At 40.6% G+C, this 57671-nt stretch carries 47 protein-coding genes, 1 other RNA gene and 2 pseudogenes (1 of these 50 running past the window's edge); 34 read left to right on the top strand and 16 right to left on the bottom strand.

The window, feature by feature from the left end; genetic code table 11:
• Positions 1–46 precede the first annotated feature (46 nt).
• Positions 47–481, bottom strand: coding sequence for a hypothetical protein (locus F3G88_RS02085; protein ID WP_149715247.1), 435 nt, complete (start codon positions 479–481; stop codon positions 47–49).
• Between the two features lie 113 nt (positions 482–594).
• On the opposite strand from F3G88_RS02085, the gene ffs reads away from it, so the two are divergent.
• An RNA gene (gene ffs / locus F3G88_RS02090) (signal recognition particle sRNA small type) lies at positions 595–692 on the top strand.
• Here the strand turns inward: ffs and F3G88_RS02095 are convergent.
• From F3G88_RS02095 to dnaA, 5 genes are all read right to left on the bottom strand, one after another.
• Entirely contained in the window at positions 679–1914 is a 1236-nt protein-coding gene (locus F3G88_RS02095) for an HD domain-containing protein (protein WP_103603060.1), read from the bottom strand. The genes ffs and F3G88_RS02095 overlap by 14 nt on opposite strands.
• A complete protein-coding gene (gene queF, locus F3G88_RS02100; RefSeq protein ID WP_223228707.1) occupies positions 1914–2573 on the bottom strand; it encodes a preQ(1) synthase in 660 nt (219 codons plus the stop codon). Before queF ends, F3G88_RS02095 begins: the two co-directional genes overlap by 1 nt.
• A 53-nt stretch (positions 2574–2626) precedes the next feature.
• The gene (gene gyrB / locus F3G88_RS02105; protein WP_103574195.1) at positions 2627–4936 is read right to left on the bottom strand and encodes a DNA topoisomerase (ATP-hydrolyzing) subunit B; all 2310 of its coding nucleotides are present in this window, start codon (positions 4934–4936) and stop codon (positions 2627–2629) included.
• A 17-nt stretch (positions 4937–4953) separates the two neighbouring features.
• Entirely contained in the window at positions 4954–6021 is a 1068-nt protein-coding gene (dnaN, locus tag F3G88_RS02110; protein WP_021087099.1) for a DNA polymerase III subunit beta, read from the bottom strand.
• Positions 6022–6174: 153 nt separating this feature from the next.
• Complete coding sequence (gene dnaA / locus F3G88_RS02115) at positions 6175–7485, bottom strand: chromosomal replication initiator protein DnaA (protein WP_103567040.1); 1311 nt, start codon at positions 7483–7485, stop codon at positions 6175–6177.
• A 122-nt stretch (positions 7486–7607) separates the two neighbouring features.
• Between dnaA and ruvC the strand changes: the two genes are divergently transcribed.
• The 6 genes and pseudogenes from ruvC (at position 7608) to F3G88_RS02140 (ending at position 12545) form a co-directional block, all read left to right on the top strand.
• Positions 7608–8087 carry a crossover junction endodeoxyribonuclease RuvC gene (gene ruvC, locus F3G88_RS02120; protein WP_103567041.1) on the top strand — a complete coding sequence of 160 codons (480 nt, stop codon included), beginning with the start codon at positions 7608–7610 and terminating at the stop codon, positions 8085–8087.
• Between the two features lie 16 nt (positions 8088–8103).
• Positions 8104–8793, top strand: coding sequence for an MOSC domain-containing protein (locus F3G88_RS02125; RefSeq protein WP_149715248.1), 690 nt, complete (start codon positions 8104–8106; stop codon positions 8791–8793).
• 105 nt (positions 8794–8898) lie between these two features.
• Positions 8899–9648: pseudogene (locus tag F3G88_RS10690) on the top strand (cache domain-containing protein); the annotation flags it as partial.
• A 735-nt stretch (positions 9649–10383) separates the two neighbouring features.
• Entirely contained in the window at positions 10384–10824 is a 441-nt protein-coding gene (locus F3G88_RS10695) for a methyl-accepting chemotaxis protein (protein ID WP_411160869.1), read from the top strand.
• A 97-nt stretch (positions 10825–10921) separates the two neighbouring features.
• Positions 10922–11437 (top strand): S-ribosylhomocysteine lyase, encoded by a 516-nt coding sequence (luxS, locus tag F3G88_RS02135; RefSeq protein ID WP_012140684.1) that lies wholly within the window; start codon positions 10922–10924, stop codon positions 11435–11437.
• A gap of 1 nt (position 11438) precedes the next feature.
• Positions 11439–12545, top strand: a complete 1107-nt coding sequence (locus F3G88_RS02140) for a DNA adenine methylase (protein WP_149715250.1) — start codon at positions 11439–11441, stop codon at positions 12543–12545.
• A gap of 45 nt (positions 12546–12590) precedes the next feature.
• Here the strand turns inward: F3G88_RS02140 and thyX are convergent, their stop codons facing one another.
• From thyX to F3G88_RS02155, 3 genes are all read right to left on the bottom strand, one after another.
• The gene (gene thyX, locus F3G88_RS02145) at positions 12591–13220 is read right to left on the bottom strand and encodes an FAD-dependent thymidylate synthase (protein ID WP_149715251.1); all 630 of its coding nucleotides are present in this window, start codon (positions 13218–13220) and stop codon (positions 12591–12593) included.
• A 92-nt stretch (positions 13221–13312) separates the two neighbouring features.
• Positions 13313–15757 carry a flagellar hook protein FlgE gene (flgE, locus tag F3G88_RS02150; RefSeq protein ID WP_149715252.1) on the bottom strand — a complete coding sequence of 815 codons (2445 nt, stop codon included), beginning with the start codon at positions 15755–15757 and terminating at the stop codon, positions 13313–13315.
• Positions 15758–15881: 124 nt separating this feature from the next.
• Positions 15882–17249, bottom strand: coding sequence for a Na+/H+ antiporter NhaC family protein (locus F3G88_RS02155; protein WP_149715253.1), 1368 nt, complete (start codon positions 17247–17249; stop codon positions 15882–15884).
• Between the two features lie 118 nt (positions 17250–17367).
• On the opposite strand from F3G88_RS02155, the gene pyrE reads away from it, so the two are divergent.
• The 17 genes from pyrE to F3G88_RS02240 all read left to right on the top strand — a co-directional run bounded on the left by pyrE (position 17368) and on the right by F3G88_RS02240 (position 34599).
• The gene (gene pyrE, locus F3G88_RS02160; RefSeq protein ID WP_149715254.1) at positions 17368–17976 is read left to right on the top strand and encodes an orotate phosphoribosyltransferase; all 609 of its coding nucleotides are present in this window, start codon (positions 17368–17370) and stop codon (positions 17974–17976) included.
• A 194-nt stretch (positions 17977–18170) separates the two neighbouring features.
• Positions 18171–19874 (top strand): methyl-accepting chemotaxis protein, encoded by a 1704-nt coding sequence (locus F3G88_RS02165; RefSeq protein WP_103573375.1) that lies wholly within the window; start codon positions 18171–18173, stop codon positions 19872–19874.
• Positions 19875–20042: 168 nt separating this feature from the next.
• Positions 20043–20732 (top strand): response regulator transcription factor, encoded by a 690-nt coding sequence (locus F3G88_RS02170; RefSeq protein WP_149715255.1) that lies wholly within the window; start codon positions 20043–20045, stop codon positions 20730–20732.
• Positions 20722–22149, top strand: coding sequence for an ATP-binding protein (locus F3G88_RS02175; RefSeq protein WP_149715256.1), 1428 nt, complete (start codon positions 20722–20724; stop codon positions 22147–22149). Before F3G88_RS02170 ends, F3G88_RS02175 begins: the two co-directional genes overlap by 11 nt.
• Positions 22150–22244: 95 nt before the next feature.
• On the top strand, positions 22245–24311 hold the full coding sequence (locus F3G88_RS02180) for a cytochrome c (protein ID WP_009295151.1): 2067 nt from the start codon (positions 22245–22247) through the stop codon (positions 24309–24311).
• Between the two features lie 44 nt (positions 24312–24355).
• A complete protein-coding gene (locus tag F3G88_RS02185) occupies positions 24356–25114 on the top strand; it encodes an FKBP-type peptidyl-prolyl cis-trans isomerase (RefSeq protein WP_149715257.1) in 759 nt (252 codons plus the stop codon).
• Between the two features lie 19 nt (positions 25115–25133).
• The gene (locus tag F3G88_RS02190) at positions 25134–25805 is read left to right on the top strand and encodes a 4Fe-4S dicluster domain-containing protein (protein WP_181000459.1); all 672 of its coding nucleotides are present in this window, start codon (positions 25134–25136) and stop codon (positions 25803–25805) included.
• 1 nt (position 25806) lies between these two features.
• On the top strand, positions 25807–26736 hold the full coding sequence (nrfD, locus tag F3G88_RS02195) for an NrfD/PsrC family molybdoenzyme membrane anchor subunit (protein WP_149715258.1): 930 nt from the start codon (positions 25807–25809) through the stop codon (positions 26734–26736).
• 16 nt (positions 26737–26752) lie between these two features.
• Complete coding sequence (locus tag F3G88_RS02200) at positions 26753–29371, top strand: cytochrome c biogenesis protein (RefSeq protein ID WP_149715259.1); 2619 nt, start codon at positions 26753–26755, stop codon at positions 29369–29371.
• A gap of 8 nt (positions 29372–29379) precedes the next feature.
• On the top strand, positions 29380–30201 hold the full coding sequence (locus F3G88_RS02205) for an SEL1-like repeat protein (protein WP_149715260.1): 822 nt from the start codon (positions 29380–29382) through the stop codon (positions 30199–30201).
• Positions 30201–30737: a sensor histidine kinase gene (locus F3G88_RS02210; RefSeq protein WP_149715261.1), complete on the top strand. Its 537-nt coding sequence runs from the start codon at positions 30201–30203 to the stop codon at positions 30735–30737. The genes F3G88_RS02205 and F3G88_RS02210 overlap by 1 nt, the downstream gene beginning before the upstream one ends.
• On the top strand, positions 30734–31192 hold the full coding sequence (locus F3G88_RS02215; RefSeq protein WP_149715262.1) for a nitrous oxide reductase accessory protein NosL: 459 nt from the start codon (positions 30734–30736) through the stop codon (positions 31190–31192). The genes F3G88_RS02210 and F3G88_RS02215 overlap by 4 nt, the downstream gene beginning before the upstream one ends.
• A gap of 1 nt (position 31193) precedes the next feature.
• Positions 31194–31379, top strand: a complete 186-nt coding sequence (locus tag F3G88_RS02220; protein WP_149715263.1) for a hypothetical protein — start codon at positions 31194–31196, stop codon at positions 31377–31379.
• Positions 31369–32478 carry an ABC transporter permease gene (locus F3G88_RS02225; RefSeq protein ID WP_149715264.1) on the top strand — a complete coding sequence of 370 codons (1110 nt, stop codon included), beginning with the start codon at positions 31369–31371 and terminating at the stop codon, positions 32476–32478. The genes F3G88_RS02220 and F3G88_RS02225 overlap by 11 nt, the downstream gene beginning before the upstream one ends.
• Positions 32475–33143 carry an ABC transporter ATP-binding protein gene (locus tag F3G88_RS02230; RefSeq protein WP_149715265.1) on the top strand — a complete coding sequence of 223 codons (669 nt, stop codon included), beginning with the start codon at positions 32475–32477 and terminating at the stop codon, positions 33141–33143. Before F3G88_RS02225 ends, F3G88_RS02230 begins: the two co-directional genes overlap by 4 nt.
• Positions 33140–34093: a hypothetical protein gene (locus F3G88_RS02235; RefSeq protein ID WP_149715266.1), complete on the top strand. Its 954-nt coding sequence runs from the start codon at positions 33140–33142 to the stop codon at positions 34091–34093. Before F3G88_RS02230 ends, F3G88_RS02235 begins: the two co-directional genes overlap by 4 nt.
• Before the next feature lie 26 nt (positions 34094–34119).
• Positions 34120–34599, top strand: a complete 480-nt coding sequence (locus tag F3G88_RS02240; RefSeq protein ID WP_223228708.1) for a hypothetical protein — start codon at positions 34120–34122, stop codon at positions 34597–34599.
• A gap of 49 nt (positions 34600–34648) precedes the next feature.
• Here F3G88_RS02240 and F3G88_RS02245 read toward each other — a convergent pair whose 3' ends face one another.
• The 5 genes from F3G88_RS02245 to rsmA form a co-directional block, all read right to left on the bottom strand.
• A complete protein-coding gene (locus F3G88_RS02245) occupies positions 34649–35920 on the bottom strand; it encodes a tetratricopeptide repeat protein (protein ID WP_087578076.1) in 1272 nt (423 codons plus the stop codon).
• A gap of 73 nt (positions 35921–35993) precedes the next feature.
• Positions 35994–36767, bottom strand: coding sequence for a pseudouridine synthase (locus F3G88_RS02250; protein WP_009295179.1), 774 nt, complete (start codon positions 36765–36767; stop codon positions 35994–35996).
• 1 nt (position 36768) lies between these two features.
• The gene (locus F3G88_RS02255) at positions 36769–37722 is read right to left on the bottom strand and encodes a KpsF/GutQ family sugar-phosphate isomerase (RefSeq protein WP_148787025.1); all 954 of its coding nucleotides are present in this window, start codon (positions 37720–37722) and stop codon (positions 36769–36771) included.
• A gap of 9 nt (positions 37723–37731) precedes the next feature.
• Positions 37732–39885, bottom strand: a complete 2154-nt coding sequence (locus F3G88_RS02260) for a ribonuclease J (protein ID WP_180997058.1) — start codon at positions 39883–39885, stop codon at positions 37732–37734.
• The gene (gene rsmA / locus F3G88_RS02265; protein ID WP_149715929.1) at positions 39851–40693 is read right to left on the bottom strand and encodes a 16S rRNA (adenine(1518)-N(6)/adenine(1519)-N(6))-dimethyltransferase RsmA; all 843 of its coding nucleotides are present in this window, start codon (positions 40691–40693) and stop codon (positions 39851–39853) included. Before rsmA ends, F3G88_RS02260 begins: the two co-directional genes overlap by 35 nt.
• Before the next feature lie 106 nt (positions 40694–40799).
• Here rsmA and F3G88_RS02270 point away from each other — a divergent pair, with 106 nt between their 5' ends.
• From F3G88_RS02270 to rlmN, 4 genes are read left to right on the top strand one after another with little or no spacing between them, the layout of a single operon-like run.
• Positions 40800–44078 (top strand): DEAD/DEAH box helicase, encoded by a 3279-nt coding sequence (locus F3G88_RS02270; protein WP_149715268.1) that lies wholly within the window; start codon positions 40800–40802, stop codon positions 44076–44078.
• 2 nt (positions 44079–44080) lie between these two features.
• Complete coding sequence (gene hisF, locus F3G88_RS02275) at positions 44081–44836, top strand: imidazole glycerol phosphate synthase subunit HisF (protein ID WP_103573391.1); 756 nt, start codon at positions 44081–44083, stop codon at positions 44834–44836.
• Positions 44836–45516 carry a purine-nucleoside phosphorylase gene (locus F3G88_RS02280; protein ID WP_103574593.1) on the top strand — a complete coding sequence of 227 codons (681 nt, stop codon included), beginning with the start codon at positions 44836–44838 and terminating at the stop codon, positions 45514–45516. The genes hisF and F3G88_RS02280 overlap by 1 nt, the downstream gene beginning before the upstream one ends.
• Complete coding sequence (rlmN, locus tag F3G88_RS02285) at positions 45513–46658, top strand: dual-specificity RNA methyltransferase RlmN (RefSeq protein ID WP_103573916.1); 1146 nt, start codon at positions 45513–45515, stop codon at positions 46656–46658. Before F3G88_RS02280 ends, rlmN begins: the two co-directional genes overlap by 4 nt.
• Before the next feature lie 313 nt (positions 46659–46971).
• Here the strand turns inward: rlmN and F3G88_RS02290 are convergent, their stop codons facing one another.
• Positions 46972–47886, bottom strand: coding sequence for a pseudouridine synthase family protein (locus F3G88_RS02290; RefSeq protein WP_103557811.1), 915 nt, complete (start codon positions 47884–47886; stop codon positions 46972–46974).
• A gap of 187 nt (positions 47887–48073) precedes the next feature.
• Here F3G88_RS02290 and purB point away from each other — a divergent pair, with 187 nt between their 5' ends.
• Positions 48074–49405 (top strand): adenylosuccinate lyase, encoded by a 1332-nt coding sequence (gene purB, locus F3G88_RS02295; protein WP_103557810.1) that lies wholly within the window; start codon positions 48074–48076, stop codon positions 49403–49405.
• Between the two features lie 363 nt (positions 49406–49768).
• Positions 49769–52144, top strand: coding sequence for a ribonucleoside-diphosphate reductase subunit alpha (locus F3G88_RS02300; RefSeq protein ID WP_009295196.1), 2376 nt, complete (start codon positions 49769–49771; stop codon positions 52142–52144).
• Between the two features lie 61 nt (positions 52145–52205).
• Here the strand turns inward: F3G88_RS02300 and F3G88_RS02305 are convergent, their stop codons facing one another.
• Positions 52206–52649 (bottom strand): hypothetical protein, encoded by a 444-nt coding sequence (locus F3G88_RS02305; protein ID WP_103616658.1) that lies wholly within the window; start codon positions 52647–52649, stop codon positions 52206–52208.
• A gap of 302 nt (positions 52650–52951) precedes the next feature.
• On the opposite strand from F3G88_RS02305, the pseudogene F3G88_RS02310 reads away from it, so the two are divergent.
• The 4 genes and pseudogenes from F3G88_RS02310 to F3G88_RS02330 form a co-directional block, all read left to right on the top strand.
• Positions 52952–55234, top strand: a pseudogene (locus F3G88_RS02310) (ribonucleoside triphosphate reductase).
• Between the two features lie 100 nt (positions 55235–55334).
• Positions 55335–56009 (top strand): anaerobic ribonucleoside-triphosphate reductase activating protein, encoded by a 675-nt coding sequence (locus tag F3G88_RS02320; protein WP_149715270.1) that lies wholly within the window; start codon positions 55335–55337, stop codon positions 56007–56009.
• A gap of 84 nt (positions 56010–56093) precedes the next feature.
• Positions 56094–57239, top strand: a complete 1146-nt coding sequence (locus tag F3G88_RS02325) for an iron-containing alcohol dehydrogenase (RefSeq protein WP_149715271.1) — start codon at positions 56094–56096, stop codon at positions 57237–57239.
• A 29-nt stretch (positions 57240–57268) separates the two neighbouring features.
• Positions 57269–57671 carry the 5' portion of an NAD(P)H-binding protein gene (locus F3G88_RS02330; RefSeq protein WP_148802263.1) on the top strand. It continues 239 nt past the right edge of the window, so the window shows 403 of its 642 coding nt (coding positions 1–403); its start codon is at positions 57269–57271; its stop codon lies off the right edge, out of view.

The raw sequence follows: 57671 nt of genomic DNA on the forward strand, positions 1-57671 counted from the left end.
TTTAGCTACAAGCCACGGAAAATTTTTGATTAAATTTGAGTGAAATTTAAGCGCTTTGCGAGTAGAGTTTGACCTCATTTATCAAAAACTCATAGACCCTTTGCTGCACTAAAATTTCCTCCTCGCAGCCACTCATTAAGCGGCGAAGGTGCGAAAAGTCTATCTTTTTAGCGTATCTTTTGTGGTCTTTCATATCTTTATCTATGCATAAAAGAAGCGTGTCAAGCGTGATTCTATCGTTTCTTTTGACCCTTGCCACGTACTCTCTAACGGTTTGGATTAAGAAGTCTTTTCTAGTCTGATCGTTTTCATAAATTTCATTTACGATGTCATTTAAGATGGAAAAATCATCTTCGTCTGGGTCAAATTTAGCCGAGATAATCGCAGCAAAAATTTTGGCACGAAACTCTAAAGACTTGTGATGATAGATGAAAAAATCCCTAAAAGCCGATAAAAAACGAAGTTTGATCTTTCCTGACATTGCCCTACTTTTGGTGAAATTTATGTGAGATTATATACTCTTAAAGCTAAATTTTTAAAAATGTAACTATAAAACTAAATTTAAGTATAGTTTTTGTATGATTGCGAAGCTCCTTCTTAGACCTGTGCAATGCTTTTTATGAGCACCGCTTCAGGGTGGGAACACAGCAGAGCACTTGTATTAAGTGTGTGCCGCAGTCATCTGAGAGGGGGTCTTTCTAAACCAAAATGCTCATTAAAATCATCGCAAATTTCTAAAAAATCCACTCCGTCGATCTTAGGTTTTTCGCTAAAAAATTTATACATATTATTAAAGCCATCAGTTAGCTCTTTTGACTTGACGCCGTAGCTTATAGAAATTCCAGCTTCGATGTAGGCTGAGAGCTTGTCGCAGTATTTTAGTGCTTTGCCGTCGATCGGGTTAAATTTATCCTCATTTACGTTCTCCATAGTCCCTTCGTGGCAGATGATCTTGCGCTCGTAAGTCCTATTTTCAAACTCATCTTTGATAAATTTCTCGCCATCTTTTCTGATACCAAGGATGTAGCTAAACTCATCTTTGATCTTTTCTGGCACAAATGGCAAAATCCTCTCATCAATAAGCCTCATCTCATACTCGCTGATGATCTCATTTAGCCCTTTTACGCCGTATTTTACAGGGCTTATGATATCCCTTGTAAGGCTCTCTGGAAGGTCGTGAAATAGTGCGCAAAAGAAGTTATTTTCTAAGCGTTTTTTGCAAGCTTTTGCTTTTAGTGAGTAAAAGTAGCTAAGTATCGCAACAACTAGCATATGTCCTAAGACCGCAGTTTCAGGAATGCGAGGCGTTTGTGCCCAGCGCTTTTGAAACCTTAGCCTGCCGCTTAGATCAACAAGGCGGGCTAGTTTTTGATTCATAGCGATCTTTCTAACGCCAATTAACTCGTAATAATCCTCCATCTCCTCCTCAACCTTCGCCTTAAGCTCGTCGATATCGCTTAAAAACTGGCTCGTTTGATAGACGATAGAAAATTCCCACCTCGTGGCAAGATAGCTGGCTGCTTTTAGTATAAGGCGCTCTTTTTCGTGACTTTTGTCGTTTTTATAGTGGTTTTTAAATCTCTCCAAAAACTCGCCACCTTCGATATCTGAGATGAGCGTCTCAAGGTTGCTTAAAACCCAGCTATTTATCTGCTCTTTTTTTGTCTTTTGGATGTGGTGAAAGACGTCAGGACGTATGTCTGTGACTACGACCCTGCTTAAAAACTCAAAAATTCCAGCCTCTATGATGTAGTTCATATCGGCATTTTGCTCTTGTTTTGCTATGAAATAAGCAATGATAAATTTATGAGCCTGCTTGTCAAGCTCGACTAAATTTGTCATCTTTGGATAGTCGTTCCAACGTGATATAGATGCTGCTTTAAAGATATGTTCTATAAGCTTAGCACTTATCATTATTTATCCTTTTTGACTACTTTTGGCTTCTTATCATCGGCGTAGCTTATCTTTCTAAAGCCCTCTTTGTTTGAACTTCTTCTTGGCTTGTCATCTTTTTGAAATTTATCATCTCTGCCACCTCTGCTGCCACCAACTCTACTGCTGCCCCTGCTACTACCGCGATCGCTTGTGCTACGTCTCTCACGTGGCTTATCGCCAAAGCTACTTCTTTCTCTAGTTCTTGGAGTAAATTCTTTCTCCTCAACTGGCTTTTTTACGACTAGATCAGAGCTGATCTCGATAACCGTATGGACATTTCCACGTGGGTTAAAGTCGCCAACTATCTTCATAAATTTAGGCTCAAGCTTTTTCTCTAAAACAGAGTAAATTTCATTTATACTATCTTCGTGGCTGATGTTGCGGTTCATAAAGCTATTTATATAAAGCTTTATCGCTTTTAGCTCTACAACAAGCTTGTTTGGTATGTACTCAATGTATATCGTCGCAAAGTCAGGATAACCAGAGCGAGGGCAAAGGCAGCAAAACTCAGGCAGAGTGATCTTTATGACATAGTCCCTTGTTTGTTTATTTTCCCAGACCTCAAGGTCACTCTCTACGTCAAATTCTTTCAAAATTTTCTCGCCGTATTTCATCTCTATCTCTATCTCTTCGCTCATTTTTTATCCTTTATATTTTTACTAACCAGGTCAAATTTAAATTTGATCACCTTTTAAATATCCAAGTGTTTAACATCTTTTGCGTGGTCTTGGATGTAGTTTCTTCTTGGCTCGACCTCATCGCCCATGAAGAGATTAAACGTGTCAGAAGCGCTTATAGCGTCGTTTATATCGATCTTTAAAAGTCTTCTGTTCTCAGGGTTCATAGTAGTCTCCCAAAGCTGCTCTGGGTTCATCTCACCAAGACCTTTGTAGCGCTGGATATATGCACCTTTTTTCGCATTCTTCTCTACTTCATCAAGCACGTCTATAACGTCACTATGCAAGTCTAATCCACGCTCTTTTATCTTTTGGCTGATATAAAGCGCCTCTTCATAGAGTGGATTTGTAAATAAATTTTCATTTACCACAAGCTCTTCTAGTCCGCTCTCTGTTTGGACATAAATTCTAACCTCATCTTCGCTAACGTAGTGGTTTAATATGTTATGACCCTCAGCTTTTAAGAAATCCCTCAAAATTTCAAAAATTTCATTGTAGCTTTTTGAGACGATGTCTGGATTTTCTATCATATAGCGGATCGCTGAAAGGACGTTAAAGCGTTTTTCAAGCTCTTTTAAGACGCTTCTATAAGCTGCAACGATCTTTAAGAAGTCGATGAGATCAGCACTGCCGATACCCTCTATATCAACGCCCTCGATACCAGTTTCGATAAGAAATTCGTTTAGTGCCTTTTCATCTTTTAGATAAATTTCTTTTTTACCTTTTTTATAGCGGTAAAGTGGCGGCTGAGCTAGGTAGATGTGGCCGTTTTTTACAACTTTATTTAAAAATCTAAAGAAGAAAGTTAAAAGCAGCGTCTGGATGTGGCTACCATCGACGTCGGCGTCGGTCATGATGATGATCTTATGATATCTAAGCTTTTCAGCGTCAAATTCATCTCCGATACCGCAGCCTAGCGCTGTTATCATATTTTTTATCTCGTCAGACTTTAAAATTTTATCCAGTCTTGCCTTTTCAACGTTTAGAATTTTACCCTTAAGCGGCAATATCGCTTGAAAAACTCTATCACGTCCCTGCTTTGCAGAACCGCCAGCAGAGTCGCCCTCCACTAGATATAGCTCGCTGATAACTGGGTCTTTACTCTGGCAGTCAGCTAGTTTGCCAGGGAGTGTGCCTACGCTCATGCTCTCTTTTTTACGAGTTAGATCCCTAGCTTTTTTAGCAGCCTCGCGACCACGAGCTGCCATTAGAGCTTTATCCATTATCGCTCTTGCTTCGATAGGATTTTCTTCAAAATACTTTGTAAGCACGTCAAAAACCATCTTTTGAACGATAGGTTTTACGTAGCTTGAACCTAGTTTGCCCTTTGTTTGTCCCTCAAACTGCGGTTCTGGCACCTTTACGCTCACAACTGCGATAAGTCCCTCGCGGATATCTTCACCAGTTATCTTTGTATCTTTTTCACGTGCAGCAGCGTTTGCTTGAACGTAGTTTGTGATAACTCTTGTAAGGCCCGCTCTAAAGCCAGCTTCGTGAGTACCGCCATCTGGAGTTTTGATGTTATTTACAAAGCTTAGTAAATTTTCACTATAAGTGTCATTGTAAAGCAGGGCAAAATCAACAAGTACGTCATCTTCGCCGCCGCTAAATGAGACCGCTTTGCTGACAGCATTTGCCTTGTTCATATCAGTCACAAAGCTCTCTAAACCGCCCTCAAAATGAAAGCTCTCGCTTCTGCCATTTCTTTGATCTTTGAAATTTATAGTTATCTTTGGATTTAGATAGGCTAGCTCGCGAAATCTTTTTACTAAAATTTCATCGTCAAATTCAGTCACTTCAAATATACTATCATCTGGCCAAAACTCAACCTGCGTGCCTGTGCGGTTTGTAGTTTTTATAACTTCAAGATCGCTTTGTGGGATACCACATGAAAATTCTTGTCTATGAAGTTTGCCATCACGTTTGATATTTACGACTAGCTTTTTAGAAAGGGCATTTACAACAGATACACCAACGCCGTGAAGACCGCCAGAGACCTTATAAGTATCTTTGTCAAATTTACCACCAGCGTGAAGCACAGTTAAAACAACAGTCGCAGCTGAAATTTTCTCAGTCGGGTGCATATCTACTGGGATACCACGACCATTATCACTAATGATCGCTGAGCCATCACGAGTAAGCTCAACATCTATCGTATCGCAGTATCCTGCCATAGCCTCGTCGATAGAGTTATCAACGACTTCGTAGATCATATGGTGAAGACCGCTAACGTTAGTATCGCCTATATACATGCCTGGGCGCTTCCTGACCGCCTCAAGACCTTTTAGTACTTTAATATTTTCTGCGCCATAATTATTTTCCATCATAAACCTTTTTTAACTTATATATTTAATGGACTTATAACTGTTAGAAGCTCTTTTGAGCTAACAACGAAAGGTAAATTTTTATCTTTAAATCCAAACTCAAATTTCTCATCTTCTATGCTTTGTAAGAAGTCTATTAAATTTCTATTTTTTACATTTATGCTGATATCTTCTTCAAGTCCAGTTTGAAACTCTATCATCGTTTTGGCTTCTGAGTTGTCCTCGATGATGCTCTCAAACGTGATGCTCTCTTTTGAAAAAGTTATCTTCATCTGATCGCTTAGCATCGATATAGTCTTTATACCCTCAACCATCTTATCTCTGCTTAGCTCAAATCTTATAGCAATATCTTTTGGTATAACGCGCTCATAGTCAGGGAATTTGCCATTTATCAGTTTTGTGAAAAACTCAAAATTTTGGCTTTGAGCGATGAGGACGTTTTCATCATAATAAATTTCTATCTTGTCGAAAAATAGCTTTTGAATTTCATTTATCGCCTTTTTAGGGATGATGAGTGAAAACTCATTGCTCGCTTCATTTGCAAATTTAAATACAGCTAGCCTTTTTGTATCAGTGCCTACTATATTTATATAGTTTTGTTTTATGTCTAGCAAAGCGCCATTTAGCTCAAATTTAGGGTTATTGCTATCAATGCATGGCAAAATTTTCTTTAAGCTTCTGCCTAGCATTATGGCGTCTATGTTAAATTTAGCCTTGCCTTCTATCGTTGGAAACTCTGGGAAATCTTCAAATTTATACATAGGAAGTTTGTATTTTGAGTTTTTTTGCTTGATGTAAAGATAATTATTAACAGTTTCAAGCGTTACCTCTTCATCTTTTAGGCTTTTGATGATGTCAAGTAGCTTTTTGCCATTTGCTGTTGCATAGCCCTCATCAACGATCTTTGCGTTGCTTAGTTTATATGCTAGTCCTATCTCGTGATCAGTCGCTTTTATGTTTAAAACTCCATCTTTTGCTGAAATGTAGATGTGAGAAGTGATAGCACTAAGATCTCTTTTTTCGAGATATGGATTAGTGTTTGTTACTATGCTCTCAAGCATGTTTTTGTTTATTAAAACCTTCATTAAATACTCCCTCTTATTTTTAATTTTCTTTTTGTTGTATTAGTTGGTAGCGTGAAAGTGTGAAAACCATCTTTTCTCACGCCAGCATCGTTGTTTAAAATGTGAAAAGAATTTTTCATTTCTTCACATTTATTCACGAATTTCATTCTATTTTTATCCTTTTGTTAAAATTTTATTCTTTATCTCAGTCACTCTGAGGTTGAAAATTTCGTTGCTCTCCATGAGCTCGTTTATCTTTTTTATATTGTGACTAACGGCGCTATGGTCTTTCATACCAAAATAGTTTGCGATCTGCGGCATCGAATTTGTAGTGAGCATCTTCGCAAGGTAGATGATGATGCGTCTAGCCTCTACGATGTTTTGCACTCTTGACTTGCTTTTTATGTCGCTTGGCTTGATATTTAGCTCTTTACTAACGATCTCTATAATGGTCTCTAAATTTATATTTTCATGCTTCTCTTTGATGAGATCTTTTAGTGTGTTTTTAGCAAATTCAAGCGTTATCTCAACTCTCATCAAGCTTGCGTAGGCGTTTAAATTTATGATAGCACCTTCGATCTCACGGATATTATCGCCCATGTTTGTAGCGATGTAGTCGATGACCTCTTTGTTTAGGTAAATTTTGTCAAATTCACATTTTTTGATGATGATGGCTATCTTTGTATCAAGCTCAGGCGGCGTGATATCAGCCATTATGCTTTGCTCAAACCTAGACTTTAGCCTCTCATCAAAGCCTTTTAGTATCTTTGCTGGGCGGTCTGAGGTCATGACGATCTGACCTTTTTTGGCAATGAGCTCGTTAAATGTGTTGAAAAACTCCTCTTGAATTTTATCTGTCTTGCCAAGAAACTGCACGTCGTCAATTAGCAAAACGTCGCAGTTTCGGTATTTCTCACGAAATTTAGTCATCGAGTGGCTATTTAGATGCGTGGTAAAATCAATCATAAACTGATCGCTCGTCACACAGATGACGACCTTACCTTGATCTAGGCAGTAGTTGCCAACTGACTGAAGCAGGTGTGTCTTGCCAAGACCAGTTGTGCCATAGATAAAAAGTGGGTTGTAAAGCACGCCAGGCTTGTCTGCAACTGCTTTTGCGTTTAAAAATGCAAACTGATTTGAGTCGCCGCAGACAAAATTTTCAAATGTATATCCAGGGTTTAAGATACTGCTTTGCGCCTTGATCTGCTTTACATTTACTTGGCTTTGTTTTATGTTTTTTAGCTTTGTTTGGCTTGTTATCTCGACCTCTGGCTTTTTGCCGGTTTTTACTTCGTAAAGGTAGGCGATCTTTTCGGCGTATCTAGTTTTTATAAATTTAGCCATCAATTCACTCGTGGCGTTAAAAACTATAAAATCTTCGTTTGAAGCCTTTTCATTAAATTTTAATTGTTTGATGTAGCAGTCAAATTCATTAGCTGATATTTTTGTCTGTAAAAGCTCTAAAATCTCGTCTGCTAGCAAATTTCAACCCTTTTTATTTAATGAATTTTATTAGCGATTTTATCTTAAATTTAATAAAACCTTTGTTAAACTCTGACAAACTTTTTCACGGCGTGAAAAAGTCGTGAAAAAGTATTGAAAAGATTGTGATGAAAATTTTAGGAATCGATCCAGGCACGAAAAATTGCGGTTACGCGATACTTGAAAAGAGCAAATTTAAAACTACTCTTCTTGAAGCTGGGCTTATAAAGATAAAGCCAAACACGCTTCAGTACCAAATAACAGAGCTTTGCGAGGGGCTTGACCTCATCTTTAAAAACCATAAATTTGACGAGGTCGCGATAGAGGACATCTTTTTTGCCTACAACCCAAAAACGGTCTTAAAGCTAGCTCAGTTTCGTGGGGCACTTAGTCTTAAAATTTTGCAGCTTCATGGGGATTTTGCCGAATACACGCCACTTCAAGTGAAAAAAACGGTCACTGGCAAGGCAAAGGCTGACAAAGAGCAGGTGGCATTTATGGTGAAGAAAATTTTAGGTATAAACAAAGAGATAAAACCCCTTGACATCACCGATGCGATCGCGATCGCACTAACTCACGCGAATAATTTAAGAATAAACTAAATTTGATAGGAAAAATATGGCAATACTAAAAGCTTTACTAATCGGAGATGTGAAAAACTACGGCTCGCAAAATGCGACTGATAAGCTAAATTTACCTTGGAGCTCAGCTATTTTTAAAGTAGCTCAAAATGGCGAAATTTTCGCAAATGAGCTTGGCTTTAAGGGCGATAGCGTCGCTGATACGAAGCATCACGGCGGCCCTGAGAAAGCTGTATTTGCAAATTCATTTGCAAACTACGCCGAGTGGGAGAAATTTTTAGGATTAAAAAATATGGCTTATGGGGCGATGGGAGAGAATTTATGCGTTGATGGGCTTGATGAGAGCTGCGTCTATGTGGGCGATATCCACAAGGTGGGCTCGCTTGTGCTTCAAGTCTCGCAGCCTAGAAAGCCATGCTTTAAGCTCTCAAAAAGATGGGGCAATGAAAATATGGCGACACATATCTTTGAAACAGGCCTTACTGGCTGGTACTACCGCGTCCTTACGCCAGGCTCATGCAAAGCAGGCGACATGATAGAGATTATAGAAAATGACCCCGTTCATATGAGCATTTTAGAGATAAATAGGCTCTTTTACGCGCCAAGTGAAAATTTAAATTTACTAGAGAAATTTAACGCCCTCACCACTCTTACAAATGGCTGGCATGATGATATGAAAAGACGCATCGAGGGAATTTATAGCACCGAATTTATGAGAACACTATAAACATTTATACTTTTGCTCCGATTTTGTTTTGCAAATGGATTTCAAACAAAATTTAAAGGAGCAGAGGTGTTTCGTTCTATCACAAATAAGATAGCACTAGCCTTGATGATCTTACTCATCATCTCGTTTTGTGCTATCTCGGCGGTTAGTTATTTTACTTCAAAGGACAAGATCGTTGAGCTTGTCAGTGGCAAAGAGGATCAGGTCCTTAAAGATATAAAGAGTGTTGCAAACACTTTTTTTGATGAAAATTTAGAGCATATCAAGAAAATTTCATCAGTCGTTGAGAGCGCTCAAAGTGGCGATGAGATAATGAACTTTGTCTTATCAGAGAAAAAGGTCGCAAACTCTGCGGTGAGCTATATTTATTACGGCGATGAGGATGGACACTTCTTCCAATCAGATGGTAAAAGAACAACCGTAGCTGATAACTACGATCCAAGAACTAGAGGCTGGTATAAGAGCACAAAAGAGAAAAATAAAGAAATTTATACCGAGCCAAGGGTCACTTCTACAAATGATCTTGTTATGAGTTTTACTGCTCCTGTTACTAAAAATGGCAAATTTGTTGGCGTTGTTGGTATAGATATAGATGTAAAAAAAGTTAGTGACAAGATCATCGAGATAGGCAACACTGGTGATGGTGGATATGCCTATATAATGAAAAAAGATGGCACTATGCTCTTTTCTGACGTAGCTTCAGAAGTTGGCACTATCTTGCCAGCTACAAAGGTCGTCTCAGAAAAATATGCCAATAAAGAATTTGACGAAAATGGTCTGATCTCATATAAAAACTCTAAAAACCAAGATGTAACGGCTAAAATTTTACCTATCAACGATGATGGCTGGCTTGCAACTGTCGCAGTAGGTGCGGATACCTTTTCAAACCATACTATGCCTATCTTAAAAGCTCAGCTAATGCTTGCAGTGCTCTTTATAGTCATACTCTCAGCCATTGTTTTCGTGCTACTAAAACGCTCACTTAAGCCTATCAGCGTTATCCAAGAGAAGCTTTCTGATACCTTTAAATTTATCACTTATGAGAGCAGCACTGCCCCAAGCAAGCTAGACATCCACACGACTGATGAATTTGGCGTGATGAGCGAGGAGATAAATAAAAACATAGACAAAGTCATAGCTGGCATCAAGAAAGATAACACCATGCTTGAAGAGCTAAATGTAGCTGCAAATAACATGATAAGAGGAAATTTAGGCGTTAAACTAAATGAGAACCCAAATAACCCATCGCTTATCAAGCTAAAAGATCTGCTAAATACTTTCTTTAGCTCTATCAGTCAAAATTTAGGCAGCGTCATAAATATCCTAAAAGCCTACTCAAATAACGACTACACCGCTAAGATCGAGCTAAGAGATGACATAGAAGCTGATCTAAAAGCTATGATAGTTGGCATAAATAATGCAGGTGATGCTATAAGCGCTATGCTAAATAGCAACCTAAATCAAGCTCAAAATTTAGAAGAAAAGGCAACTATGCTTGCTGAGTCTATGAGAAATTTAACTGATGGTGCTAGCAAACAAGCTGACTCTATCCAAGAGAGCGCGGCTGCGGTTGAGCAGATGAGTAGCTCGATGAATGCTATCTCACAAAAGACAGGGGACGTCATAAGACAAAGCGAAGAGATCAAAAACATCATCGTTATCATCCGTGACATCGCTGATCAGACAAATTTACTTGCTCTAAATGCAGCCATAGAAGCAGCGCGTGCAGGTGAGCATGGACGTGGCTTTGCAGTCGTGGCTGATGAGGTTAGAAAGCTAGCTGAACGCACACAAAAAAGTCTAGGTGAGATCGAGGCAAATACAAATGTCCTTGCTCAGTCAATTAACGAGATGAGTGAATCTATAAAAGAGCAAGCTGAGGGCATAAATATGATAAATAGAAGTGTCGCTCAGATAGATAACGTCACAAAAGAAAATAGAAGCGTTGTTAGTAACACAAACGACGTAACTAGCGAGATAGACGGCATGGCGAAGGTCATACTAACAGACGTTAGAAAAAATAAATTTTAATACCCAAAAATACTACTAGGCTCATGTAAATTTACGTGAGCCTTTAAATTTTAAATCTTTTTTACGCTAAAATTACCAAAAATTTAAAGGAGAATATATGCCACTACTTGATAGTTTTTGTGTAGATCATGTGAAGATGAAAGCCCCAGGAGTAAGACTTGCAAAGAGTATGAAGACCCCAAAAGGCGATGATATCAGCGTTTTTGACTTGAGATTTTGTAAGCCAAATGAAGAAATTTTGCCAGAAAAGGGCACTCACACTTTAGAGCACCTATTTGCTGGCTTTATGAGAAACCATCTAAATGGCAACGGCGTAGAGATCATAGACATCTCGCCGATGGGTTGCAGGACTGGCTTTTATATGAGCGTGATCGGCACACCTAGCGAAGAAGCTGTAAAAAAGGCATGGCTTGCTTCAATGAAAGATATCTTAGAGGTCAAAGATCAAGATAAGATCCCAGAGCTAAATAAATTTCAATGCGGCACTTACAAGATGCACTCACTTGATGAGGCACACGCCATAGCAAGCAAAATTTTAGCACAAGGCCTAGTCATCATAAATAACGATGAGATCAAGCTTGACGTTGATGCTATGGGACTAAAAAAGCACTGATTTGAAACCAGCTAGACAAGAAAATCAAGCCTATCTAAAAGAGCAAATTTTAACCTATCTTGGTAACAAACGCTCTCTTTTAGGCTTTATCGAGCGAGGCGTAAAATACGCAAAAGACGAGCTTAAAAAAGAGAAGCTTAGCTGCTGTGACCTCTTTAGTGGAAGCGGCGTGGTGGCTAGGTTTTTAAAACAAAATAGCGAATTTCTAGTCGCCAACGACTTGGAGCTTTATAGCTTCATCACAAACTCATGCTATCTGCAAAACGCCACAAATGAGCTAAGAGATGAGATAAATTTCTGGCAAATGAGACTTGAAAAAGAGATAAAAAATAGCCTTCATGAGGGCTTTATAACAAGGCTTTACGCCCCACAAGATGACGAAAATATCGCTTGGGGCGAGCGGGTCTTTTACACAAGAAAAAATGCCATATTCATCGACACTGCAAGAAGGCTCATAGATGAGCTCTTGCCAGAGGAGATGAGAAAATTTTTCATAGCTCCGCTACTTTATAATGCAAGCGTGCATGCAAATACGAGTGGAATTTTTAAAGGTTTTCATAAAAATAAAGAGGGGGTTGGCCAGTTTGGCGGCAGAGGGCAAAATGCCATCTCAAGGATCACTTCTGATATAAATTTGACAAAACCAATTTTCTCAAATTTTAGCGTGCCATTTGAGGTCTATCAAAAGGACGCAAATTTGCTGGCAAAAGAGCTTGATGGGCTTGATCTAGTCTATCTTGATCCGCCTTATAACCAGCATCCATACGGCTCAAACTACTTCATGCTAAATCTCATCGCAAGCTACACTGAGCCAAGTAAAATTTCAAAAGTTTCAGGCATCTCAAAGGACTGGAATAGATCAGTTTTTAATAAAAAATCGTCAGCAAGCGAGGCATTTTTTGAGCTCATAGCAAATTTAAAGGCTAAATTTGTGCTTATCTCGTTTAACTCAGAGGGCTTTATCAACCAAGATGAATTTGATAAAAACCTAAATAAAATGGGCAAAGTTCATCTACTTCGCCAAAAATATAATGCCTACCGCGGCAGCAGAAATTTAAAAGCTAGAAACATCCACGTAGACGAACTTCTTTACGTTTTGAAAAAGTAAATTTAGCGCTCATTTCATCACTTCTAAATTTCACTAACGTAATTGTTAGTTTTGCTCATCCTCTGGCAAACACTTCTCAAAGATAAATTTATGCTCATTTGGCAAGGCGTCGTAGATAGCATTTGCTAAATTTCTTATCTCCCAAAGGGCTGATTTTGAGCTTCTTAAAGAGATAAAATTTTGCAAGCTTCTAGCATTTATACTCCACGTAAGCTCAGTTTTATAGCACTCTGGCAAGCAGTATTTAACTATATCAAGGCTCTTTGTGGTTGAGGCTAAAATTTCACGTAAGTTTTCAAGCGCTTTTATGCTTGCGTTATCGACCATTTCGTCATTTGTTAGCACGATAAATTTAGCCGCACGCTCAAACTGCCCTACTTCAAATTTCTCCTCTTTTTTTAGCTCTTTTAGCGTGTAGCGGGTTGATTTGACGCTTAGGCTCGCTACGCGGTGGCGGGCTAGCTCTTGAAGTAGTGCGCGCGAGATGCCTTGGATGTAGAAGTTGTAGTAAAGATGCTCCAGCGTTGATGCGTGTTTAAATTTATTACCCACCCTATCTATCAGCTCGACATCTTTTTCGCCGCCATTGTCGCCTTTTTCAAAGCTTTGCCAGCATGTGCGGATCGCGTGAGAGCAGATATTTAGTGGGGTGTGATTTAGAAGTGTTACTTGCATATTTTCTCTTTTTGTGAAATTTTTTAGCATTTTACAAAAAGAAGGCTGATTTTATTTGTAAATTTAAAAGGGAGCGAGCGCCCCCTTTATGATTATTGTTTTAGTTGAAGAAGTGTGTTTAGCATCTCATCACTTGTTGTGATAGTTTTTGAGTTTGCTTGAAAGCCTCTTTGGATGACGATAAGATCTGTTAGCGCACGGCTTAGATCGACGTTACTAGCTTCTAGTTTTGAAGCCGCGATCGTTCCTTTATCGCCTGTGCCAGCTGCACCGATGACTGCTTCGCCTGAGTTTGCAGTTTGTGAAAAGACGTTTCCACCCTCACTTTGAAGACCCTCGTTGTTTGTAAAGCTAGCAAGTGCCACTTGAGCTAGACCAAAGCTTTGTCCGTTTGTAAATGCACCGATGATAGTGCCAGTCTCATCGATCTTTAGGTCGTTTAGTGTGCCACCTGTGTAGCCATCTTGTGAGATAGACTCAGTTGATGAGTCTTTATCAAAGCTTGTTAGTCCGTTAAAATCAGTTCCCAAGCCAAAATTTAAACTAACATTTTGACCACTTTGTGAGCCGTTGTTAGCTGAAAATGTTATCGTAGCTGGGTGAAAGCTAGCGAGTGAGCCGTTTGAGTTAAATCTCAATGAACCAGTTACGACGTTGTCTGGACCCTCGCCTGTGTAGTTTATCTTAGCAGGCTCTGGCACTTGGATGATCATATTCCACTCTGTACCACCATCTGTTGTAGTACCTGTCTTTGCCCATCTGATACTAACTGTGTGTTTTGAGCCAAGTGAGTCAAAAATTTCAGCCGTTGAGCCGTGGCTTGACATCATCATCTTACCGCTCGCTCTTAGTGCTTGACCTGGGCTTAGTGCGCCATCAAGTGCTTTCATGATATTTGTAAAGCGAACGTTTTCGTTTACTGCTGCGTTGTTTGTGCCTTGAGCTGGTTTTGTAAGACCAGTTGTAGTCATATAAAGGGCTTGATCAGCCATTTCGTTTGTAGGGTTTTCTAGTTGAAATTGACCTAGTTTATTTACAGTGATCTTTACGCCGTCATTTGTATCATCTCCAGCTGCTGCTTGAAGTGCTGCGATACCGGCTGCGTGTTTTTGATCAGGCGTGCCAGCTGCTGCTGCATAAGCGTTGTTATATGCTAGTGCATAAGCTGGATTTGTTATAGCTGCGCCACCAGTGCCTGGAGCTACCTTGTGAGCAGCAGTTGCAAGTTTTGCTGCATCAAGTGCGTCAGAATTTGCATTGATCTGACCATCGCCGTTATAATCAACGTGGTTTCTAGCATCCTCTTGCATAGCTGCACGAAGATCTTCTGTTGTTGTTATTTGTCTTGCGATTTTGTCGTTATTTGGATGAACAGCTGTTGTTTGTGAGCTTGTATAGACATATTGATAAGCTGTGATGATGTCTTTGCTAGCTAGACCGCCAACTGTGTTTCCAGCATTTACTGTTAGGTGGATGTTTTTTGTCTCTTCGGTTGTGCCTGAGTTGTTTCTGTTTATAAGCGTTAGTTTGTTACCCTCTGAAATTTCAGCTCTAACGCCAGTTTTGTTGTACTGAGCGTTGATAGCAGCAGCAACGTCACTGATGCTTGTCATCGTGCCAGCTTGAGTTTTGATATTTTGTCCATTTAGTGTTATATCAAGTGTAGCTGGTGGGTTGATCTGACCGATATTTTGTGCTAGAGCGCTACCTACTGAAAATTTCTCAGTCTTAGCGTTTGCGTAGCTTACCCAGATACCTTGTCCATCTCTTAGTGCAAGTCCGTTTCCAAGCTCGTCAAATGTAACACCAAGATCGACGCCACGCTCTGTTAAGATTTGCTCGTTTCTTGAGTTTGTATAAAATTCGTCGTTGTTTGTATCATTTTCGTTATGAACTTCGTTTGCATTTAAAATTCCATCGTTATTGTAGTCACGTCCGCCTGCAACTGAGTCAAGTGCATATATAGGCGTGCTTCTTTGACCGATGGTGTTACCTGAGTCAAGGTTGCCTTTTATTTTAACTTCTGTTGTCGCTCTTGCTGGAGTTGTAAGACCTTCTTTGATGACGATGTTGCTTATAGGACCTGTTGAGTCGATAGTGCCAGTCTCATCATCTCTAGTCCAGCCTTGAACGATGTAGCCACTATTATTTACAAAGTTACCAGCCTTATCACGGACGAAGTCGCCGTTTCTTGTATAGTATCTTGTCGTTCCGCCATCTGGAGAGACGACAAAGAAGCCATTTCCTTGAAGAGCAAGGTCGGTTTGCTTATCAGTGGCTGTTAGTGTGCCTTGTGAGAAAATTCTTGTAGTTGAGTTTATAGTCGTTCCTAGACCTATTTGCATAGCGTTTTGACCGCCTAGCTGACCTTGTGGAGCGGTAGCAACTCTTGGAGTTTGGCTTAGTATATCAGCAAAATTTGCGCGGTTGTATTTAAAACCATAGGTATTGACGTTTGCGATATTGTTGCCTTCTACGTCCATGGCTATCTGGTGGGCTTGTAGGCCTGAAACACCAGACCAAAGTGATCTCATCATGAGCTTATCCTTTTTCTCGTTTTAAAATTTTTTATGATCTTTCTAAAGCAAAAGATGTTCCAAAATTTATATCGGCAAAATGAGAAAAAGGTAAAAGAGAAATTTGGCGCTTTTAACGCCAAATTTATCCAAGTATCAACGCACCTACGACGCCACCGATGATTAGTGGGATGTTAAAAAATACAAATGTAGGCACGCAAGTATCATATATGTGGTTGTGCTCACCATCAGCATTTAGACCGCTCGTTGGCCCAAGTGTGCTGTCACTTGCTGGGCTTCCAGCGTCGCCTAGAGCCGCTGCTATACCAACTAGCAAGATGATAGCTGGCACGCCAAAGCCAAGACTAAGGCAAAGTGGCACGTAGATAGAGGCTAAGATAGGGATAGTGCCAAAGCTAGTGCCTATGCCCATCGTCACAAGAAGTCCGATAAGTAACATCAAAAGCGCTCCGCCTATCTTGCCGCCAGAGACCAAGCTAGCGTATTTTACAAGCTCATCTATACCGCCACTCTCTCTTAAAATGGTGCCATATCCCGCAGCAACAAGCATGATAAATGCGATAAAGCCCATCATAGCAAGGCCATTATCCATGATCTTATCTACTTTTTTATATTCTATTCCGCCAAAAACGACCATAACCAAAAGTCCAAGTAGCGCGCCAAGTGGCAAGAGCGAAGTGTAAATTTGAACGACAAAGGCGACAACCGCACCAGCTAAGACCGCCCACTCTTTTTTAGTCATCTCAAGGCTTTTTGCGCGCTCGATCTCATCAAGCTCGGCCTTTTCAAATTTAGATGTTTTATAAACGCGTTTTCTGCCGTAGACAAAAATAGCGATGATAAGGCCAACTAACATCGACGCACCGCCTATCCACATGACTGATGAGATATCTGATATGGTTGTGTTTATGCCGTTGTTTGCTAGCTCTTTTTTAAGGATATTGTGAAAAAGCAGACCAAAGCCAACGCTAAGGCTAACATAAGGCGCTTGAAGTCCAAATGTAAGAGCGCAAGCCACCGCACGTCTATCTATACCCATCTTATTCATAAGAGCAAGAAGTGGCGGGATCAAGATAGGTATGAAGGCTATATGAACTGGGATCAAGTTTTGAGACAAGCAAGCGATAAAGGCGATGGTTAGCGTAAAAATGACCTTATTTGAGCTAAGAAATTTACTCATTGCATTTATCAAAATGGCTGTTAAATTTGTATTTGCTATGGCAGCTGCAAGAGCACCTAGCAAGATATAGCTAAGCGAGGTTTCAAGGTTGCCTTGCATGCCGCTTATGAGGCTTTGAGTGGTCTCTTTTAGAGCTGTAAAAAAGCTATCTATTCCGCTTGTTAAGCCACTTTCAAATCCGCTAAAACCATGCTTATACATAACCCCAGCGACAAGCGCAGAAACGAGGATAGAAAGTAGGATGTTAAAGCGCAGCAAACATAGCACCGTCATCACCAAAATGCTAAAAACAACAGGGTTAAAGAGAAGCATGAGTGTCCTTTTTGTATGTTGGAAGAATTATACAAGCGTGGGGCTTATTAAATTTTAAAAAGAGTGGCTTAAGTGGGTATGTGTTAAGATTTTTGGCAAATTTTAAAAGGAAAAAGCGATGGATTTAGAGAAAATTTATAAGGACGCTGGGGCATATTTAGAGGGGCACTTTTTGCTAAGTAGCGGCAACCACTCGCAGTTTTATCTACAAAGTGCAAAGGTGCTTGAAGATCCAGCACTTGCGGCAAAGCTAGCAGATGAGCTTGCCGCTGTGATAGAGAAATTTGACATTAAATTTGATAGCGTTTGCTCGCCAGCACTTGGTGGAATTTTAGCTGGATATGAGCTAGCTCGCGCGGCGAAAAAGCGCTTTATATTTACAGAGCGCGTTGATAGGGTGATGAGCCTAAGGCGCGGCTTTGAAGTGAAAAAGGGCGAGAAATTTATAGTTTGTGAAGATATCATCACAACTGGTGGCTCAGCACTTGAGGCGGCTCGTGTCATAGAGAGCCTTGGGGGAGAGGTGGTTGGTTTTGCGGCACTTGCAAACCGCGGTTTTTGTAAGGTTGCAAATTTAGGCAATGAAGCTAAGGCAAATGCAAAACTGCCAAGTGATAAGCCATTTTTTGCTTTGGGGAATTTTGAATTTGAAATTTACGAGCCAGAGCACTGTCCGCTTTGTAAGAGTGGTAGCAAGGCTATTAAGCCTGGAAGCAGAGGCAACTAAATTTTATAAAATTTATCTCTTAAAGCTTAAAATAATAATATTTGTAACTTATTCGTTATTTTGGGCTTTGAGTAAATTTTCTCATCAAAATTTCTTTTTTTCCTTAAATTTTAAAAGTTAATTTATAATTAAGATTTGAATGTATAAAATGGCACGCAATTTTTAGGAGATCCCAAAATGCAAGGATGTGTGCTATGAAAATATCTACAAAGATAATTCTCACTTTTGTTTTCTCAGTTTTGCTTGTCAGCTGTTTGCTCATCTTTTTAAATAGCAAATTTTCAAGCGATCTAACTCAGTTTTTCACCCATAAGTCCTACGACGAGCTGGTAAATGCCAGAAAAGAAAATTTAAAAGATGACGTCGAGACGATCAATCAAATGATGCGTGAAATTTATAATGGCGGCAAAGAAAAAGGGCTAAGCGACGATGAGATAAAACAAGAAATTTTTAGAGTCGTCTCAAAGCTAAAATTCTTTAGCGACAAGACCGGCTATATCTTCATTTATGACTATGACGGCGTTGTTTTGATGCACCCTGAAAAGCCATCGCTTGTTGGTAAAAATTTAATCGGACTAAAAGATCCAAAAGGGCTACTTCTTATAAAAGAGCTCATCGAAAAGGCTAAACAAGGTGGCGGATTTGTCACATTTGGATGGGTGAAAAAAGAGGGGCAGGAGCCAGTGGAGAAGCTTGGCTACGCTGCAAATTTTGAGCCATATAAATGGATGCTAGGAAGTGGCGTATATGTCGATGACTTAGCGGACGAGACAGAAAAGACAAAGGCCGTGCTAAATGAGCAAAACAGCCAAAATACAAGAACATTTATCATCGCTTGCGCCCTGATTACGGTTGTTTTGATAGCTATCGTGTTATTTATCTTAAGTAGGGCGATCATCAGACCTATAAAAAATATCGTTGCAAATTTAACTGCGATGTCAGATGAGATAAAAAGTGGCAGAGGCGATCTTACTAAAAAGCTTGAAGTTAGTGGCAAAGATGAAATTTCAAACATCAAAAGCTCTATAAATGACCTAACAAGCGAGCTAAGATCTGTGATAGAGAGCGTTAAAGGCTTGGCGCATGAGAACTCTTCTATTGCCGAGCAACTCTCTTCAACATCAGCTCAAACTACAAATTTAACCAACAAATCTTCGCTAATCGTCACAGATACGACAAATATGGCAAAAAATATGTCAGAAGAGATAAAGAGCTCATTTGAAGAGGCTAAGAAGAGCAAAGAAAATCTTGAAAGAACCTGTCTATATATAAATGAAGTTTCAAACGATGTTTTGGGACTTAGCAAAAATGTCGATGAGGCTGCAAATAGCGAAATTTCACTAGCTAGCTCGATGAAAAGCCTAGCTGATCAAGCTAAAAATGTAAAAGATGTCTTAAATATCATCGATGACATCGCTGATCAGACAAATTTACTTGCTCTAAATGCCGCCATAGAAGCAGCGCGTGCAGGAGAGCATGGACGTGGCTTTGCAGTCGTGGCTGATGAGGTTAGACAGCTAGCTGAACGCACGCAAAATAGCCTAAGCGAGATAAATGCAACTATAAATTTAATCGTTGAAGCGATCTCAAACTCAAGCCATACCATCGGCGATAATGCTAAAAAAGCTGGTGAGCTTTGCAAAAAATCAGCCCAGATAAATGAAAAAATAGAAAATATGAACCAGCTAATGAACGAGACTGTTAGCTTAAATGAGACCTCTACGAGGGATTATATAGAGACTGGAAATAAGGTCGAAGAGCTGATAAAAGGCATCGTAAATATCGATGAAATTTCAAAACAAAACTCAAAAAGCATGGATGAAATCTCACTTGCAGCTGCTCATCTTTCAAAGATGACTGATAATCTAAACACTAGCCTTTCAAAATTTAGAACCTGATAAATTTAGCCAAATATTTGGCTAAATTTAACTTTATCTTTTAACTTCTTTGCTTAAGTAGCGAGCCGATTTTTTACTTTAAGCTTACGATCATGATGTAAATTTATGAAATAATTTTTATTTTGTGTTATTTAAGTCGGCATTTTGGCTTAAGAGATGAGATGACGTATGCAAGAGTATGATATTTTAGATGTTTTATCAAACAAAAAAGTCCTTTGCTTAGAGGATGAAGAGGCGATCTTGCGAAACATTTGCGCCTCGCTGGAGCTATTTTTCGCAGAGGTTAAAGGCGTCACAGACGGCTTTGATGCACTTGAGCTTGCTATGAGCGGGACGTATGATGTGCTAGTGCTTGATATCAGCGTGCCAAATATCGATGGTCTTGAGATCGCTAAAAAAGTAAGAGCTATCAATCAAAAAATCCCTATCGTGATCTTATCAAGCCACGTCGAGCAAGAGTATCTGTGGCGCGCGGTTGAGCTAAAGATCACAAGATATCTTGCAAAACCATACGATAAAAAATCTTTCATCAAAGCGCTTGAAGATGTGGCGTTTGAGCTAGTTGGGCGCACGCCAACCATCAGGCTAAATGACGAGCTTGAGTATGACTTTGGCAAAAAAGCGCTTTACGTAAATGGTCAAATTTCTCATCTAAGCAAGAGTGAGAGCAAGCTTTTGGAGTACTTTTTAAACAACAAAAACCAAACTATCACTTATGAGCAAATTTTTGACTACATCTGGGACTACGAGCAGCCGACAAAAGAGGCTATAAAGACGATCGTAAAAGAGCTTAGAAGAAAGCTTGGCAAAGATGTGATCAAAAATTTATACGGCGTGGGCTACCTTTGTGAGATATAAATTTCAGCTAATAGTCGGTGCTTTTATCTTTGTCTATCTGCTAGTTTCGGCACTTGTTTTAAATTTTTACAACGACCTAGCGATGAAAGACGCCAAAAGAGAGGCGCATTATGTGCTTGAGAGTATAAATTCTGTAAGAGAGTACATCTCAGGCGTGCAACGCCCGCTGATCGAGCAGTTAAAAGAGCAGGGTATCTTAAAAGAGGACTTTTTTGACGAGAGACTTCTATCATCTTCATATATAAGCCGTGAAATTTACAACATCCAAAAGAAAAAATACAACCTTGAATTTGACTACAAGCTAGTTGCTATCGCTCCGCTAAATAAAGCTCACCAGCCAAATGAATTTGAAGCGAGCGTCTTGCAAGGCTTTAAAGAAAATAAATTTCAAGAATTTGTAAGGATAATAAGAGATGAAAATGGCTCACAGCTATTTGTGGGTCTGCCTATAAAAAACCAAAGCCCGACCTGTCTAGCCTGTCATAGCAGCGCAAATGCCCCACAACAAATGCTAGAAAAATATGGCATGGAAGGCATAGAGATCCCAGACGTGAACGAAACGGTTGCGATGATCTCTTTTAAGATACCAATCCGCGCCATTTTTACCTACCACTTGCAAGAAGTCATCGTCATAATGAGTGCCATAACGCTTATATTTGGGCTATTTTTACTACTTGTTTATAAGATGCATAAGCGTGGCGAAGAGAGCAAAAGGCAGACTGAGCAGCTGATGATACATCAAAGCCGCCTAGCCTCTATGGGTGAGATGATAGGCAATATCTCGCACCAGTGGAAGCAGCCACTTGCCCAGATAAGCTCAGCTTTGATAAATTTAGAGCTTTATCAGGAGAGAAAAAAGCTTGATGAAGCGAAAATTTATGAGTTTATAGAAGAGACAAGCAAGCAGATAAATTTCATGTCAGAAACCGTTGATGACTTTAAAAATTTCTTTAGTCCAAATACATTGAGAAAAGAGTTTAAGGTGCTTGAAGTGATAAATCAAACGATAAAAATTTTAAACGCAACGCTTAAAAAGTATCAGATCGAAGTGCAGCTTGACGTGAGAGAAAATTTTGAGATATTTGCAAATTTCAATGAGATAATCCAAATTTTAATAAACATCATAAACAACGCAAAAGACGCATTTAAGCAGAGCTACACAAAGCCAAGAGTGATAAAGATAAGCGCCTTTTTAAAAGATGATCGCAAGAATTTATGCGTGCAAAATAACGCAGGGGCGATAAAAAATTCATTTTTAAAGGTCATCTTTGAGCCACACTTTAGCACAAAAGAGAGCGGTAGCGGGCTTGGGCTATATATGAGCAAGCTAATCGCTCGCAAAAATAACGCCATAATCTTTGCTAAAAATGTAGATGAAAACCACGTTGCATTTACAATTAGTTTCGAAAATTTATAATTTGTTAATTTTCCCCCTTTTCTGCCCTTTTTTGGTGTTAAGATTATCAGTATGAAATCATTTTGATTTTAGGATAAAAATTCAAAGGAGGAGACGTGAGAAACTTACACAAAGCCTTAGCAGGCTTACTCATGGGTGTTAGTATCTTTGCTTCACAAGCCTGTTGCGAAGAGCATAATATGCAGATGTCCGATAAAGCACGTGATGTTATCGCAAATCCTAAAGGCACACTGCAAAGTAGAGGTGTTGTCTCCTTGCAAGACTACGTCGTAGAAGAGCAAGAGATGTATAACTGGCTATTTAAAAACCACCCTATTTTTACAAAATATGGTGGCAAAACCGTCGGCAAAATGGTCGTTCATGACCGTGGCTTAGAGTGGCTTGCCGAGGGACATGGCTTTGATATGTCAAAGCTTAGTAAAAGAGATGGTGGTAAGGGCTATAGCTCTATGATGTATAGAATTCCAGCCACCTCATCACTTCAATTTCCTAATAAATTTGTAGGACCAGAAAAGTGCGGTGAGTGTCACCCAGCTCAGTATGAGGTCTGGAGCAGATCTCGCCACGCAACTACTATGCGCTTCCCTGGCGAGCACCCAGAGGTTAATAACAACCTAACTGAGCCAGTATTTGACAAAGATACCGCTTCTATCCTTCCAAAAGGTATCACTCCAGATGTCATCTACGCAACCGTTGGTCACTTAAGAACTAAGATGGGCTACGTCGATGCATGGCTACTTCGCGGTACTTACTACGTTGAGGGCGGTTTGCTACGAGATGGCACAGGTCAGATCGTAGCTGGCGGTAACCAATGGCAAAGAACATGGGCGTTAAATTTAGACGACGCAACTGTTAAAAAGATAAAAGAGCTCGTCCCAGAATTTCCTGGCACGCTTGAAGAGTATGGCGATAATGGCGGATATGTTAGAGGTCTTGCCTCATACGCCGCAAAACATAAAAAGTCGATGTTTTTCCAAGCAAACTCATCATATTGTGAGGTTTGCCACCCAGTTAAATTTGACTTTAAGTCAAAAGCAGAATTTTACGCAGCACTTGGTAATGCCAAAGAGCTTCAAAAACACACTATCTCAAAAGGCGTAAGCTGTGAGGAGTGCCACGGAGCTGGCGGTCACCTTGATGGAGCTACAAATTTTAGAACATCAAACTGCGAACGCTGTCACCAAAGATTTAACTTTAGCCCAGATCTAATGCGAGCCAATCCGCTTAACAACGGCAAGCTTGATCTCTCACTTAGCTCTAAATTTAAATCAATGGGACCAGGATGCGGTTCTGAGGGATCACAATCATACTTTACCGCTCACTACGATAAAGGCATGAGATGCGTCACTTGCCACGATCCACACGACAACACAGGTAACGTTGTAGGCGATAAGAGTGTAACTGGAATGAACTACAACCCAGATCAAGGCTATCTAAGTGCGTTCTACACTAAACCAAAGATCAAAAAAGATTGTAAAGATTGTCACGAGACTCAAGCATATATCGCATCAAAGGCAGATACTCACAAAAACAACACTTGTGCATCTTGCCACATGCCATTTATGATGAGCTGCGAGAATTTCTACGCTGTTCAGTTCCAAGACAACGCTGGCTTTGATACTCAAAGACGCTCTCACATCTGGAAGATCATGGTCGATCCAAAAGAGAAATCTCTTGTCCCAGGCGACGCTGCTAAAGGTCCAAGAGATGCTAAAGATTGGCACTTTGAGAGAGATAAAAATGGCCACAACTATGTTGATTTGATGTGGGCATGCGCTAGAACATCTTGGGCTGATAAAGATATGAAAGATAATAAAGGCTGCCATAGCCCAGTGCTATCTGAGCTAAAACCAACACTTCATTTTAAAAACCAAAAACAAGTTTATGATGAGGTTATGGGATGGCAAACTCCAGTTAAAAATGAATTCTCAGAGGTCAAAATAGGCATCGAAGGAATTTACTCACTACTAGAGACTAAAAAGCTAGATCCAAGTGATAAAGCAAGAGTTTATGAGCTTGTCCAAAACGCTCAAGAGATCATCGATATGGTCGAAAAAGATGGTTCGTGGGGTATGCACGGATTTAAATTTACTAAACAAAGACTAGATGCATCTAAAGAGTATATAAAAGAAGCTCAGAGAATTCTAAACAAAAATTTATAGCATTTAGGGGCTAGTTTTAGCCCCTTTAATCTTAAGGGTTTGAAATGAAAAATGCGTTTTTAAAATGTTCGCTACTTCTTAGCCTAAGCGTGGCTAGCATCTTGGCAAATGTCGATACAAACGACTCTTACGCCATAGGCGCAACAAGCGGTGGATATGTTTTAAAAGGACTGCTAGATCAAAAGCAACTAGGTGTTGGCTATGACGCTGATGCAGTGATAAAAGGCTTTAGCGACGCGCTAAAGAGCGAGCTAAAACTAAGTGATGACGAGATAGCAAAGCTACTAAACAAAAGAGCTGAAAGCTTAGATAAGATAGTAAAAGAAAAAGAGGCTGCCAAGCTAAAAGAGAATTTAGCCCAAGGCAAAGCCTATATGGAAAAAAATGCAAAAAATAAAAATGTAAAAACAACAAAATCAAATTTACAATATGAGATCATAAAAAGTAGCTCAAAAGGGGCTATTCCAAAGCCTGAGAGCATCATCATAGTAAATTATAAAGCAAGCTTTGCTGGTGGCAAGGTCTTTGACGAGACAAAAGAGGCTCCAGCTCATCTTTCGATGCTAAATTTGATCCCTGGACTTGAAGAGGGTCTAATGCTTATGAAAGAGGGAGAGAAGTTTAAATTTGTCATCCCGCCTGAGCTTGCATACGGCGATAGCGGCATGGAGGGGATACCTGGAGGCGAGACTATCGTTTTTGAGATAGAGCTTATTAAGGTCTTAAAGCCTGGCGAACTAGCTGAGGCGGCAAGAAAAATTCATGAAAAAGAGCAAAATGAGGGCATTAAAAAGCCTCATTAAGGCATAAATGGAGTTAAAAATGCAAAATCAAAATAGCAGAAGAGCCTTCTTTAAACGCATGGCAGTTGTGGCTGCTGGTGCTAGCGTGGCAAGTAGTGGTTTTGCTTTTAAGAGTGAAGAGAGTGCGAAAAAACCACATTTTGGCATGATATTTGACCAAAACAAATGCGTTGGCTGCACGGACTGTGAAGTGGCATGCAAAAAGGTAAATTTAGTCCCAAAAGGACAGATGAGACTTTTTGTAGAGGATAAGACTGATCCAAAGAATTTGCTTGATAAAAGATATGTAAGAGTGTCTTGTCAGCAGTGTGAGGATGCGCCTTGCGTGGCTGTTTGCCCAACAAAAGCCTGTCACAAGGACATAAAAACTGGCATCCAAACTACAAATATAGATGACTGCATCGCCTGTAAATACTGCATCGTAGCCTGTCCTTACGACGTGAGATATATCGATAAGTTTAGTCACTCAGCCCAAAGCTGTAACTTCTGCATAGATACAAATTTAAAGGATAAAAAAGATCCAGCCTGCGTTGAGGCATGCAGATATGAGGCTTTGGTATTTGGCGATTTAAACGATGAGAGCTCACACATTAGCCAGTTACTAGCTGTCAAAGATAGCATAAGGCTAAGAGCAGAACTTGGCACAAAACCAAGCCTTAGATATATTCCTAAAGTAAAAGCGGGGGTGTAAGATGGATGGTGCATTAAATTTCACTGCGACATTTTCGCACGGAGTTGAGTGGGGCTGGCCGATCGCTGTTTATCTTCTGCTAGCTGGTATGAGTGGCGGAGCGCTAATAGCTGCCATACTTCTAAAGCACTACAAAAGGCAAGAGAGCTTTAGCCCATTTTTCAAGGCTGCTTCGCTTTTAGCCTTTGTTAGCATCATGCTTGGTATGGTTTGCTTGATAGCTGACCTTGAAAAGCCACTTTTGTTTTGGAAAATTTTGATTAATTACAACTTCACATCAGTTATGTCTATCGGTGTAGCCGGACTTTGTGTCTTTATACCGCTTAGCTTTTTGATGTGTCTATACGCCTTTGGCGCGGAGTTAAAGTCATTTTGTGGCTTTTTTGATGGCGTGATGAAAATTTTATTGCCACTTTATCCGCTCTTAAGTGCGCTTTGCCTGCTTTTTGCGGTTATCATTTGCGCATATACAGGCTTTTTGATCTCGGTGCTTATTAGATTTCCACTTTTAAACACCGCTGTTTTACCAGCGCTTTTCATAGCTTCAGGACTAAGTGCTGGCATAAGTGGTAGCAGCTTGATAGCGGCACTATTTTTCAAAGAAGATCCACACTCAAGCGACCTTGGCTCGCTTCATGGCGTGGAGTTTTACGTCTTATGCGCTGAAATTTTACTCATTTTAATGCTTTTTGTCTCGCTTTTGCTTGGTTCAAGCTATCAGCAAGGCGCGGCAGTTGCATTTTATAGTGGAATTTGGGCAAATTTCTTTTGGCTTGGGGTTGTTTTAGTTGGCTTTGTCTTGCCTCTTGTTTTAAATTTCGCACTTGGCAAGATGAAATTTAGCTTCTACCTTGGCTCATTTGCAGCAGTCGTTGGCGTTTTATTGCTTAGGGTTTTTATACTTTATGCAGGACAGACTTATAGCATTTAAGGCTTAAGGGCAGGTGATGAAAATTTTAAATATTTATCGCTTGTCTTTAATATTATTATTTATCCTTGCTTTTGGTGCAGGGGCGGCGACCTTTTTGGAAAATTTTTATGACACACAGACGGCTAGAGTGCTTGTTTATGAAGCGCTCTGGTACGAGTGCGTCATGGCAGCTTGTGCCATTTGCTTAGCCATTAGCATCGTAAAAACCAAGATGTATAAGAAATTTGGCGCATTTTTGATACATCTTGCTTTTATTGTTATCTTCATCGGTGCTGCGCTTACAAGATACTTTGGCGAAGAGGGTGTATTGCATCTTAGAGTGGGCGAGAGCGGCAACTATATGCAAAGTACAAAGCCATATTTGAGAGTGCAAATTTCAAATGAAAGTTTTGAATATCCACTAAGACTTAGTCTGCTTGACAAAAACGACTTTCGCTTTAAAAAAGATATAAATGGCAAAGAATTTGATATAAAGATAACTGGCTACAAAAAAGATGAGAAAAACGCTCCAGCCACGCTTAGCATAGAGGCTGGCTTTGCTAATGAAAAGAGCAAAACCGCCAAGCTAAAAGGTGGCGCTGGATATGATCTTGAGCCTAGCATTTTAAGCTTTGACGGGCAAGAGGCGAAATTTTACTTTAGCTCACGAGCGATAAATTTACCTTTTTCGCTAAAACTTGAGGAATTTATCCTAGAGCGCTACGCAGGGCTAAATAGCCCATCATCTTACACGAGCAAAGTAAGCATCGCAGGCAGCGAGCATGAAATTTCGCTAAATCACCCACTTACGCTGGACGGGTATAAAATTTTTCAGTCATCATACGACGCTGACGAGCTTGGAAGCGCCTTTGAGATCAGCTTTGATCCTGGTAAAGTGCCAACTTACATCGGATATTTTCTGCTTTGTCTTGGCTTTGTGGGAAATTTATTTAGCAAAAAGAGCCGATTTTTTAGACTTTGTAACTTCATAAAAGGCACTCAGTTTGCATTTTTAGCCCTGCTTTTACTAAATGCCACGCCAAATTTTGCAAGCGATGAAGCCATAAATTTTAAAGCTCATGCAGATAAATTTGCCAAAATTTTAGTTCAAACTGATAGCAGGATCGCCCCAGCTAGCTCTTACACAAGGGCAGTAATAAGCAAAATTTCAACCAAAACTACGCTATTTGGGCTTAGTAGTGATGAGCTCATGCTCTCTTTTGCCATCTCGCCACAAGAGTGGATGGATAAAAGGATGGTAAAGATCACAAGTGAGCGTGTGGGCGAGCTTCTTGGAGTTGGTGAGAAATTTGCTAGCTTTAATGACGTTTTTAACGAAAATGGCGAGTATAAGCTGGCTAAATTTGTAGAGGCTGCAAATGAAAAATCCGCCTCAAAAAGAGATAAATTTGATAACGACGTCATTAAATTTGACGAGAGGCTAAATGTCTTATACCTTGCGCTAAAGGGCGAAATTTTAAAATTTATCCCCGCTAAAAATGGTGATACTATCACGTGGCTAGGCGTAAATGAAGCCTTTAGCAAAGATGAAATTTCAAACGAGTTTAAAAGCGTTTTAGGCGCTTACATAGAAAATTTAAGCCTTTGCGTAAAAAGTGGCGAGTGTGCGGGCGCCAATAGAAGCTTGGAGCAAATATCAAGCTATCAAAGAAGCACTCTAGGCTCTCTTGCGCCAAGCGAGGCAAAGGTCGGCCTTGAAGTGCTTTATAACCAAATGGAGATATTTAAATTTCTTATCTATTTTTACATAATCCTAGCTCTTGCTTCGCTCGCTCTTGGCTTTTATAGGCTATTTTTTGGGAGGAAATTTAGATTTGAAAGAGCGATTAGCCTTGCGTTTTTTACTGCGTTTATAGTGCATGCTCTAAATTTAGCCCTACGCGCCTACATCTCAGGTCACGCACCTTGGAGTGATGCTTATGAGAGTTTGGTCTATATCTCGCTTATAAGCGTGCTAGCTGGAGTGCTATTTTTCAAGCATCAAAGCTTCGCACTAGGCGCTGCTTCGCTCTTTGCAAGTGTTAGCTTGCTGGTTGCTCATCTAAATTTTATAAACCCTCAGATAACAAATTTAGTCCCAGTTTTAAAGTCATTTTGGCTTAGCGTGCATGTAAGCGTCATCACAGCAAGCTACGGCTTTTTGGGCTTTGGCTTTGTGCTAGGGCTTGTGGGACTTATATTGATGGCTCTAAAAAATGACAAAAATGAGCAAAAACTTAGCGAGCAGATAAGATACCTCGCCGCCACCGACGAGCTAAGCCTCATCATAGGTCTTAGCTTGCTAACTATCGGAAATTTCTTAGGCGGCGTCTGGGCGAATGAGAGCTGGGGCAGATACTGGGGCTGGGACAGCAAAGAGAGCTGGTCATACATCACGATCATCGTCTATGCCATAGTGCTTCACTTAAGATTTATACCAAAGCTAAAGGGCGTTTTCGCCTTTTTAACAGCTAGCGTGCTATCATTTGCTTCGGTACTTTTTACATATTTTGGAGTAAATTTCTACCTTAGTGGGCTTCACTCATACGCAAATGGTGAGAGCTTTGGCATCTCAGGGCTAATATACTTGATCTTAGCGGCTCTTGCCTTGCTGATCGCCCTAGCTTATCGTGGCAGAGATATAAAAGTAGTTTAGGAGATATGATGAAGAGTTTGGTTTTACTGGCTGCTAGTTTGTGCGTTTTAAATGCTGGCTACATCAAAGAGGCTTTAAACGCAAAAGATGACCACAACAAACTAGCGCAAATTTATGAAGATGCTTGCGACAAAGAGAAAAAGGCATCAGGCTGCTACAACCTAGCTGTGCTTTACAGCAGGGGTGATGGCAACGTCAAAAAGGACGAGGCAAAGGCGGCTATGCTTTATGAAAAGGCTTGCTATCAAAATTTCTCTATGGCTTGCAGCAACCTTGGCTATGTATATGAAAAGGGCAAAGGCGTAGAAAAAGACCTAGCAAAAGCAGTTAAATTTTATGAAAAAGCATGCAGCGACAACGAAGGCTGCACCGAGCTTGGCTTGCTTTATGCAAATGGCACTGGCGTGAGAAAAGATCTAAAAAAGGCAAAAGAGCTCTATGAAAAGGCTTGCAAAGCAGGTGATGGCATGGGATGTAGCAACCTTGGCTACCTATACGCTCAGGGCGAGGGCGTCGAGAAAGACTACGCAAAAGCTAAAACATACTACGAAATGGCCTGCGCAAACGAAGCTGGCATAGGATGTGACAACCTTGGCTTTTTATATGTTTATGGGCAAGGCGTTGATCAAAACCTTACAAAAGCGACAAAGCTTTACGAGCAAGCGTGCATATACGCCTATGAAAAGGGCTGCAACAACTACGCTATCATGCTAGCTGAGGGCAAAGGCGTGAAAGAAGATGTGGAAAAAGCACGTGAAATTTTCACTAAAAGCTGTAAAAATGGCCTAAAAGAGGCGTGCGAGAATTTGGAAATTTTAGGAAAGCATTGATGAGTTTTAAAAACTGGGGCAATAAAGAGGCAAGCCTTGAAGCGCTATATCTGCTTGATAACGCTTTGACGGAGCCTGATGAGGAGCACTTAAGGCTCATTTCTAAAAAAGAGGATGAAAATAGCCTAAGATACGTGGTAGATAACGGGCAGGGCGATTTGCTAGATGTGATATTTACGCGTGAAGCGGTGCTTGTTAGAGGGTTTGATCATGAAAATGAGCTAAATTCGCTAAGTGCTGGCAAAAGCGTGATAGAGCAAATTTATAGTGGCGAGGCTGCTAAATTTCGCTCTTACTTCTTGCCAGATGAGATAGAGCAGACGACCTTTTTTATCTGGTATGACGGGGTGGAGCATCAAAATTTAGTCGGTGGCAACAACGGTGGACGCTGGCTGCTTGGGTATGCATTTGATGAGTTTGATAAATTTAGCGAGTTTGTAAAGGGCTGTTACGAGATAGAATTTGATGATGAGATGTTAAAAAAGCTCTATGAAAAGGGCGAGTTAGAAAAAGAGAAACTAAAGGAGATAAGATGAAATTTATAGCTTTATTGTTTGGCGCAGTTTTTGCCTTGTGGGCTGGAAATTTGACGAGTGAGGCAAACATAAACGCCTATAAAGGGGCAAAAGAGCGCATCGAGCTACCAAAGGATGCAAGATGTGCGGTGTGTGGCATGCCTATAAAAAACAAGCAGTGGGCGACGCTTATCAAAGCTGGTGGCAAGGATTATTACTTTGACGGCGTAAAAGATATGGCGCACTTTTACTTTGCAGACGAGGTGGCGAAAGAAGCTTATGTGAGTGATTATTACACGCTTGAAAAGCTTGATGCAAAAGAGGCGTTTTACGTTCATGGCTCAAACGTTTTTGGACCGATGGGCGAGGAGTTTATCCCGTTTAAAGACGAAGCAAAGGCAAATAGCTTTATGAAAGATCACGCTGGCAAAGGTGTCATAAAATTTGACGAGATAAAGACATTTATCGGTAAATAAAGTGAAATTTCTGGCATTTTTGGCGTTATTTTTTGGACTCTCTTATACGCTTTTAGCGGCGCACTACCTTAGCTTTGACCACAAAGCAAAGCAAGATGAGCTAAGAGAAATTTCAAAGATAACAAGGGCAAATTTAGCTTCTAGCTTTAGTCTAAAAGAGCAAAAGGACTTTGTCTATGATAAGTAGAAATTTCATAAACTACGCTGTGATCCTGCTTTTTAAAGACAAAAAGGATCATCTCTTTAGCTTTTGCCTCTTTGCGCTCATTATCTTTGTGCTAAGCTCGGTGCTTTTCATCTCTGGCTCTATCCAGCATGATCTCATAAGCTTAGTAAAAGATAGATCAAGCATCGTTGTTAGCGCCTTTCGTGCTGGTAAAAACGACCTTATGCACCCTGGCTACATCTACGATATCTCAAAGATCGATGGCGTGGCCGATGTTAGAGGCGTGGCGGATGGAGAGTACTACTTCGTGCAAAAGCGCGTCTGGTTTCATCTATATGAGGATGATAGCTTGAAAGAGGACGAGATGATCGTTGGCGAGGGCGTAAAAGCTGCTATGAACGAGCTTTATTACGATGAGAGCTTTAACTTCTTAACAGAAGAGCGCATGATACCAGTAAAGATAGTAAAAACCATGCCAAAACAAAGCGCTCTTATCTCAAATAACGCGATATTTTTGCATCCAAAAACGCTAAGGGCTATTTTAAATTTAAAAGATGAAGAATACACAAAGCTCTATGTCGATGTGCCAAATAGCGAAGAGATCAGTCAAGTGGCTTTAAAGATAGAGAATTTATATCCAAACTCATTTGCCATTAGCATAGAAGACGAGGTAGCAAACATTAGGCATCTTTACTACTATAAGGGCGGAATTTTTATGAGCATCTATGTTAGCGTTATGCTAATATTTTTCGTTCTACTTAAAAATCAAATTTCACTTGCTTATGGCAACAAAAAGCGTGAGATAGCCATTTTGCGAAGTATCGGCTTTAGTATAAAAGAGATCATATTTTTAAAATTTATACAAAATTTCATCGTTAGCGTTAGCGCCTTTTTGCTTGGCGTTATGTTAGCTTACCTCTTTGTATTTGTTCTAAATGCTCCATTTTTAAAGGGGATATTTTTAGGTGATGAGCTTTTAAATTTTACAAATTTCACGCCTATTTTGGAGTTTGATAAGCTCTTTTTGATCTTTGTCTTTGGCGTCATACCATTTTTGGCATTTGTGCTTATCCCATCGTGGCGTGTGGCGTGTGGCGACATAAATGAGGGGCTAAAATGATAAATATAAGAGGCGTTAGCCTAGTCTATAACCAAGGCAAACAAAATGAGTTTTGCGCTCTAAAAAATATAAATTTAGATGTTAGTAACGGCGAGTTAGTGATACTAAAAGGCGTTAGCGGAAGTGGCAAAAGCACCCTACTCTCGCTCATAGCCCTACTTCAAAAGCCAACTAGCGGAGAGATTTTGATAGACGGCACTAACATCGCAAAGCTGCCTGACGCATTTTGCTCAGAGTTTAGACACAAAAGGCTTGGGCTTGTCTTTCAAAATTTTAACCTCATCGAGGGCTTAAGCGTCTATGAAAATTTGTTAGCTCCGTTTGCTCTAACAAATTTTAAGGCAAATGTGCGTGAAGAGATGATAAAAAAGGCTCTTGAGCTTGCAAATATCTCACACAAAAGAGATGAAAATGTATCAAATTTAAGCGGTGGCGAGCGCCAAAGATGTGCGGTGGCTAGGGCTTTGTCAATGGACGCTGATATCATTTTGGCTGATGAGCCAACGGCAAATTTAGATAGGCAAAATGCGCGTGCATTTTTAGGATTACTAGAGTCTTTTAAAGCTCTAAAAAAGAGTGTTATTGTAGCCACTCACGATAGCATTTTTGACGAGCTGGGTGCCACAGATAGGACTCTTAGCCTACAAAACGGAGAGATAGTATGAGCGTATTTTTATCAAACGCCGTTATCGCCTTTTTGTTAGCGGAGTTTGTGCTGTTAGTTTTGATGAGCATTTCGCTATTTTACGTCGTAAGGATCGTGAAGTCGTGGGACTATAACGCGCTAACATCGCTTCAATACTCCCTTGAAAAGCAAAACTACCTTGTAAATACGATATTGCTCTTTAGCGTCTGCGCAAAGATTGTTTTGTTTATATTTTTCGCACTTTGTCTAAATGAGCTCTCTGACATCGTGCCAGGGGCTATGTGCTCAGCTGGCGTGATCGGCTCAAATAAATTTGGTGGCATCTTGATGCTCACTAAAATTTTGCTCATCTTTGGGCTTGGTATCTGGCTAGTTGTAAACAAGCTTGACTTGCAAGCTCTAAATTTCCCATATCTAAAGAAAAAATACGCCATTTTCATCTGCCTTTTTGTGATGATACTAATAGAGCTTGGCATAGAAATTTCGTTTTTTTATAACATCCCGCTAAAAGTGCCAGTCTTTTGCTGCTCTGTCACTTTTCAAGCTCCAAAGCTCCCTTTTGGCTATACAAATTTTGGCTTAGTGAGCGTATTTTTCGTGCTATTTTTTGCCATTTTGGCGCTAAATTTCTTAAAGCAAAGCATGGCAAGCTTTGTGGCAAATTTGCTATTTTTGGTGCTTAGCTACTACGCCATCACCTACTTTTTTGGTCTTTACGTTTATGAGCAGCCAAATCACAAGTGCCCATACTGCATGCTAAGAAGCAACTATTTTTACGTTGGCTACCTCATCTGGGGCAGTTTATTTTTGGGCGTTTTTTACGGCCTTATGCCATATCTTGTGGAGATCATCACAAAGACAAACTACTCGCACAAGCTTAAATTTTCATCGATCTGGCTGAGTGTTTGCGTGCTGATCTGCTCGCTTTACGTGCTCAAATACTATTTGTTAAGAGGATTTTTATTTTGATAAAGCAAATTTTTTCTCTTTGTTTGTTGGCTCTAGTCTTAGCTGTGCTTGCCTATAATGCCGACATAAGCGACGATAAAATTTTAGTTTCACATAGTGACAAATCAGAGCCGATCGAGGTGCTCACGTCAAATAAATATATATGTTATGAGAGTAGAACGCTCATCGCTGATAACAACGACACAGCCCAGGCGATCATGCCAAATGGCGACATCTACTTCTTTAACGACATCACAAATTCTTTCATCTGGTATATGGCGCAAAAGAGCAAAGATAAGATCAAGTTATATGTCTATTCAAGAGATACAAACCGCTACATCCCAGCGCAAAATGCCTGGTACTCGAGGGTTGATATTACGCCGATGGGATACGGCATAGGGGCGTATGAGTTTCACACTTACGGCATATGCGACAACTACTTTAAAGAGGTCTTGCTCTATGCAGCACGTGGCGAAACGCTGCTAAATCCATACATAAACATCCTACTTTCAGAAAATAAGATATAAATTTATGAAGCTCTAAATTTGCTAGAACCCTGTTGGATTATTTTTAGTATTAAAGGTCTTTTTCGTTTAACTTTTTATAAACGTCACACCCTGGTTGAAGCCCTAATTCGCAAGCTTTATAAAAATATTCTTTTGCTATGTGGTAGTCTTGTTTTGCGCCTTTGCCTTTTAGATAAAAAGCTCCTAAATTAAAACAACCGCGATTGTATCCATTATCGCAAGCTTTTTCATATAATTCTAGGGATTTACTGTAGTCTTGCTCTACACCTTGACCGTTTTCATATAAAATTCCTAAATTAGAGCAACTATCATTAACTCCATCGTCACAAGCTTGTTTGTATAGATCAGCCGCTCTATAATAGTCTTGTTTCACACCTTGGCCATTATTGTATGAAATTCCTAAGTTGTAACAACTCATACTGTATCTGTCATTGCAAGCTTTTTGCCATAATTGAGCTGCCTTATAATAGTCTTGCTCTACACCCAGACCATTTACATATAAAACTCCCAAATTGTGGTAGGCTTGGGCGATATTGCCATCGCAAGCTTTTTCATATAGTTTGATAGCTTTGGTATAGTCCTGCTCTACCCCTTGTCCTCTTTCATAAAAATTACCTAGATTATAGCAGCCATTAGCATATCCGCCATCACAAGCTTGTTTATATAGATTGGCCGCTTTATAGTAGTCCTGCTTTAGATATTTGCCTTCTTCGTATAAATTTCCTAAATTAAAACAACCTATAGCATTTTTACCGTCACAAGATTTATTGTATAGCTCTATGGCTTTGTTATAGTTTTGTTCTACACCTTGGTTTTTTATATATAAAACACCTAGATTGGAACAGCTTAGTGCATGTCCATTATTGCAAGCTTCCTCGTATAATCTAGCCGCCTTATTGTGGTCTTGCTCTACACCTTGACCATCCTCATATAAAAGCCCTAAATTATAACAACCAATACTATATTTGGCATCACAAACTTTTTGCCACAATTGAGCAGTTTTATAGTAGTCTTGTGTAGTGCCTTGACCGTTATAGTATAAAAATCCTAAGTTATAACAAGCTTGAATAATTTCACCATTACAAGCCTTTTCGTATAATTTAGCTGCTTTATTGTAGTCTTGTTTTACACCCTGGCCATTTATATACAAAAGTCCTAAATTATAGCAATTGCCATTATTTCCATCATTACAAGTTTTAGTAAATATCTCGACTGCTTTGTTGTAGTCACCTTTGCTGTAAGCCTCAAGTCCAAGTTCTACTAGATCCTTGGAGAATCCAATAGTTAGTAAGATTGTGTATAAAAGAACAGCCTTTTTCATTTTTTCTCCATTTTTGTAAATTTGTAGTTATTGTGGTTTGGCTTGCCTCTTTGTTAGAGAAACAAGCCTGATGTTAGTATCTAACGTTATTAACTTTTAAAAAGTCTCTTAGGTCTTCGTATTCGCTGTTTTCAAAGTAGCGCCATTTGCCAGGCTTTAGCATATCAAGACTAACGCGCCCAAAACTAACACGTTTTAGATCCATCACTTCAAGGTCAAAGTAGCCAAAGAAGCGGCGAAGCTCCCTATTTTGACCCTCATTTATGATGACCTTTAGTTTTGTATAGCCACCACTTGAGCCAAAGACTTTGTAGGCTAGAAATGGCTTAAATTCCATTGATTTTATAGTAGTTTTTGCGTGAGCGCCTTTGGTGGCGTCCTTGGCAAAAAAGCCATTTGTCATTGCCTCTATCACCTCTTTTGTCACCTCACCTTTTACCTTTAGGTAGTATTCGCGCTCTAAGTCGCTATTCATTAGCGCTGTGGCGATCGCTGGGGCGTCAGTTAGTAAAAGTAGCCCCTCGCTTGCGTAGTCTAAGCGTCCCACACTAACAAATTTGGCAAATTTCTTATCTAATGTGTCGTAGATCGTCTTTCGTCCGCGGTCATCTTTTTTACTAACTAGCTCGCCCTTTTGTTTGTGATAAACGATAACGGTAAATTCTTTTTTTAGCTTTATCAAACGCCCATTTATGCGCACTTTATCATCTTCATCCACACTTGTAGCAAGGTCGCTAACCACACGCCCTGCTATGCTAACCTTGCCAGCTTTTATCAGCTCATCTGCCTCACGGCGTGAGTAGTTTGTGTTATGTGAGATAAATTTATTTAGTCTTGTTTTTTCCATTTTATAGTCCTAAATTTGCAAGGTCATGGATGTGTAAAACACCCACAGGCACGCCATTTTCTACGACAGCTAGAAGCTGAATTTTATACTTTTCTATGAGGGCTAACGCATCTACGGCTAACATCTCTTTGTCGTTTATCTCTTTTGGATGCAAGGTTGCAAATTTTATCGCTGGCTCTTCTAGGTCAAAGTCCTCTCGCATAAGTGCACGTCTAAGGTCACCGTCGCTTAAAATAGCATCTAACACACCATCTTTATCGACGATTAGGACTGTGCCAAGTTTACCGTGTGTCATAGTATCGATTGCTTTTTCTAGGCTCGCATTCCAGCGAACTATCGGTAAATTTTCGCTTCTCATCACATCTTTGACCTTTAAAAATAGCCTCTTTCCAAGGCTACCACCTGGATGAAAATTTGCAAAGTCCTCTTTTTTAAAGCCTCGCCTTTGCATCAAACAAACAGCCAACGCATCGCCAAGAGCTAGCGTTAGTGTGGTTGATGCTGTTGGAGCGGCATTTAGTGGGCAGGCCTCTTTCTCTACATCTATGCTAATAAATGCATCGCTAAATTTACCAAGCGAGCTTGTTTTACTTCTTGCCATTGCGACGATCTTTACGCCAAAGCGCTTTACGTGAGGTAAAATTTTTATAAGCTCATCGCTTTCGCCACTAAAGCTAATGGCTAACAAAACATCGTCCTTTTCTATCATGCCTAGATCTCCATGCATGGCCTCTGTCGGATGTAAGAAAAAGCTTGGCGTGCCAGTACTTGCAAGCGTAGCAGCGATCTTTGCACCTACATGACCGCTCTTGCCTACGCCTGTGACTATGACCTTGCCCTTTGCGTTATATATCAAATTTACAGCATCTTCTATCTCTACGCTTTTAGCGTGTCTTAAAAGCTCGTTTGCTTCTATCTCTAAGACTCTAGCGGCGATTTGGTTCATTGTCTGCATAAATTTCCCTTACATTAGATAGATGATCGGCACGATAGTTGGGTACTTTTTGACCTTTCTAAAGATGTGCTTTCTGATCACTTGACGCACTTGTGACTCGAGTAGTCTGCTATCTTTCAAAAGCTCCTCTTTGACGTTGCTTAGGTATTGTTCTAGCACGCCCTCCATCTCTTTTCTAAACTCAGCGTCTTGCTTGTCACCCACAAGGCCGTAGCTGATGACGCGAGGCTTGTTGATGAGTTTTGCGCCGTGACGTGAAATTTGAGCAATTATCATGACGACACCTGCTTCAGCGAGATTTTGTCTGTCGATCACGACGTCGTCTGCTATCTGTTTATTTATTTGATTATCTATGAAGACTTTACCAGTTTTTACAGTTTTTACACGTTTTAGGTACTTTTGACAAACCTCCATCTGATCGCCGTCGCTCATTAGATAGATATTTCTCTCATCCACACCACAGCTAATGGCCGTCTCTTTGTGCTTTGCGATGTGGTTGTACTCGCCATGCACCGGCAAGAAAAATTTTGGTTTTATGAGGCGAAGCATCAGCTTTTGCTCTTCTTGCGCTGCGTGGCCGCTGACGTGGATCTCGCTAAAGTCTTGATAAGCGACGCTCGCACCTGATTTTAGTAAGAAATTTAGCACCGTTGAGACGCTGTTTTCGTTGCCGGGGATCGCTTTTGAGCTGATTATGATCTGATCGGTCGGCTTTATCTTTATATATTTGTGCTCATCTGTCGCCATGCGGTAAAGCGCACTCATAGTCTCACCCTGAGAGCCAGTAGTTACGATAAGCACCTCGTCATCTTTAAATTTACCAACCTCGTTTGCATCGATAAAAATTTTCTTATCGAGCTTGATGTAGCCAAGCTCCATAGCAGTGTATAAATTTCTCTCCATTGATCTGCCGATGACACAGACTTTGCGGTTGTATTTTAAGCCCCACTCGATCGCTTGATAGACGCGGTGGATGTTTGAGCTAAATGTGCTCATTATGACGCGGCCTTTTGCTTTTGAAAATATCGCGTCAAAGGTCTTGCCAACGCTGCTTTCGCTCTTCGTAAAGCCCTCTTTGTAGCTGTTTGTGCTATCGCTTAATAGACAAAGCACGCCACGCTCGCCATAATACGCTAGTCTGCCAAGGTCTGTTGGGTAGCCATCTATCGGCGTGTGGTCGATCTTGAAGTCGCCTGTGTGGATGATAGTGCCAGCCTTTGTCGTGATCGCAAGTGCTGAGGCGTCGATGATAGAGTGAGTTATATGTATCCACTCGACCTCAAAGTCACCTATGAGATATGGTTTTCTTTTTTCGACTGATCTAAAGAGTGAGCGCTCTTGTTTTAGTCCGTGCTCTTCAAATTTATTATTTATCATGCCAAGCGGTAACGGTGTGGCGTAGATAGGAAATTTAAACTCTTTGTAAAAATAAGGCACCGCGCCGATGTGATCCTCATGTGCGTGCGTGATGATGACGCCTTTTATCTTATCTTTTATCTTGCGAACGTAGTCAAAGTCTGGGATGAGGATATCCACGCCGTGCATGCTCTCGCTTGGAAAGCTCATGCCGATATCAACGATGATAGCGCTAGTTTCGGTCTCAAAGACGGTCATATTGCCGCCGATCTCACCAAGACCGCCAAGTGGCGTTATGCGAATTTTATGCTCGCTTGAGTTTAGATATTTTAGTGGCTCAAGTCTTAGCTCATGAGTGGCTTTGTTTGCCTCCATTGCGCTTGCGATGTCTTGTTGCCACTGCTCGTTGCCATTTAGCTTTGCTGGTAAATTTTTCTTTGGTTTTTTAGCCTTTTTTGGCTTCTCTTTTTGCTCTTTTGCCTCATTTTTAGCTTCAGCTTTTGGCTCTTGTTTTGGCTTTTCTTTTTGCTGTTTTTGCTCTTTTGGCTTATTGTTTTCGCCAGTTTTGTTTTGATTTTTGTTATTTCTTTGCTTTTTTGGGCGAGGATTTTGACTCTTTGGCTCGGCATGCGTTTTGGCTTCAGCCTGCTCTGCTGCAAAGAAGTTATCTATCACGCTTTTGCTTGCTAGTGATGTTTGCTCGGTAGTTTCGCCCTCTTGTTTTGGCTTGTTTTTTGGTCTAAATCTTCGTCTTTTGTTGTTTTTGCTTTGGTTAGTTACAACTTTCTCTTCGTTTTTGTCGTTCATTATCTTCCTTTAATCTTTCAAATACTTTTAGATAAGAATCGACATCTAGTTCGTGTGGACGTAAATTTTGAGCTAAGCTTAGGTCTTCAAAAATTTCTTCTAACGCCTTTTTGTCAAAATTTGTGGATAAATTTTTCAAAAGCGTCTTTCTTGGCGAAGCAAACGCAGCTCTTAAAAATGCTTTAAAAGCCTCGTATTGTTTTGCATCTTTGAAAATCCCGTCTTTGCCAAAAATCTTTTTTGTTTTTTGTAGTTTGATGACTGAAGATGTGACCTTTGGAGGTGGGTTGAAAAGCTTTGCATCCACGTCAAACAAAAGCTCGCACCTGCCTTGTAGTGAAGCGAGGATCGATAAAGCGCTAAATTCTTTATCCTTGCTCTTTGCACTAAATTTAAGAGCAACCTCTTTTTGTATCATCACGATAAGCCCAAGGCATTTTTCGTCATCTATCGCATTTAGTATCATCTTCGTAGCAACGTAATAGGGCAAATTTGCGACTAAAAAGTAGTTCTGGCTACTTAGTCCGCCCTCTTGCTGCCACTGCTCTAAAGCATCTTTACAAAAAAGTTTTAATTGTCCATTTTGGATCTCATTTGCAAATTTGACCTTTAAAATTTGAAACAGCTCACAATCTATCTCAAAAGAGGTCGTCTTATAAATTTGCAAAAGTCTAAATGTCAAATCACCTAAGCCAGGCCCAATCTCAACGACGTTTTCTACGTCATTGGGTATCGCTTGGATGATCTTATCTAGTGTCGCTTTGTCTTGTAAAAAATTCTGTCCAAAGTGCTTTTTTGCCTTTATCATAGCCGCGATATTAGCCAAAAATTACTTATACAATGATTACAAGTTTAGTTTAATCATATATAAAATGGACTATAATCACTAAATAACAACAAAATAAGGCACAAATTTGAGTAGGGCAAATACCTTAAAATACTTTTTATTATCACAATATTTAGAGCCAAAAACCTTAGACGAACCAAAAAAGACAAATAGCAAATTTAAAAAATCAATGGACCTTGAGATAGCAAATTTCGATGAGAAATTTATGCAAATTTTAAGAGCATTTGACAGGTCGCTTTTAAAAAATGGTGTAGAAATTTCGATTTATGGCGGCATTTTTGAGACTGACTTGCTCGCCCTTGCGATATCAAAGCTAGCAAAGGTGAAATTTGAAAAAGAGCAAATTTTAGATGAGCTACGCTCTGAGCAAACGAGCTTTGAAAAGGCATTTTGTTATAAGCTTAAGCTCTCTGGGGATCTACTCTTTTGCAAAAATGAGCAAAATTTTGCTTTAAAAGATGCAAATTTAGATGATGAGTTAAGCCCATTTTTCACGCCAAACTCATCAAATGAGCTCTTTATCCCAACGGCTCCATGGGCGATGGTGCGCCTAAACCACTTAAAAGAGATCAGTCAAAATGACTTTAACAAAGAGTGCGAGCACATCAAGGATAAAATTTCTATCCATAAAGAGAAAATGAGGCTTAGCGACTATGTCAAAGCAGCCCATGAGGAGCTAAAAAGCTCGCTAAAGACGCCATTTTGCAAAGATGTGATCAGGCTTGAAGTAAGGATTGCTGACCCAAATTTTAAAGAGAACGACGCACTTTTAAATAGTTTTTTTATAGATGATATAAATTTGCTTATCAAATTTTACGAGTCAGGCAGGACGCACGAGCTGACGGATCAGTTTTTAGACGAGGGCGGTGAGAATAAATTTGAGAGGCTTGATGTTAGAGATGAGCTAAATCAAAGGGCTGTTAGGGACTTTTTTAAGGCTGAGCGCTACCCAAGATCGGCTTTTGCGAGTGATTTTGCACTAAATTTCTCACAGCAAATGGCGCTAAATAACATCATAGAGAAATTTAAAGAAGGCAACGGCGGGACTTATAGCGTAAATGGCGCTCCAGGCACGGGGAAAACGACGCTTTTAAAGGACGTGATGGCTGAAGTGGTGACGCTTAGGGCGATGAAGCTCGCGCAAATGAGCAGACATGATATCTTTGAGCCAGTTTATGACAGTGATGAAAAGGCGCTTTATTTTAGGCTAAATGACGAGCTTCAAGGCTACGAGATGGTCGTTAGCTCTTGCAACAATGGCGCGGTTGAGATTTTGAGCAAGGAGCTAAGCCAGTTAAAGAGCATAGGGGATTATGCGGGTGAGATTGATTATTTTAAATTTATAGCCACAAGGCTGCTCTCGGCTGATGAAAAGACTGAATTTGGCGAGAAGTCCTTTATCTCAAAGCCGGCTTGGGGGCTATTTTGCGTGGCGCTTGGCTCAAAGCAAAACAAGTCAAATTTCGTTTTTAACGCAATTAATGGCGTAAAGATCGAGGCTACTCACAGCCAGTATGACAAGATCACAAAAGAGTATGGCGAATTTTTGGAGCAAGATGGCTTTTTGATGGGGCTTGGCAAATATCTGGCAGTTGGCGAAGGGATTGATGATTTTGACGAAGCGAAGGAGAAATTTAATCTCGCACTTCACGAGGTAAATTTACTTTTTAGCGAGATCAGGATCAAAGAAGAGGAGCTAAAGAGCCTAAAAAGTGAGCTAGCTGATGTTGATAGAAGGCTTGAGAGCTATAACTCAGCCAAGCATATAGAGGAGCTTTTATCTCCGCTTGAGAGCGAATTTGCTAGCGTTAGTGGCGAGCTTGAAGATAAAAAGGCGGAGGCAGAGGAGCTAACAAGAGTTGTTAGTCAAAATGAGGCCTTGCAGGACTATCTAAATTTACCGCAAAAGCCAGCCTTTTTTGCCTTTCAGCAAATTTTTAAGACAGAGGCCTTTGAAAAGTATAATGACGAGGCGCTAAAGGTCGGCGAGATAAACCGCCAGATAGCCGAGCAAAATTTAAAAGCTAGCAAGCAAAATGGCGAGAGCAAAGAGAAAAACGAGGCAAGGCTAAATGAGCTAAAAAGCGAGATAGCAGGGCTTGAGAGCAGGGTAGCAGAGCTTGGCACTAAGATAAATCTTTACAAAAGGCTGCAAAGTGACTTTGCTAGACGCCAAAAGATACTTGGCAGGAGCGAGGAGCTAGATATCTTTCTAAACGGCAGCTTTAGCGAGAGTAATGACGAAATGCAAAAGAGTATGCCATTTATGATGGAATTTGGCATAGACAAAAAATTTCACAAGACAAAGCTTTTTAGAGCTAGGATAGAGCTTTTTAAAGAGGCGCTAAATTTGCATAAGGCAGCGATATTTGCTTGCAAAGAGGCTGTTAGGACAAATTTACGTGCTCTTAGCGTTATCTTTAACGATGAAAAGATGGCTGAGAAAAACGGCCTTGACGCAAAACATAGACGTGAGATCATCAAGGGTTTATTTTTGCTAACGCCAGTTGTTAGCTCGACTTTTGCCTCGTTTAATAACACTTTTAAAGATCTTTTAAATGGCGATATAGGCATGCTTTTGATAGACGAAGCAGGGCAGGCAAATTTGACTAACGCGTTAGGCGCACTACTTCGCTCAAAGATGGCTGTCGTGGTCGGCGATCCGCTTCAGCTTGAGCCTGTCGTAACACTACCTGTTAGTTTAAATAACGCGATCCTTAGCTACTGCGAGGCAAAAGATGAGTTTAACTTGCTTAAGTCCTCTGTGCAGCTAAGAGCCGACAAAGCGCAAAAGATCGGCACATATATAAAAGGTAGCGGCGAGAGTATCTGGGTCGGCTCGCCACTCATTGTGCATAGAAGGTGCGCTAACCCTATGTTTGAGATCTCAAACGAGACTACATACGACGATATGATGATACTTGGGCGAGATAAGGCTAGTAAATTTGCAAACACTAACGTGCAAACAAAGTGGATAGACGTTAGCTCTGGGGAGTGGATAGGCAACTACAACAAAGCCGAGGGTGAGGTGGTTAAAGAGCTTTTGGCGGGCGAGCTAGCTAGTCAGAATTATAACATCAGGATAATAACGCCATTTAAAGATGTTTGTAGAAATTTAAAAGGTGCTGGCACTATCCACACTATGCAGGGCAAAGAGGCCGATGTTATCGTCTTTGTGTTAGGTGGGGCTACAAAGGGTGCTAGAGCGTGGGCCGCTAGTAAGCCAAACCTGCTAAACGTGGCGCTAACAAGGGCAAAAGAGGTTATTTATATAGTTGGAAACCGAGAAAATTGGGCGAGTTTGCCATATTTTGAGGTGGCAGCTAGAAAGATAGACAAAGGATAAATTTGAATCATTTTGCAAAACGCATAATCCCGTGCCTCGACGTAAAAGACGGCAGGGTCGTAAAAGGTGTAAATTTTGTTGGACTTGTCGATGCTGGAGACCCAGTCGAGATAGCTAAAAGATACAACGATGAAGGCGCTGACGAGCTTTGTTTTTTGGATATAACAGCCTCTCACCTTGGCCGTGATACGATAGTTGATGTCGTAAAAAAGGTCGCAAGCAAGCTTTTTATACCGCTAACCGTTGGAGGTGGCATACGAACGATTGACGACATCTCTCGCCTTTTAAATGCGGGCTGCGACAAGGTGAGCCTAAACTCATCGGCGATAAAAGATCCAAATTTGATCGACGAAGCGGCTAAGAAATTTGGCTCGCAATGTGTCGTCGTAGCGATCGACGCCAAAAAGATCAAAAATGGTTATAGTGTTTTTATAAATGGCGGCAGGATCGATACGAAAAAAGATGCCTTTGCTTGGGCAAAAGAGGTCGAGTCGCGCGGAGCAGGGGAGATATTGCTAACATCTATGGATAATGACGGCGTCAAACAGGGCTTTAGTCTGGAGCTAACAAAGATCTTTAGTTCGCTTTCTATACCGACTATCGCAAGTGGTGGCGCAGGAAAAATGGAGCATTTTAAAGATGCTTTTGAGGCCGGGGCTGATGCGTGCCTTGCTGCTTCGATATTTCACTTTGGCGAGATCGAGATAAAAAAGCTAAAAGAGTATCTTAAGGCAAACGGCGTTGAGGTTAGACTTTGATGTTAGTTATCTCCGCTGGAAAAAATGAAATTTTTGACTTTGCCTTGCCTATGGGGGTGGGGCTAGTCGATATGGCGATAAATTTGACAAAGTTTTTGCAAAAAAGATCATGTGTGGGAGCAGATGAAAAGATTATAAATTTAAAAAATATTGACCCGCACTACCTTGCAAAGATCGAGGCTAAATTTGCAAACTCATCAAACCCAGAGCTGCAAAACATAAGCCAAAATTTATCAAAAAACCCAGAGCGAAATTTATATCAAATGCCAGAAAAGATAGTTTTTATTGGCTCGGCAGGTCTTTATAAAGATGGTGAAATTTTGCAAATTTATGAAAGCTCGGTTGGGGCAAATGTTGAAATTTCTAGCATAGAAAATAGATCTTATTCGCCGATAGAGTGTGAAATTTCTTCTATCGTTTCACGTGGAACTATCAAAACAAATTCATCAAATTTCATAACGACAGACAAAAATTTGGCTTATAAAATGTTTAAAAAAGGTTATTTTTTAGAAAATATGGAGTTTTTTTCTGTTCTAAAAGTGGCTCAAATTTTTAAAATTCCAGCTTATGGAATTTTCGTAGCGACAAATTTTTGTAATGAAAATGCACATGCTGATTTTATAAAAAATCACTCCGCTGCTAAAGAGCTACTAACAAAATATGTAAAGGAAAATATGTGAAAAATTTGCTTGATCTTAGCATCGAAGAGTTAAAAGAGCTAGTCTATCCCTCTTTTAGAGCGACGCAAATTTATGAGTGGGTATATAAAAAAAATGCGACAGAATTTAGCCAAATGCTCAATTTACCAAGGGATATGCGTCAGGATTTGGCTGAGAAATTTTATCTTGATCCTCTAAAATGTGTGAAATTTGAGCAAAGTAGTGACGGCTCTATCAAGTATCTTTTTGAGCTAAAAGATGGGCTAAGGATAGAGAGCGTTTTGTTACCGATGAAAGAGGAGGTTAGTGACGAAGATGGCAAGATCAGTCGCCATGCTCGTTATACTGTTTGTGTTAGTTCGCAGGTTGGCTGTAAAATGGGCTGTGCTTTTTGTCTAACAGCAAAGGGTGGGCTTGTTAGAAATTTGACTGCTGGGGAGATCGTAGGGCAAATTTTGTGGATAAAAAGAGAGAATAACATACCATACGAAAGGCGCATAAATGTTGTCTATATGGGTATGGGCGAACCACTCGATAATCTTGCTAACGTTAGTAAAGCGATAAAAATTTTAGCTCTAAACGAAGGTCTAGCCATATCACCACGCCGTCAAACCGTTTCAACTAGTGGCCTTGGTAGCCAGATAAAAAAGCTTGGTGAGATGGACCTTGGGGTCTTGCTGGCTATATCGCTGCACGCTGTTACTAACGAGCTAAGAAGCCGCTTGATGCCAATAAATAAGGCCTATAATATCGAGGCCGTTATGGATGCTGTTAGGGGATTTCCTATTGATATGCGAAAGCGTGTGATGTTTGAATACCTTGTTATCAAAGACCTAAACGACAGCGTTAGTGATGCGAAAAAGCTGGTAAAACTACTGCATGGAATCAAGGCAAAGGCAAATTTGATCTATTTTAACCCGCATGAAGGCAGTGAATTTGGACGACCTGAACTTTCTAGCATGCTAAAATTTCAAGAATACCTAAGAGATCATGGTGTCACTTGCACGATCAGACAGAGCAAAGGGCTTGATATAAGTGCTGCTTGCGGACAACTAAAACAACGAAATGAAAATCCTAAATTTAAAGCTAACGTTAGCGACAAAAACGCAGCCAAAGCACAGGAAAACCTTGCTAACGATAAAGATAACGTGAGTAAAAAATGACAGCCCTTGATATCGCCGAGATAATTTTTATAGTGTTGATTGCTAGCGTTGGTCTTGGCTTGATCATAAAAGTTTTGAAAGAGGAAAATAAAATCTCGAAATAAGGTCTAAGAAATTTGGCATGAAATTTATGGGCGAAAACTAAAGCCTAAAAAAGGATTGCCAAATTTTTAATTCTAATTTTGATAAAAACTCTATCCTAAATTTAAAAGACGATAAGATAAAATTTATTCGCAAGAAAATTTAAAAGCAAAATTATGAAAAATTTTTGTAGATTATTTTTACTAGAAAGACTTTTTAAAATTTAAATAGTTTAGTTATTTGCTTCTTTTGCAAATTTATAAAACTCATTTTCGGCGTCAAATTTGCTCTTTATCTTGTAAAAAATATCATCAAATTTAAATGAAATTTCGTCCGAGTGAAGTAGGAGTCTTTTTGCTCCAGTTAAATTTATCCGCTCACGCTCGTTCATCTCTTTGTCTAAAATTTTCTCGATCTGCGGACGTGACAAACCATAAAGTGGTTCGCCAAGTATCTTGTGTTTCACATGAAACAAATGCAAACGAATTTGATGCTGCCTGCCAGTGAGCGGGATAGCCCGAACCAAAGTCGTATCGATATCGTCAAAATACTTTATAGGCAAAATTTTAGTCACCGCACTTTTTCCATTTTCACAAATTTGCATTCGCATTTTCACATCGTCGTAGTTGTTTGCCAGATCCATCTTAGCATCGATCGTAAATTCTCGCTCGATCTTACCCTGCACCATCGCGACGTAGCTTTTATAAACCTCTCTGTTTTCAAAAATTTTCTTTAGTTTTATCGTAGAATTTCTATCTTTTCCCACAACTATCACGCCGCTTGTTTCAAAGTCCAGCCTATGTGCCACGCTCGCTTCTCGCCCAAAAAGCGTGTAAATTTCATCGTTTAGCGAGTAGTCGCAGTGTCTGCCGTTTGGATGGCTCAGCACGCCACTTGGCTTGTCAAATATCGCAAAGCTCTCGCACTCAAAGATCGGCTTAAGCCCTTTTGCCTCGGCCTCATAGTCGATCAAAAAGACATCGCCGCACAAAATGGCATTTTTCTCGCTCACGACACTGCCGCCACAGATCAGCCTGCCTTTATCGATAAGGCGCTGGGTTTGGCTCATGTTAAAGCCATTTTGCAGTAAAATTTCATAAGCTTTTTGATGATCTGCAGTGGCGATAAATTTATTTACGTAGGGCAAAAATGATCCTTTTGAAAAATGAGCGAGCTATCTTAAGCCCAAATTTATAAGCGTATAACCGACATTTCAGCCCGGATTTTATATAATCAAAACTTAAATTTAGGAAAATTACACGATGTGATTTCCGGCCCAAAAAGCCAAATTTATACTTTCAGGACAAAAGCAAACTAATACAAAAGGTTCAACAATGGTCGAAAGATACTCACGCAAAGAGATGGCTGAAAAGTGGAGCATACAGGCAAAATATGACGCTTGGCTCAAGGTAGAAAAAGCTGCCGTTAAAGCTTGGAATAAGCTCGGCTTCATAAGTGACAGCGACTGCGAGAAAATTTGCAAAAACGCTAAATTTGAAGTGGCTCGCATCGACGAGATAGAAAAGACGACAAAGCACGACGTCATCGCATTTTTAACAAGTGTCAGCGAGAGCCTTGGCGAGGAGAGCAGGTTCGTGCACTACGGCATGACCTCAAGCGACTGCATCGACACGGCCGTCGCACTTCAGATGAAAGAGAGCCTAGAGCTCATCATCAGCGACGTTGAGGAGTTCATGCAGGCGGTCAAAGACAGAGCAAACGAGCACAAGCACACGCTCATGGTCGGCAGGAGCCACGGCATCCACGGCGAGCCGATAACTTTTGGTCTAGTGCTTGCTATCTGGTATGACGAGATCGCAAGGGCGCTAAAGCTCATCAAAGACGCAAAAGATACGATCAGCTACGGCAAGCTCTCAGGCGCTATGGGAAATTTAGCCCACGCTCCGATGGAATTTGAAGAGCTGACCTGCGAGGAGCTAGGCCTTAAAGCTGCCCCAGCGTCAAACCAAGTGATCCAGCGCGACCGCTACGCCCATGTGGTAAGCGCTATCGCAGTTCTAGCCTCTACGTGCGAGAAGATCGCAGTTGCCGTTAGACACTACCAAAGGACCGAGGTTTATGAGGCGGAGGAGTACTTTAGCCCAGGACAAAAGGGCTCAAGTGCCATGCCACACAAACGCAATCCAGTCCTTAGCGAAAACATCACCGGCCTTTGCAGAGTGCTACGCTCATACGTCACGCCTGCACTTGAAAACGTCGCACTTTGGCACGAGCGCGACATCAGCCACAGCTCGGTTGAGAGATTTATCCTGCCAGATATGTTTATCACGGCTGATTTTATGCTGGTTCGCATCAAAAATTTGATAGCAAATTTAGTCGTCTATCCAGAAAATATGATGAAAAATTTAAATTTAACAGGCGGCCTAGTCTTTTCACAGCGTGTGCTTTTGCAGCTACCACAGCGTGGAATTTCTAGAGAGGACGCCTACAAGATCGTTCAGCGCAACGCCATGAAGGTCTGGGCGGACTTGCAAGAGGGCAAAAAAGCGATAGACGAGCAAGGCCACAGCCTATTTTTACAAAATTTGCTAAATGACGAGGACCTAACTAAGAGCCTTAGCAAAGATGAGATCAAAGAGTGCTTTGACTACAACTACTACACTAAAAACGTAGATAAAATTTTCGCCAGAGTCTTTGGCAAATAAATTTAAAAGCAAGGGGGTAAATTTAGCCCCTTGTAACTACCTTAATCACAAACAGCTTTAGCGTATCCATCGCAGCCGTCACGAGTAAATTTAGCCACTTTGCCCCAGCCACAAATCAACCGCTACCTTTTTAAATTTATTTGTCAAATTTAAGCCTAAAAGTGTCAAATTTAGCAGCAACGGTGGCCGTTTAACCTAGTCATCACACTTAGCGTTTTTGCACTGTTTGTTTTCACATATGAGAGCTTTGGCTAAAGCACTTGATAAGCTCTATTTTTATCATTTTTTATTTATTTGGCAAAGAGAGTTTTTATATCTTTTTGGATAAAATCTCAAATTAAAATTTAAAACGGAGAGATATTTTTGAAAGTTATAAAACGTAACGGCAGAACAGAAGAGCTTGATATCAGCAAGATCAAAAAATACACAAACGAAGCGGTCCTAGGGCTTAGCAACGTAAGTCTTAGCGAGCTTGAGGTAGATGCGAAAATTCAGTTTAGAGATATGATAACGACTGAGGAAATTCAGCAAACTCTTATAAAAACAGCAGTTGATAAGATCGACATCGACCGCCCAAACTGGACATTTGTCGCTGCGAGGCTATTTTTGTTCGACCTTTATCACAAAGTGACTGGCTTTAACGGCTACAACCACCTAAAAGACTACCTCGCAAAGGGCGAAAAAGTAGGCCGCATCATCCCTGGACTAAAAGAGAAGTACGACTTAGAGGACCTAAACGCCTACATAAAGCCTGAGCGCGACCTTCAGTTTGCGTATCTTGGTATCAAGACGCTTTATGATCGCTATCTTATCAAAGACAAGAGCGGTATGCCCATAGAGCTGCCACAGCACATGTTTATGGCGATCGCAATGTTTCTTGCGCAAAACGAGCTAGATAGTCAAGGCTGGGCTAAGAAATTTTATGATCTTATCTCTAAATTTGAAGTGATGTTAGCCACGCCAACGCTCTCAAACGCAAGGACTACGCGCCACCAGCTAAGCAGCTGTTACGTAGGCAGCACGCCTGATAATATCGAGGGCATTTTTGATAGTTACAAAGAGATGGCGCTTCTTTCAAAATTTGGCGGCGGTATCGGCTGGGATTGGAGCAAGGTGCGTGCGATGGGTGGTAGTATCGACGGACACAAAAACGCAGCCGGTGGTATCATACCATTTTTAAAAGTGACAAACGACATCGCAGTAGCGGTCGATCAGCTAGGCACTAGAAAGGGCGCGATCGCTGTTTATATCGAGCCTTGGCACATGGACGTGAGCGATTTTCTCGATCTTCGTAAAAACTCAGGCGAAGAGAGACGCCGTGCACACGAGCTTTTCCCTGCGCTTTGGATAAACGACCTATTTATGAAGCGTGTCAAAGAAAATGGCCGCTGGAGCCTCTTTGACCCAGCTCAAGTAAGCGACCTTTGCGACCTTTACGGCGAAGAGTTTGAGAAGAGATACTTAGAGTATGAAAACGACGAAAATATCCAGAAAAACACCATCCTTGCAAAAGAGCTTTGGAAGAAAATTTTAACTAGCTATTTTGAAACGGGCATGCCATTTTTATGCTTTAAAGACAATGCCAACAAAGCAAATCCAAACGACCACGAGGGCATCATCAGAAGCTCAAATTTATGCACCGAAATTTTCCAAAACACAGCGCCAAACTACTATAAGATCAAGATCACTTATGAAGACGGCGGCGAGGAGCTATTTGACGAAGAAGAAGATGTCACGGTTGATAGCGGCATAACTAAAAAAGCCAAAAAGCTTAGCGCGCTTGATAGCCTAAAAGGCAAGCAAATTTTCATCGTAGAAAAAGAGAGCATCGAGGGTAAAACGGCAGTTTGCAACCTTGCAAGTATAAATTTAAGCAAGATAAACAGCAAAGAGGACATCGAGCGTGTCGTGCCGATAGCTATCAGGATGCTTGATAACGTTATAGACCTAAATTTCTACCCGCACAAAAAGGTAAAACACACAAACCTAGCTTCTCGCTCGATCGGCCTTGGCGTCATGGGCGAGGCGCAAATGCTAGCTGAGAAAAACGTAAAATGGGGCAGCTATGAGCATTTGGCGCTGATTGACAGCATAATGGAAAACATAAGCTACAACGCCATCTACGCTAGCTCAAATTTAGCCGTAGAAAAGGGCATCTATCCAAAATTTGAAGGCTCAAAATGGAGCAAAGGCATCATGCCGATAGACACTGCAAACGAAAATGCAAAGGCGCTTTTAAACGACAAAGGCGGGCTATTTGACGAAAATGTCTGCGACTGGGACAAGCTAAGAGAAAAAGTCAAGCGCGACGGCATGAGAAACGGCTACCTAATGGCGATCGCTCCAACTAGCTCGATCTCGATCCTTGTTGGCACCACTCAGACCATCGAGCCAGTCTATAAACGCAAGTGGTTTGAGCACAACCTAAGCGGTATGATCCCAAATGTCGTGCCAAATTTAAGCCCTGATACTTGGCAGTTTTACACGCCAGCTTACGAGCTTGATCAAAGAATTCTTATAAAAGCAGGCGCGATCCGCCAAAAATGGATCGATCAAGGTCAAAGCTTAAATATTTTCATGAGCTTAGATAAAGCAAGTGGCGGATATCTAAGTGAAATTTACACGCTTGCATGGGAGCTTGGACTAAAATCAACCTACTATCTACGCTCTGAAAGCCCTGACAGCGAAAAGCTAAACGACGTAGCAGACCGTTCGATCGAGTGTGAGGGTTGTCAGTAGTTAAATTTAAGAGAGAAATTTCTCTCTTAAATTTTTTAAATTGTCTATTAAATTTATAAATTTACGGAAGTGTCACAAAACTTAATTTTATACCAAGCTCATCTGCTAGCTTGCTTAGCTTCTCGCTCTTTTCTATTCCTGCTGATATACAAAACTGCATACCATTTACGTTACGCTCTTTTAGTCTCGTAAAGACATTTGACATGAGTGACTCCGTTTTCATCCCACTTTCGCCGTAGATGACAAAGGCATCCACACCTTCTTGTATTTTATCCGTTAGATTGTTGTAAAAACCTCCGTCGTTGTTTGAAACACTAGTTGTTGCGCTAGCTATTGCGTCAGCAAGAAAGCCACGACTTGGTACTAGCATAATGACTGTGCTATCTGATTTTAGGGCGCATTTTGCAAAGCTTTTCATCATGCCATCTTCGGGTGATTTTACACCGTTGGATGATGCACAGCCAGCTAAAAGTAGACCTAGGACGAGCGTTGTGATTTTTTTCATTGAAACTCCTTTTTTTGAAAATCGACTAATATTAACATAAATTAAATAAAGATCTATATGGAAGAAAAATTTAAATCCACTATTTTAAAAACTAAAATTAAAATAATTATTTAAGTAAAAATAATAAAATTTTAGTTAAAAATGCCTAAAATACGTAAAAATATACTTAATAAAACTCTCTAAAATTTTATATTTTTTGATAAATATTATTAAACAAAATAAAATAGTTATCTATCTTTTAAGCTTTCTTGTCCTATACTTTTAAACTCCATATCAAAAAAATAATCAGAAAAGAGCAAGTGATGCGTGAAATTTTAAAACGAGATGGCACAAGGCAAGAATTTGTAGCATACAAGATAGTAGATGCTATAAAAAAGGCATTTGCCAGCGAAAATAAAGCTTACGACGAGCAAGTTTTTACAAATGTAGTCCAAGATATCTTTCAAAAATCAAGTGCGATAACAGTCGAAGACATCCAAGATGCGATAGAAAAAGAGCTATTTGACGGCGGACATTTTGAAGTTTTAAAGAGCTTCATGCTCTACCGCCACACACATAAGCTCCAACGCGAGCAAATTTTAGGGCTAAACGAAGATACGACCTACATAAACTCAACCCAAACGATAAATGAGTACATAAACGGCACCGATTGGAGAATTTCTGCAAACTCAAACACAAGCTACTCAAACGCAGGCCTCATAAACAACACCGCTGGCAAAGTCATAGCAAACTACTGGCTAGACGCTGTTTATAGCAAAGAAGAGGGTTTAGCGCACAGAAACGGCGACTACCATATCCACGACCTTGACTGCCTTACAGGGTATTGTGCTGGCTGGAGCCTGCGAGCTTTGCTAAATGAGGGCTTTAATGGCGTTCGTGGCAGGGTCGAGAGCAAGGCACCAAAGCACTTTAGAGAGGCGCTTTATCAGATGGCAAATTTCTTAGGAATTTTGCAAAGCGAGTGGGCGGGCGCTCAGGCATTTTCTAGCTTTGACACCTACCTTGCGCCTTATGTTTTCAAAGACGATCTAAGCGACGCCGAGATCAAAAAGGCGATAACTAGCTTTATTTTCAACCTAAACGTCCCTGCACGCTGGGGACAAAGCCCATTTACAAATGTAACCATAGACATCACCTGCCCAAGCGACCTAAGAGATCAGATACCAACGAGCGATGATATACACCTTTTTACAAATGTAAAAGATGAGAAAATTTTGAAAAAAGCAAACGAGCGTGGCAGAAAAAATTTGATCGATATGACCTACAAGGACTTCGAGCCTGAGATGGCGCGCATAGATAAGGCATTTTACGAGGTCTTAACAGCTGGCGACAAGTGCTCGCAGCCTTTTACATTTCCGATACCGACGGTAAATATCACAGAGGATTTTAACTGGGATAGCGAAGTGGCGGATGTGCTCTTTGAAAACACCGCAAAAATGGGCTCAAGCTACTTTCAAAATTTCATCGGCTCACAATACGCTTATGACGAAAATGGCAACAAGATAGAAAACGAAAACGCCTACAAACCTGGCCACGTGCGCTCTATGTGCTGCCGCTTGCAGCTTGATCTAAGAGAGCTTTTAAAACGTGGTGGCGGTCTTTTTGGAAGTGCTGAGATGACTGGCTCGATCGGCGTCGTCACTATAAATTTAGCCCGCCTAGGATACAACTACAAAGGCGATAAGGTCGCACTTTATAACAGACTAAGCTATCTTTTAGAGCTAGCCAAATCAACCCTAGAGAAAAAGCGTAAATTTATCCAAGAGATGTATGAAAGAGGGCTTTATCCTTACACAGCGAGATATCTAAAGCACTTTAACAACCACTTTAGCACGATCGGTATAAATGGCATGAACGAGCTACTTAGAAATTTCACTGACGATAAAGAGAACATTTCAACTAAATTTGGACGAGAATTTGCCCTTGAGATGGTTGGCTTTTTACGTGATAAGATAAGGACATTTCAAGAAGAGAGCGGAAATTTATACAACCTTGAGGCCACACCAGCTGAGGGCACGACATACCGCTTTGCCAAAGAGGATAAAAAACGCTATCCAGACATCATCCAAGCAGGTGAGGGCGATAATATCTACTACACAAACTCAACCCAGCTACCTGCAAATTTCACAGACGACGCTTACGAAGCGCTTGATCTGCAAGATGAGCTACAAAGCGCATATACTGGCGGCACCGTCTTTCACCTATATATGAAAGAGCGCATAAGCTCGGCTAAAGCTTGCAAAGAGCTTGTAAAGAGTATAATCTCAAACTACAAACTCCCATACATCACGATAACGCCAGTCTTTAGCGTCTGCTCAAAACATGGCTACATAGCTGGCGAGCATGAGTTTTGCCCACTTTGTGATGCAGAGCTTATAGAAAATGAGAAGAAAAAATCCAAATAAGGAGAGGAAATGACAGAAAAAGAAATTTTAGAAAAAGTGCAAGATAAACGCACAAGATGCGTGGTCTATACTCGTGTTATGGGCTACCACAGACCAGTTGAGAGCTTTAACCTCGGCAAAAAAGGCGAACACAAAGAGCGAATAAAATTTGATGAATATGCAAGTTGTTGCAAGAGATAAATTTCTTGCCTAAAAACAAGAATAAATTTAAAAAAATAAACTAAAATGCAAGCCAAAGGCACGCCCCTTGTGCCTTTGAATTTAAAAAGGGGTCAAAAACTTGCAAAGAGTCTTTAGTATCACGCCATTTACGACGCTTGACTACCCAGACAAAGTGGCAGCTGTCATTTGGTTTGCAGGGTGTAATATGCGCTGTGGATACTGCTACAACATCGAGGTCGTAAAGTCAAATGGCACTATAAGCTTTAGCGAAGTTTGCGACTTTTTAGACCGCAGGGTCGGCAAGCTAAATGGCATCGTCTTTAGCGGTGGCGAATGCACAGCACACCCTCTTTTTTTAAGGCTGGCACGCGAGGTCAAAGCGCGCGGTTTTAGCTTAAAGGTAGATACTAACGGCTCATATCGCGACGTCTTAAAAGAGGCGATAGATGAGGGGCTGATTGATTACATCGCGCTTGATTTTAAAGCTCCAAAAGAGAAATTTATAGGCATCACTGGCTCAAATTTATATGAGAAATTTGCCGCCACGCTTAGATATCTGCTTGAGATAAATTTTAAATTTGAAGTTAGAACGACCGTGCATGCGGACTTGCTAAGCGAAAAGGATATCAGCGAAATGTCTGAGCTACTTTACGAGCTTGGATACAGAGGTAACTACTTTTTACAAAAATTCTTTAACACTGGCGAAAATTTTGGAGGCTTAGGCGATCCAAAAAATAGCTTCGATCCAGATAAGATCACATCAAAACTACCTATAAAACTACGAAATTTCTAAATTTAGTGCTGATAAAAATAGCTAAAAATAAGAAAATTTAACTAAAATTTATCCCAAACCACAAAAACAAACAAGGAGAAAAATATGCAAAATTTTAGCTTTTTAAACCCTACTAAAATAGAATTTGGCAAAGACAAAGAGCAAAACATCGGCAAATACATGAAAGAATTTGGCGTAAAAAAGACGCTCATCATCTACGGCAGCGATAGGATCATGAAAAACGGACTTTTTGACGTTGCTACAAAGAGCCTAAGCGCAAATGGCATCGAGTTTTGCGAGATAGGTGGTGTGAAGTCAAATCCAGTGCTTAGCAAGGTAAATGAGGCTATAAATTTAGCTAAAAAAGAGGGCGTCGATAGCGTGCTAGCCATAGGCGGTGGCTCGGTGCTTGATAGTGCCAAGGCCGTGGCTGCTGGAGTTAGATATAACGGCGACGTTTGGGACTTTTTTACTAGAAATTGCCCAAAAGAAGCGCTTATGATCTTTGACATCATAACACTAGCTGCAACTGGCTCAGAGATGAACGGCGGCGCAGTCGTCACAAACGAAGCCACAAAAGAGAAATTTGCCATGCACGGCGCTTGTCTTTACCCAAAAGTGTCGGTGATAAACCCACTTCTTCAAGCAAGCGTTAGCAATGAGTACTTGGTCTATTCAGCTTCAGACATCATCGCTCACAGCATCGAGGGCTACTTTACGGCGAGCATCCAGCCTGAGATCATAAATTTATACATCGAAGCAAACATCAAAACGGTCATGAAAACGACTGAAATTTTACTAAAAGAGCCTGAAAACTACGACGCTAGAAGCGAGTTTGCTTGGGCTGCTACGATGGCGCTAAATGGCCTAACTTACGTCGGCACGGCTGGCTACTCATATCCAAATCACATGATCGAGCACGCCATAGGTGCGGTGGTTGATTGCGCGCATGGAGCTGGGCTAAGTGTGGTTATGCCAGCTTGGATGAAGTGGTATAAGAGTAGAAATTTAAAGGCGTTTAAGCGCTTTAGTAAAGAAATTTTTGGCGTGGATGACGCAGACGCAGGCATTGAAAAGCTAAAAGAGTGGTTTAGCAAGATCGGCACACCAACAAGCCTCATAGAGATCGGCGTTGATGAGTCAAATTTAGACGAGATCATGGCGCTAGTTTATGACTACGCCAAGGGCAGGGGCTTGGAGCAAATTTATACAAAAGAGGCCATAAGCGAAATTTTTGCCTTAGCGAGATAGAATTTATCCAAAATTTACAAAGGATAAACATGAAAAAAGTCGCCCTTATAGCAGGAGCCAGCGGCGCTGTAGGAAGTGAAATTTTAAAAGATTTATGCGAGAGTGAGCACTATAACAAGGTGGTCGCTCTTGTTAGGCATGAGCTAGAATTTACTCATGAAAAGCTTGAAGTAAAGATAGTAAATTTTGATGATTTTAAAGATGAGGTGCCATTTATCGCTGATGACGTATTTTGCGCGCTTGGCACGACGATGAAGGCGGCAAAGCACAAAGAGCAGTTTTACAAAGTCGATGTGACCTATCCGATAAATTTCGCCAAATTTGGCTTGGAGTGCGGCGCAAAACGCTTTGTCTTGCTCTCGGCTGCAGGCGCAAACAGAAAGTCAGGCTCGTTTTACCTAAAGGCAAAAGGTCAAGCAGAAGCGAAGATAA

It is taken from the genome of Campylobacter concisus (assembly GCF_902460675.1).
Lineage (GTDB): Bacteria > Campylobacterota > Campylobacteria > Campylobacterales > Campylobacteraceae > Campylobacter_A > Campylobacter_A concisus_AJ.

Excerpts from the sequence above, each read along its gene's own strand:
- F3G88_RS02085 (WP_149715247.1), bottom strand. The coding sequence starts at position 481 with ATGTCAGGAAAGATCAAACTTCGTTTTTTATCGGCTTTTAGGGATTTT.
- F3G88_RS02095 (WP_103603060.1), bottom strand. The coding sequence starts at position 1,914 with ATGATAAGTGCTAAGCTTATAGAACATATCTTTAAAGCAGCATCTATA.
- queF (WP_223228707.1), bottom strand. The coding sequence starts at position 2,573 with ATGAGCGAAGAGATAGAGATAGAGATGAAATACGGCGAGAAAATTTTG.
- gyrB (WP_103574195.1), bottom strand. The coding sequence starts at position 4,936 with ATGGAAAATAATTATGGCGCAGAAAATATTAAAGTACTAAAAGGTCTT.
- dnaN (WP_021087099.1), bottom strand. The coding sequence starts at position 6,021 with ATGAAGGTTTTAATAAACAAAAACATGCTTGAGAGCATAGTAACAAAC.
- F3G88_RS02125 (WP_149715248.1), top strand. The coding sequence starts at position 8,104 with ATGGCAATACTAAAAGCTTTACTAATCGGAGATGTGAAAAACTACGGC.
- F3G88_RS10695 (WP_411160869.1), top strand. The coding sequence starts at position 10,384 with ATGAATGCTATCTCACAAAAGACAGGGGACGTCATAAGACAAAGCGAA.
- luxS (WP_012140684.1), top strand. The coding sequence starts at position 10,922 with ATGCCACTACTTGATAGTTTTTGTGTAGATCATGTGAAGATGAAAGCC.
- thyX (WP_149715251.1), bottom strand. The coding sequence starts at position 13,220 with ATGCAAGTAACACTTCTAAATCACACCCCACTAAATATCTGCTCTCAC.
- flgE (WP_149715252.1), bottom strand. The coding sequence starts at position 15,757 with ATGATGAGATCACTTTGGTCTGGTGTTTCAGGCCTACAAGCCCACCAG.
- F3G88_RS02155 (WP_149715253.1), bottom strand. The coding sequence starts at position 17,249 with ATGCTTCTCTTTAACCCTGTTGTTTTTAGCATTTTGGTGATGACGGTG.
- pyrE (WP_149715254.1), top strand. The coding sequence starts at position 17,368 with ATGGATTTAGAGAAAATTTATAAGGACGCTGGGGCATATTTAGAGGGG.
- F3G88_RS02165 (WP_103573375.1), top strand. The coding sequence starts at position 18,171 with ATGAAAATATCTACAAAGATAATTCTCACTTTTGTTTTCTCAGTTTTG.
- F3G88_RS02170 (WP_149715255.1), top strand. The coding sequence starts at position 20,043 with ATGCAAGAGTATGATATTTTAGATGTTTTATCAAACAAAAAAGTCCTT.
- F3G88_RS02185 (WP_149715257.1), top strand. The coding sequence starts at position 24,356 with ATGAAAAATGCGTTTTTAAAATGTTCGCTACTTCTTAGCCTAAGCGTG.
- F3G88_RS02190 (WP_181000459.1), top strand. The coding sequence starts at position 25,134 with ATGCAAAATCAAAATAGCAGAAGAGCCTTCTTTAAACGCATGGCAGTT.
- nrfD (WP_149715258.1), top strand. The coding sequence starts at position 25,807 with ATGGATGGTGCATTAAATTTCACTGCGACATTTTCGCACGGAGTTGAG.
- F3G88_RS02200 (WP_149715259.1), top strand. The coding sequence starts at position 26,753 with ATGAAAATTTTAAATATTTATCGCTTGTCTTTAATATTATTATTTATC.
- F3G88_RS02205 (WP_149715260.1), top strand. The coding sequence starts at position 29,380 with ATGAAGAGTTTGGTTTTACTGGCTGCTAGTTTGTGCGTTTTAAATGCT.
- F3G88_RS02210 (WP_149715261.1), top strand. The coding sequence starts at position 30,201 with ATGAGTTTTAAAAACTGGGGCAATAAAGAGGCAAGCCTTGAAGCGCTA.
- F3G88_RS02215 (WP_149715262.1), top strand. The coding sequence starts at position 30,734 with ATGAAATTTATAGCTTTATTGTTTGGCGCAGTTTTTGCCTTGTGGGCT.
- F3G88_RS02225 (WP_149715264.1), top strand. The coding sequence starts at position 31,369 with ATGATAAGTAGAAATTTCATAAACTACGCTGTGATCCTGCTTTTTAAA.
- F3G88_RS02230 (WP_149715265.1), top strand. The coding sequence starts at position 32,475 with ATGATAAATATAAGAGGCGTTAGCCTAGTCTATAACCAAGGCAAACAA.
- F3G88_RS02235 (WP_149715266.1), top strand. The coding sequence starts at position 33,140 with ATGAGCGTATTTTTATCAAACGCCGTTATCGCCTTTTTGTTAGCGGAG.
- F3G88_RS02245 (WP_087578076.1), bottom strand. The coding sequence starts at position 35,920 with ATGAAAAAGGCTGTTCTTTTATACACAATCTTACTAACTATTGGATTC.
- F3G88_RS02250 (WP_009295179.1), bottom strand. The coding sequence starts at position 36,767 with ATGGAAAAAACAAGACTAAATAAATTTATCTCACATAACACAAACTAC.
- F3G88_RS02255 (WP_148787025.1), bottom strand. The coding sequence starts at position 37,722 with ATGCAGACAATGAACCAAATCGCCGCTAGAGTCTTAGAGATAGAAGCA.
- F3G88_RS02260 (WP_180997058.1), bottom strand. The coding sequence starts at position 39,885 with ATGAACGACAAAAACGAAGAGAAAGTTGTAACTAACCAAAGCAAAAAC.
- rsmA (WP_149715929.1), bottom strand. The coding sequence starts at position 40,693 with ATGATAAAGGCAAAAAAGCACTTTGGACAGAATTTTTTACAAGACAAA.
- F3G88_RS02280 (WP_103574593.1), top strand. The coding sequence starts at position 44,836 with ATGTTAGTTATCTCCGCTGGAAAAAATGAAATTTTTGACTTTGCCTTG.
- purB (WP_103557810.1), top strand. The coding sequence starts at position 48,074 with ATGGTCGAAAGATACTCACGCAAAGAGATGGCTGAAAAGTGGAGCATA.
- F3G88_RS02305 (WP_103616658.1), bottom strand. The coding sequence starts at position 52,649 with ATGAAAAAAATCACAACGCTCGTCCTAGGTCTACTTTTAGCTGGCTGT.
- F3G88_RS02325 (WP_149715271.1), top strand. The coding sequence starts at position 56,094 with ATGCAAAATTTTAGCTTTTTAAACCCTACTAAAATAGAATTTGGCAAA.